Origin of the sequence: Mongoliibacter ruber, assembly GCF_003003005.1 — a bacterium.
Classification (GTDB): domain Bacteria; phylum Bacteroidota; class Bacteroidia; order Cytophagales; family Cyclobacteriaceae; genus Mongoliibacter; species Mongoliibacter ruber.
Genome location: NZ_PVTR01000002.1, coordinates 388,174 through 445,844 on the forward strand (window position 1 = coordinate 388,174; position 57,671 = coordinate 445,844).

A 57,671-nucleotide genomic window follows, 5' to 3' on the forward strand; every position below is an offset into this window, starting at 1 on the left:
GGTTGCTTATGCAAGTTTGACCCTGATAGAAGTAGCTACTGCAGAAAGCGTTTCTGGTGCAGTGGCAGACTTCAATGGCGAATTTGTTTTTTCGGCAGTGAAAGAAGGAAAGTATTTTATTCAAATTTCATTTATGGGTTTCAGGGATTTCATTTCTGATGAATTTGAAATCAATGAAAGCCAACCCTCTATGCAGTTTGATGCAATTTATCTTGAACCAGAAGATTTAGCACTTGAGGAAGTTACCGTAATGGGGCAGAGAGACCTGATTGAGGAGAAGGTGGACAGGACTATTTATAATGCTGAAAATGATAATACAATAGTAGGTGGAGATGCGTCCGATGTGATGAGGAGAGTCCCTATGCTATCTGTAGATATGGATGGCAATGTATCTATGCGAGGGAGTACTAATATTTTGGTACTTATTGATGGAAAGCAATCTGCTATTGTAGCGTCCAATATTTCAGATGCCCTTAAGCAAATCCCCGCGGAAGAAATCAAGGCTATTGAAGTCATTACCTCTCCGTCGGCCAAGTATGATGCTGAAGGTACAGGTGGAGTGATCAATATTGTCACCAAGAAAAACAACATCCAGGGTGCGTCACTCAATATCAACACGACTGTGGGGTGGAGGGCATCCAATCTTGGGCTTAATGCCAGTCTTAAAAAGGGTAAAATGGGCTTTACTTTAGGAGGTTTTGGCAGAGCAGGATACAATATTCTTGGTTCTTTCGATAATCAGCAACTCGTAACCAATATGGATGGCAGCACTTTAAATATACTTCAGAGTGCTGACACAAGGACCAATCAAATGTTTGGCAGGTATAATTTCGGATGGGATTATGAGATAAATGATTTCAATTTTATGACTGCTGGTGTCAGCTTTGGTTTGAGAAATAGAAACACGTACCAAGATGGACTACTAACGGAAACTTTTATGGGAGAATTGCTACAATCTGCAGTTTTAAGGGACGTGGAGACAAGTAACCTTTCCAATAATATTGATATCAATTATAACTATACAAAGACATATGAAAAAAAAGGAAAAGAGCTTAGCATATCATCTCTGTATTCCCTTAACAATTTGACAAACGATTTTATCAACAATGTGTACACAGGAACTTTTGAAGATATCGCTAGTAGAGTCAAAAATAATAACCTTGGAAAGAATGAAGAATTTACCATTCAGTTGGATTATGTTACGCCAATTGGTAGCGGAGAAGGGACACTCTTGGAATATGGAGCCAAAAATATCATGAGAAAAGCGGAAAGTGATTTCGCTTACCTTACGGCTCAAGGTGCTGATGGTGAATTCGAACAAGTAGATGATATCACATTGTCCAACGAGTTCAGTTATGATCAGAACGTGACAGCAGGGTATTTTACATTTATGAGAAACTTCCTCAAAGATTATACATTCAAAGGAGGACTAAGGTACGAATACACCAATATCCAGGCAGACTTTAGGAATGCTGAACTGGACACAGATATACCATCTTATGGCTTATTTGTTCCAAGTATGAATTTGAGTAGAAAATTAGAAAACGGCAATATGATCAAAGCGGCCTACAACAGAAGGGTTCAAAGGCCATTTCTTAATTTTCTTAATCCAAATATCAATGCTGCCAATCCCCAGCAGATATCTCAGGGGAATCCACTTTTGGATCCTGAATTGACAGATAACTATGAGATGTCCTATAGCACATACATTGGCAACTCTTCAATAAATTTTACCAGTTACCTGAGAAATACTACAGGTTCTATTCAGCCTGTCAGGACTGTTTTAGATGATGACATCATTTTTACCACATTTGAAAACATCGGCAGAGAAAGGGCTTACGGGCTTTCCATCTTTTCAAACATCAACCTTAGCAACAGATTCAATTTGAGTGGAAGTATTGATGGGTATTTTGCTCAGTTAGACAATGGATTGGAAGATCCGCTTTTTGCAGCAAGCAACAGTGGTTTTGTGCTCAGCGGTCGTGCTAGAGCCAGTTATTTGCTAGGTAACGATTGGCAATTGGAAGCATTTGGATTCGCACGAGGTAGACAAGTACAATTGCAAGGTTCTGCCGGAGGATTGGCAATCTATAACCTGAATCTCAACAAGCAATTTGCTGAGAAAAGAGGAAGCATTGGTTTTGGAATTGAAAATTTTCTTATGCGTGAATTTACCATGAGAAATGAATTGGTAACTCCTACCATAGTTCAGCAGAGTACGGTTGGCATTCAAAACATGAGTTTTAAAATCAATTTTAACTACAGGATTGGAAGACTCAGTACAGATTCTAAAAAGAAAACAAGAGGGGTGACAAATGATGACATCAAAGATAGCGGAGCTGATAACTCAATGAATTGATGAACTGATGAACTGAAACCGGTACATCAGACCCTGAACTCAGATAAACCCCAATCTAAAATCTAAAATCTGCAATTGATGAATTGATGAACTGATGAATTGACGAACTGGAACCGGTACATCAGACCTTGAACTCAGATAAACCCCAATCTAAATTCTAAAATCTACAATTGAAGAACTGATGAATTGTCGAATTGAAGAACTGAAAACGGTAAACCAAACCCTGAACTCAGATAAACTCCAATCTAAATTCTAAAATCTAAAATCTACAATTGATGAATTGATGAGCTGTCGAACTGAAAACGGTAAACCAAACCTAGAACTCAGATAAACCCCAATCTAAAATCTACAATCTAAAATCTAAAATCCAAAACCTACAACCTTCCTCCTAACTCACAACCTTCCTGGGAATATCTATTGGCAATCTGGTAAGCAACTCATAATTTACCTGTTGGGTGGATTCTCCAAAGGATGCTACCGTGATTTCATTATCTCCCTGACAACCCACAATTACCACTTCATCGTTTTTTTGAACAGATTCTAAATCCGTTACATCTACAGCGATGCTGTTCATGGTAACAGTTCCTACTACAGAAACCATTTTTCCATGAATCAATACCTTGCCCTGATTGCTCAAAAGCCTACTATACCCGTGTCCGTATCCTATTGGGACCAAAGCGATGGTCATGTCTCTTGGAGCCATATAACTTGAACCATATCCTACAAAATCTCCCATTTGGACCGATTTGGTATTCATAACCGAACTTTTCCAGGAAATCAATCTTTTTAAGGGGTTTTTGTTGTCTTCTGGGAGGGATTGAAACCGGTACATATATGTCTCCATGGTGGGCCAAAGTCCATAAGAAGCGATGCCTACACGAACCATATCCATGATGGTCTCGGGGTAGCTGAGAGTGGCAGCAGAACAGGCGGTATGGTATTTTTCAAATTTCAAACCATTTGCCGAAAACCACTTTCTGAACTTTTTATATTCTTTGATTTGTCTACGCACCCTGACATAATTGCTGATACTTTCCGCTCCTGCATAGTGGGTACAAAGCCCTTTCAAATCCAAAAAAGCATTATTTTCTTCAAGGACCTTGGCAAGCCATTCCCTGTCTTCCCATTCGAAGCCCGTACGGTGAAAACCCGTCTCCAATTCCACATGGATTTTTGCCTTCAAATCAAGTTTTTTAGCCGTTTCGATGGCAGCCTCTAAGCGATCAAATTCAAAAACAAAAAAACTGATTCCTTTCAGAATTATTTCCTCCAAATTAGCATTGTCTAGCATTCCCATAATCATAACCTGAGAATTCTGCGAACTCGCTTCGTGTACCCTTAAGGCTTCATCCGCACTGAAGGTACTGAAATGTCGAATCCCATTTTCTTCCGCTATAGGCACAATATTTTCAATACCATGCCCATAAGCATTGCCTTTCACAACTATGGAGATTTCTGTTTTTTTACCGACTTCAGATCTTAAAAAATCTATGTTTTTGGCGTAAGCTGATTTACTGATTTCGATATATGAGGTATGCTGCATGCTTGCAAATTATAAATTTTTATCCTTGAACTAATTTAAAATGCAAAAACCCGAAAGATTGTTCCTTCGGGTTTTGAGCAAGCTGTTAAACTGAACTTATTTTAATTTGATTTTTACTTCAACCATACCTCCTTGGGACCTTAGGTAAGAAACAACTTCACCACTGGGACATGCTTGAGTCAATGGGCAACTTCTTCCACCTGTGAATACCAAGATTCCAATCTGATCTTCAGGGTAATTTACACCAAAGAGGTTTTGTGCTAAAAATGCTGACATATTGAATCTATTGGGCATGTTTTGACCTTCTTTCCATGAGCCTGAGACATTTTCAAGTGGCGGATTCATTTGCCACCTAAATCCATATAGCCGTATGGAATATTCCAAGTATTCATCACTCTTTGGGAAAGAGACGTTCATGATACTGGTAAAGCCATTTGTCTGTGGCAATACATGAGAATAGGTAGAAACCTGAATAGGAAGATGCAAAATCTTTAATTTTTCGTCATTATTGACTTTGACTTTTCCTTCAGCTGTATGGTATTTAAACCATTCCCCGCCATCTTTTCTTCTCATATAGATATCCACTTTCAGGTTTTCTTCACCCTCTTCGACATCCTCATCAAGCGCCTGATAACTTAATCTGGGCTTTTGTGTAGTGGCTGTAGTCATGGTTCCTTCATACATGCCATATTGACCTGGAGTAGACCATTCATATTTGTATTCAAAAAATTCTTCCTGCTCAAAGGCATCCCCATTTAACCATTCTACATGCAGGGCTACGGATTGTTTTTCTTTTCCTACCAGCGTGATCCCGTCCGGTTTGAGCACTAATCTGGCCGGTTTGACGCTTACTTTGGATGTTGCCTCACCGATTTTTGTTTCATTTTGACCTTGTTTTACATAGACTTGTACCGTTATAGTTTCCTGAGCACCATCAGGCACAGTAGATTGCTCGGACCGGTAGGTTACCGTTTTCTGTCCGTTTTCAAATGACTTTCCATTGTTTCCAAGGTTGTCCCTGATAGTTCCATAAGTTCCGGAAGTAGACCATTTGTACAAGAATGCCTGACCGTCGCTGAGTTCGGTTTTGGTTTCTATGGTAAATTCCTGGTTGGTAAACACTGTGACAGAGGCTTCTTGGGGCAAGAGTTTGAAATCATGCTCTCTGGCTGTAACCAAAAACTGCTCAATAGGTCTGGCATTGATCAGGTGTGCTGTCAATCTACCGGCATCCCAAACACCCAATGCTTTTTCAATAAGTTCAAAGGCCTTTAGGAATTTGGCAGTTTTGGCTTTGGTCTGCAGTTCACTGTCATCATAAAAGTTTCCAAATTCTGGTTCTTTGGCATATTTGGAATAAATCATATTCAGTAGCTTCTCCTTTGCCTTATCAGCTGCTGCATCTTGGATAGGGTTGAGGAATATTTTTTCCATTGATTCCTTAAGTGCTTCCCTATATTCTCCTTCTTCAACATTTTTCACAATCTCAGGAAATTGCTCCATAAATGAAATTGAGATAGAGTTCATCAATTCCAAAGGCCATCCGTCATCACCGTCTATTTTGATGTTATTGTTGATAAAGAAACTGATTGCAGGAAGCAGTGCCTCTTTGAAAAAGGTCATCAAAGCAAGTTCGGTGTACTTATCAAGTTCTTTGGCGGTCATCCTGTTTTGGGCACTGTTCCCAAATGTAGGCCCGACTAACCTGACCGCATATTGAGCTTCAGATTCGTTTGCACCAAGGGGAATGGAAACGGGCCCTGTTTCTTTCATAAAAACTTCCAGTCCGTTGCCTGCAAGATGGTCGGCTATCGTGCCGATGATTCCACCTGACTTGTTTGCTGCTTCTATTGGTGTTTCGCTGACGACTTCAGGATTGTATGATTGATTGAAATTTTCTGATTTGAAAAGTTCGGTTTTTTTCCCCTCTTTGTCTTTAAACGAAAGTTTGTAAAGGAAAGCATGTGCCTCTCGGAGGTATTGGTTTCTGACCAAGATGGATTGAAAATCATTTTCAAAAATCTGAATGCCACTTTTATATCCTGTAGGATCCACATCAACCTGCCTGGCACGGATGTCTATTTCTTCTCCCTTAGCATAGATAGGCTTGACAAAAGTTTCCAAGTGGGATAGAAATTTTTCAGTGTTAAAAAGCATAGGGTCATTGGCATACTGTTCTGCAAGTTTCTTTTTGAATTCATCCATTCCCGAAATACTTGCAGCTTCGTCTGGATAGCGGCTTTGTACAGAAGCAGGAAGGGTAAATCCTCCCAAACCCAGAAATGCCAGGGCTTCGGCAGAGGATTGGATACTCAGGGTTTTGTTTTTGTCATTGATAAAACCGAGTAAAAGTATGTTGTCGTCTTTGTCCTGAAGAAAGGCGAGCTGGCTTTTTCCCTGAGGGACAAAAACCTTGGAATTGCTGCCCTGAAGAGGGTATTCTTTAAGGGCCCCAATCACATTTGCACCTTCTAGATCAACGTTTACATTTTCTGGAAAAACGATATTCACATCCAAGGTAGGGAGGTTGCTTGGTTCTGGATCCGGACTTGGGTCAGGATTGGGGTTCGGGTCTTCGGTCACTGGAGGCGTCCCCGGTTCTTCCACATCTTTGCAGGAATTGAAAATGAAAAGGCATGAAAAAAGCAGGAAGAGGTAAAATTTGGTTTTCATGATGGTAAGGGTTAGGTTGATATACCCTTACATCGGAAAAGCTAAATAATGTCATCAAAAAACCCAGAACAATATTGCTCTGGGTTTTTAATTGCATAGTTGTAAAAATTATGGTTATCCCGGTTTCAATTTGATTTTTACTTCTATCATACCTCCGAATTCCCGCAGCCTATTGAATAAATTCGGATTTGCTTCATTGCGTCCCGCATTATTTAAGATCCAAACTCCAATTTGATTATCAGGTATCGTTGCATGTCTACTAAAATCTATTGCATTAGGAACTGCTTGGTCGGCTTTCCAAGTATAGGTTCTTCCTTCCACACTAGGAATAGCCTGTTTTCTGAAACCATAAAATCTCACTGTGTACGATTCATGATTATCTTCTTTGGGAAACGAGGCATTGAGCCAATTTGTAAAGCAACCATCACAAGGATTTGGTACCGTAATTACTTGAAGGGGAATATGTAAAAGCTTAAAATTCTCCTCATTTTCTATTTTGACCTTTGTCTTTGCTTCTCCATAAAACTTTTCCTCTGTGGTACCTTTTTCCAGCCTATATACCCTTACAATTATTTCTTCCTCTGCCTTTTCTACCTCCTCATCCAATGCCACATACCGCACCAAATTATCAACTGTGTTTTCAGTCACACTATAGCCTTTCAATAAGCCATAATCTCCCTTTGTGCCCCACTCGTATCGGTACTCGAACTCCTCAGTATTTTCAAGCTTTTTTTCTGAACCAGCGGCTTCTACGTAAAGCTTGACCTCACTTATTCCTCCGTTTACTGGAGACAATGTTGCTCCATTCGGTTTTAATTCAAGCTTTATAGGTTTTACGGTCATACTGGCCGAATCCAAACCTATCGACGTCAAGTTTTCACCGTCCTTTATAAATACTTCCACATATACTTTATCTTTTGCATTTTCATCCACCTGTGAAGGATTGGAAATGGCCCTGTAAAACATGTCTGTGAAATTGGTCTCAATTTCCTTACCAGCCCTTCCTTCTTTGTCTCTCATGACACCGTAGTCTCCTGTAGTCCACCATCTCACCCAATATGTCTGATTGCTGGGCAGTTGTCCCAATTTGGTAATCAAGAGTTCCTTTTGTTCATTGACTGAAACAGCTGCGTTTTTTGGTTCAAGTTTAAAGGGGATATCGTTTACTTCTACCTTGAAGGATTCCATCTGAGTAGACTTCCATACATCATTCATTATAATATCTGAGTTGATTGCAAAAACGATCAATTCAGTGATCTTTAGTTTTTTAAATACTTTATCAATTTTACCTGCAAATTGAGTATTTAAATCCGCGTTGTTACCCAATTTGACACCTGCCTTAACCTCATACCCTTTTTTAGCAATCTCGATTAGGATGTTTTTGAAGCCTGCGTCCATCAATTCTTCTTTTATCAGATTGAGCAGCTCTTTTGCAAAAGCAGTAGGATCTCCTTTTTTAGAGAATTCAAAAAACTTGGGGACATTCTTTACCCTTGATTCCACAAAACTGTAAAGTTGGTCCAACTCAGGACCTGCCATGTCTTTGGGAATCCCTATGGCTTGTGCGATTCCAGGCAGGATGAGGTCCAACAAGGCTATTTCAATGTTTAGTTCATATACCTTTTTTTCCTCGGCTTCTGTCATGGTAAAAGGTGAAGGGGTACCGCCAGGCCCCACTACCCTGACATTATAGACAGCTTGCATTTCGTTGGTTTCCAAAGGAGTGGAAATAGGGTCTGAAATCAATTCAAAATACTTTGCCCCATTGAGCATGATCACATTCCTTGCTGTTCCCAAGACTCCATCCAAACTCGACACTGCTGCCACAGGTAATTCAGTCTGAGCCTTTAGCGCACCATTGAATTCTGAATTTTTTATCAATACCGTTTCCTTTTTATCTCTGTCTTTAAAAGACTGTTTGTAAATGAAAGCATGTGTTCTCCTTTTGTAGTTGTTTCTAACTTTGATATTCTGGATATCATGTTCGAAAACCTGAATTCCACTTTTGACGGCAGCATCAACATTGATCACCCGGGCTCGGATATCTACTACCTCACCATTTTCATGAATTTTTTCCAGGGCTGATTTCCAAGCGTCATTGAATAGCCCCTGTTCCATAGCGAGGGAATTTTGTTTGATGGTGGTTTCCATTTGAACTATCAATTCTTCTATCTCTTGAATGGAGGCAGCTTCTTGAAAAAATTTGTCTTTCATTTCTTCCGGAAGGGTAAAAATACCTGCCCCAAAATAGATCAAAGCTTCTGCTGTTGATTTGACGGAGATTTCAGTTCTGCCTTTACCAAGAACACCCATCAGCATGGCATTGTCTTCTTTGTCCAGTAGGTATGCCATCACATACTCTTCTGAAGGGATGTAAGATTTGGATGCTCCTGAGGAATTCACCTCATATTCAAATAATCCTGAAAGAACTTTAGAATCGTCGAAATTGACTGCAGTACCTTCAGGAAAAGTGATGTTGATAGGAGAAGTTGGAAGTTTCTCTGAACCAGGATCGTCTATTGGGTCCTCAGTAACAGGTGGGATATCAGGTTCTTCAATGTCTTTGCATGAATTGACTGCCAAAAAAAACACGATCAGTAGGAGCAGGGTAGATTTTAATTTCATGATGATAAAAGGTTAGAATTATACCCTATCATCGAAGATGTTTCAAAATGTCATCATAAAAAGTTTCAGAACTGGCTTCTTTTCTTTCTAAGAAGAAAAGTGAAGGATAACAAAAGAAATAATCCTAAAATCCAGTATATCCAATTGTGGTTTTTTCTTAAGTCCGGAATAGGCCCCACATCGCCGATCAGAACCAATCCTGCCCAGTATTGGGGAGAAAGTGTTCTTCCTTTGGCTGTGGAAAGGTATTTCAACTTTGCTTCTTTGAGAGCTTTGTCTTTTGCCATTCCCTCAGACAAAAACTCCAAAAAATAATCTGTGATCTCCATGCTCGATTTTTCATCCACTTTCCAAAGACTTGTCAAGAGGCTTTCAGAACCGGCATATTGGAAAGCATGAGAAAGGGACACCATTCCTTCTCCTGGCTGAAATACTGGTTTCCCAGTTTCGCATGCTGTCAACAAAGTCAGGTTCGACTGCAAGTCGATATTGTAAATTTGATAGGCATATAGAGCGTTATCTTCTTCAAAAGGATCATCATTTTTAGCAAAAATAAGTTTGGAAAAAACTGGACTTAAATTGTTTGATTCAGCATGTGTACCAATATGGATAATTTTGTTTTTGGCTGCTTTTTCACGGAATGTTTTTGTTGTTGATTTATGGTAAGCAAAGATGTTTCCACCAAAGGTTTTAGCTGCTTTGCTGGCAACGTTGATAGTAAAAGGCTGAGGCAAAAGTGAAAGGTATACTTTGTCCAGACTCAAAGTATCGTTCACTGATTTGAGGTAATTTTCCTTCATATTATCTAAAAAACCGGGGGTAAAAGCCACATAATTGGCTCGTATTTCTTTTGAACTTTTGGTAAAGCCCAGCCAAGAGCTAAACTGGTAAGAGATGTCATGTTTGACAATTAAGCTATGTAACAGCAATTCCTCATAGGTTTTTATTTCCCTGTCTGTCAACAGGTCGAAACTCAGGTTAAACAGAATCCCGTCAGGAATTATCAATACGCTGGGTTCATTCAGGTTTTTTGCAAAAGGTTGCCAAAGTTGTTGATATAGTTGATGAGTAACGGCTCCTAAAGCTTTTTGATCATGCCAGAGGGATGAAAGTTTTTTGACCAATTCAGGATTGAAATTCAATGAATAAAGCTTCATTTTTCCATTCTTGATTACGATGGCCTTGAGATCCTCCCCCACAAAAAGGTACCTGACAACCTGTTTTTCTATAGGAAAATCCAATTCTCCTTCATCAATATCTCCATATCTAGTTTGGTAATATGCGGGATATTTGGATTTGAGCAATTTCAGGTGCTCTTCCCATTTTGAAGAAATTTCTATAAAATCTTCCATATCTCCCCCTTCTGCCAAGATGTAACCTAATTCATCCCTGATCATGGAACCTTCTTCTATAATGGATTCAGGAACGCCACTAAACCTAACCTGTCTTTGTTGGTTGAGTTGAGCTCGGATTTTGGAATACACACTTGACTCGTGAATAGCGATCAGTTGGCTTAGGTATCTTTGATCTCCGGTTTTTTCATACAGTTCTAACTCGATTCTTTTGACAAAATTGATGATTTCCTGATTTTGGGAAAGTAAGACACCTAAATCCCCACTGTCTGAAAGCATTGCCTTCCGTTTCTCCAAAAGCTGAAGCGCAAAGCGTAATTCGCTTAGCATTGATTCCAAATAATTGACAGAAGGTTCCGTATTGGTTTGATAATCCGACTTCCATTTAAGCAAAAAGGCCATTGGTTTTTCATATTCTATTCTCACCGAATCGGTAAGATTGTTGACGGATTCCAAAAGAGTTTCAAGAATTGCCATACCCTCCTCTGCTGTTGACTTGGCTAAGGAATACTTTTCCAGATTATAGTAGACACGGCTTCTGTTGATTACCTGTTGAAAACCAGGGAGAGATTTGATACCATTGATTTTCATAGTGTAGTCATATCCTATTTTTGATAATTTTTGTGCTATCTCTGGTTCTCCATGAAGTGAGAAAAAATCAGCAGCATGGCCTAAAAAATCTAAATAGACCAGATCCAAAGACTGATTATTGGTCTGCTGAAAGTATTGCATAGACGTATAATAATACTCCTTTGCAGAATCAATTTCTTTTTCACTTTCTGCGATCAAGGCAAGTGTGTAGTAAATATCCGCTAGGCGCAATGGAAATTTTTCATCTGTTGCGTTAAGATCATCAATGGCACGGTACAGGTATTTTTTGGCTTCGCCATAATTCATCAAATAATTGTGAACTTGGCCAATCAAAATTAGGCTTTCTGTGATTTCAGGATGTCCTGCTGCGAAATATTTCTCTTTCTCCTTTAGTGTATGCTCGTGGATGTGAAGTGCTTGAAGATAGTTACCCATACTTTTATAGGTGATTCCTAAGTTCATCGAACTGTAAAAAATGGAAAACATCGCACGGTCACGTTTGGGGTCATCAATTGCCTGCTCTACAAACGCTTTACTGTTTATAATAGATGACTTGACCATTTTTACACTTTCATCAAGCTTGCCTTTAACCTCATAGACAGCTGCTAGATTCCCTTCTATCATAGCCCTTCGGTATAATCTGTTGGTGGGGTTATTTTCCAACAGTTCCAAATAAGCTATACCTTTTTTCCAATAATATTCCGCAGAATCCCAAATAGAAGCGTACCAATAAGAAACACCCAAATCATTGAGGATATTGAATCTGCTTTCGGAACTGGTATTGGGATCGTTATCAAATCCCTCCAAGGCCTTGAGGGTATGAGCACGGGCAAGATCAAAATTGTCAAGTCGCGTAGCAAGAACGCCTAAATTTCGCTCAATTATCGCCCATTCAGATGGGGTATGGTCTGGGATTTGAAAGGTGAAATTCAATGCCATACTATTGGCGTCATAAGCTAATTTAATCTTGCCAACAAACAGGTAATACCGATGTGATTCAAGATGAGCTTGTCTTAAAACTCTTGGATCCTGACTTTTCTCAGAAACAAAATCCAACCAATAAGTCATCTTTTCCATCCCATATTGCATGTCTTTTTGTTTGTTACCTATAAATCCTGCAAAGGGAACAAAATAGCTAAGATTCAAATAATCACTATTGTTGATATAATGGTTTGTATGGGTATCAAACAATTTAACGGCCCTATCAAGATTTTCCTCGTTGACCGCTTTTTGGACTTCAGCCAATCGCTCGTCGATAGTTTGCCCAAAGATATACAAGGGCAAAAAAATTGAAACGAAACCAATTATGGCTGATTTTTTCACAATTTCTCCAGTTCTTTTAACAATTTGGCTGTTTGGGGATTTTGGCTTTGATTAAGCATATTTATTGCCTCATCTACTTTTCCTCCAAGTAGGTATGCTAAGGCTAAATACCATGTTGCATCTTCATAAAAGGCCGATTCTTCTTTGGAAACAAAAGAGTTCAAGTAGAAGATAGCTGGATCAGCCTTTTTGAGAGCTAAATTGGAAGCCCCCAGGAAATATTGAAGCGTATCATTTTCGGGGTTATTTTGAATCAATTTTTCCCACCTGACAATAGCCTCTTCATATTTTCCTGATTTGTAATCCACCATGGCTCTGTCAAATTCATAATTGGATGCTGAACTCATGGCCGTAATCAATCCTGGATCTTCCTGATAAAATTGGGCGAAGAGTCTCTCATGGCTAGGAGTTGGTGGGTAGATGGTCCATACAGCGGCTACGATACATAGGAAAATGGCAGCGGCAGCAGCCCAGGGCCAATAGTTGATGCTTCGGTTGGTTGTTATTCTTTGGGTTGGGGCTTCCATTTCCTTATGGAAAATTTCCAAGTCCTCTCGTAGTGCAGCTTCTTCGAGGCCTGAAATGATTGTTTTTACTTCAAGGTATTTTTTCCTCAGGTCATTATCACTTTCCATCTCCAATTCAAAAGCGTCACTTTCCTCTGCGCTTATATTGCCAAAGATGTATTGCTCAATTCTTTCAAACTCTTCTTGCGGTATATGATTAGGGTTTTTCAAAGTTCTTTGCTGGTTTTAGATTTCCATTTTTCTTTAAGGGCTTGGATGCACCTGTATTTGTTGTTTCGCGCAGTAGCAGTGGTCCAATTGAAATAGGTCGCAATTTCTTCCATGCTTTGTTTTAGATAGTAATAGCGCTTCAAAACCTCTTTGCAGCTGTCTCCTAAGTTTTGAAACTCCTTCACAACCCAGTCATGATCATCTTCTTTTGAAAGAAAATCCTCATCAGGTAAATCTTCATAGTTTTCTAAATTCACCATATTGACTTTGCTTTTTGAGGACCTTAACCTATCCAACCATTTATTTTTTGCTATCTGATAGATGTAGCCATTGATGGCTGTCCTATTATCTGGTTTAAACTTATCCGACCTTACATTCTTCCAGACAACGACAAAAGCTTCTTGATAAATGTCCTTTGCGTCTTCTCGGTCTCCATTATTTGTCAGAATAAACTGCTCTATTTTTTTAAATTCTGATTGGTAGAATTGCCGGATTATCTCGGAATTATTGGATTTAATTCCTTTTATTATTTCTTCTTGGGAGAATTTTCTAAAAGTGTATTCCTGCATGATTTAGACGCTTACAGAAATATACAATTAAATGCTTTTTATCCCAAAATTTCTTTTGTTATAATTTTAATTCTTTACCCTGATCTAGAAGTATTTATGATTTCCAATCATCTAATTTTTTTCTTGATGTTTCTAATTACCCTTACATCGGATATATGTATCAAATGTCATCTAGAAAATCACCCTAATTTTCTTTCTTGGAGGATTTCCTGACAAACAGCTACTGTTTAAGAAAAAGCTGAAAATGATAATTGTCAGGAAAGAATTAATTCTGTCATGTCGGTTGTTTTTAAAAAGTGGCTTGCTGTTTTGACATCGTCAAATAGTGGACATGTCATCAAACTAAAGGTATTATTGATTTTGTTTGCCAGAGCGAGTTGTTTATGTGCTGAAAGGAACATTTTTTTTTCTTACTGATCTAAAATCTTTATTATCATGGAAAATTTCATTTATGAAAAGATTATTCCTTCCTCTCTTGATTGTATTGGCCTGTCAAGGTCCTGAAGTCGCGCCTCCCGATCCAGTTTATCCTATCCCCTCTGAGCGCCAACTGGCCTGGCATGAATTGGAGTATTATGGGTTTATCCATTTCAATATGAATACTTTTTCAGATATGGAATGGGGTATGGGGGATGAAGATCCTGCTGATTTTTATCCTTCAGCTTTGGATGCCAGGCAATGGGCAAAAGTGGCCAGGGATGCTGGTATGAAAGGCCTGATCATCACTGCCAAACATCATGATGGCTTTTGTCTGTGGCCTTCGGCATATACAGAACATTCTGTTAAAAACTCCCCTTGGAGAGAAGGAGAGGGAGATTTGATTCGAGAACTGAGAGAAGCCTGTGATGAATATGGTTTGAAAATGGGTATTTACTATTCTCCATGGGATAGAAATCATGCTGATTATGGGAAACCCGAATATATTACCTACATGAGGAATCAACTGACCGAGTTGTTGACCAATTACGGGGAAATTTTCGAGGTGTGGTTTGATGGTGCAAATGGAGGAACAGGCTATTATGGAGGTGCGAATGAGGATAGAAAAGTTGATAAGAAGTCTTATTATGAGTGGGAAAACACCATTGCTTTAGTCAGAGAACTTCAGCCCAATGCAGTCATTTTCGGAGATGCAGGACCTGATGTGCGCTGGGTTGGCAATGAACATGGCTTTGCGTATGAAACCACCTGGTCAAACCTTCTTAGGGATTCTGTCTATGCAGGAATGCCTGAATACGCCGACCAATATGCCAAAGGTCAGGAAGACGGTTCGCATTGGGTTCCGGCCGAAGCAGATGTGTCCATCAGGCCCGGTTGGTATTACCATGAATACGAAGACCATAAGGTTAAAACTTTGCCTCAGCTTTTGGATATTTATTATAAAAGCATAGGCCAGAATGCTTCTCTTTTGATCAATTTTCCTGTAGATAGGAGAGGCCTGATCCATGAAAAAGATGTGGAACAGATCCTGAAGCTCAAGGAAAAAATAGACGAAGATTTTGCTGAAGATCTAAGCAGCACAGCAAAAGTGCGAGCCAGTAATGAAAGAGGAAATGGATATGAAGCCAATAATGTACTCGATGGACGCAAGGAAAGCTACTGGGCCACTGAGGATGGTATGATCCAAAGTCATCTGGCATTTACATTTGATGATCCCACTTGGGTCAACAGGTTTGTAGTGCAAGAATACATAGCTCTTGGGCAAAGGATAAAAAAATTCAGCCTCGAAGCAAAAACCGAAAATGGTTGGGAACTCATTGCAGAAGGAACGACAATTGGTACCAAGAGAATTTTACGTTTTGATGATATTGAAGTAAGGCAGATCCGTTTGAATATTTTGGACGCCAAAGCTGAACCTCTTTTGTCGTCAATAGGGATATTTTACGCACCAAAATTGGTGACAGAACCTATTTTAAGAAGAGAAAAATCAGGTATTCTCACTCTTGAAGTTCCAGAAAGCGGGATAGAAATTTTTTACACGGTTGACGGTTCTACTCCTGATACCCAATCTCCAGTGTATGAAAGTCCTTTGATGGTAGACCAGCCAGTTACCTTAAAAACTATCGCTGTGGATAGGGGAACTGGAAGAAAAAGTGAAGTAATGACTTATGCCTTGGATATTCCAAAGGCACAATGGAAAGTTTTGAGTTCTGATATTGGTGCCGAAAAAGCGATTGATGAAGATCCACAGACTTTTTGGAAGAGTGACAGTAATGAATTGGTGATTGACTTTGGGGAAGAACATAAAATAAGTGGCTTTACTTATTGGCCACCTCAAAACAGGTATATGACTGGCATAATATCCCAGTTCGTATTTCAGGGGAGCAATGATGGGGAAAACTGGCGTGATTTGGCGGAAGGGGAGTTTTCTAACATCCACAATAATCCCATTGAGCAACAGGTCAGGTTTTCCGAAGCGACAGTAAGGTATGTCAAGTTAAGAGCCAAACAGACTACTGATGACCAAAACGCTGCGTTTGGGGAGGTAGGAGTGATAACTTTTGAACAGTAACTTACAACCAAACCCCTATAAACATTTCACCACTGTTTAAAAAATTGAATTTTAAGGACCATCCACATATCATTGTGCTCTATAGTCCGGAATCATTTCAGGAAGAGTTGGAAAAAATGAAGGCAGAAACTGCCATTTTGCATGAGATCCAAGGTTTGGATAAAGCCCATTTTGTCATCGTATTTGTGAAAACGATGGATGAGATTGAAAAATCAATAGCTGAAATATATCCAAAACTTGAGGGTGATGGTGTGCTTTGGTATTGTTATCCTAAAGCTTCTTCCAAGAAATATACCTGTGAATTCAACCGGGATACAGGTTGGGGGGCCTTAGGCAAGTACAACCTTGAAGGTGTCAGGCAAGTGGCTATAGATGAAGACTGGAGTGCATTAAGATTTAGGAAAGTGGAATATATCAAGACGTTAAAAAGAAGCAAGGATATGATTCTTTCTGAGGCGGGAAGCAAAAAGTCTGATCCAGACAGGTAGGAAGTCAATAAAATTTGAGAATTCTGGAAGGATATTTCCAATTCCCATGTTTCAAATGATTTCATTTTTCTTTAGCTCACGCATGACAGCGCCTATCGCCTTGGATTTGACTTGGCGGTCGGGTTGACGACGGTTGTACGTATTGACCCAATAGGTAACGGAGATTTTAACATTGGTACCGACTACATCACTGATGAAAGCCGTCGCTTTTCTTTTATCTTTCAAAACTCCTGGTACTTTTTCAATGGTTTGAAGGATAAGCTCGAGCGATTTATCCAAGTCTTTCTCTGAAGATACCTGAATGTCAAAAGTGTAAGCAAGAAATCCATCAATGGTGTAATTGATCAATGGAGACTTAATAATATTGGCATTTGGGATAAAGAGGTCTTTTCCATCTGATGTTTTCAGTTGGGTGTCCCTTAAATTGAGTACCAATACCCTTCCCCTGAGGTTGTTGATTTCTACAATATCTCCCACCCTAAATGGACGTTTGAAGGCAAGCAATATACCTGCAAGGAAGTTTTCACCGATGTCTTTTAAGGCAAAACCAATCACAAAAGCTGTAATTCCTGCACCGGCAAGTATTCCTCCTACCACACCTGACAATCCCAGAAGACGGAAGATGATGGTAAATCCAAAAAGCATGATGATAATTCTGAGAATAGACCCGATAAAGTCAGCCAAGAGGGGATCATCGGTATTCTTTTTCACCCTTGAATTGGCCAGGTTTTTCAGCCAACGGGAAACAAAAAAGAAAATTAAAAAAATGAGGACGCCGAAAAAAATGGAAATAGCCAATTTTTCTATGCTTTCAATATCTCCTAAAACGATATTTTTGATGCGCTCCAAAGTAGACCTAAAATCCAAATCTTCCATATTTCTTTAATTTGGGATCAGCGCTTCACGAAACTTTTTATTAAGTCAACTTTAATACTATCAGAGATTATGTGCTGTAAAGGACTTTGTCATACCCAGCCATTTTTCTTTGTAAATATTTGCCTCAGGGAAAAGCTTTTCCATTTCACTTTCATTTATCAACCTGATTTCATCCAGGTATTGCTGTGCGTCTTTCTCTTTCCATTTTCTCATTCGGCTGATTTTGGTTTTGGTAAGTACCATAAAAGCCAGTTTTTTTGGCGCATACTGAATCAATGGGATTGCATAATGTGCTTCGACTGGAAAGTGTTTGTTTGGGGTTTGGATGAAAAACCGCTTTCCTACCCTCATACACTCTCTGGCCATTTTTTTTTGGTTTTTCCAAGTGTAAAGATGTTCAATAACAGAGTTGGAAAAAACAAGGTCAAACTCATTGTCATCAAATTGAGATAGGTCTGTGGCATCTCCCGACATGCTGTCAATACCAAACGGTAAATTGTATTCTTGTTCGAGATTGAGTAATGTGACCTTTATTCGACCTTCCAAAACCATGTTTTTATCTTCCCAAAAGTAAGCAGTCCCACCTACATCAAGGATGTGAATAGTTTGATCTGCCGGGAAGTTTTTATTGATCAAGTCTTCGAAAACCTGGAATCTCTTGTTCCTCAAAGCATAACCCAATGATTCAGGTTGGTCAGACGAAGCCATCAAGGCTTTAAAATTATTCATATTTGGATTTAGGTATTTTTACCGTTTAACCTTATTTTTATTCACAAATTAATCTTACAAAAGTAATACCGCTATTGGATTCTTTTTTAATTTTACCATCAAATTGAAAAAAAATAAGCAAAATCCAGTTGGATTCGGGTAAAGTTATAAACCGCAGGAGTATTTGGTGCGTAAATCCGAAAAGAAAGAGATTTTTATGAAAAAACGCTTCGATAGATTCTTTCCCTGGCTTTTTGTAATTGGAGATGTTGCAATTCTTACACTTTCCTTTTTTTTAGCCTCATTCGTACTTCAGGATACCAGTCAGTTTTTTGGCCCGGAGTCTTCCATGTTGCTGATTTTTATTTTGGTATGGCTAGTCATTACACTTTTGAGAAAAGATTACAAGTGGGGCAGGACGATCAAGCCTGATAAGATCATAGAAAAACAACTTGGTTCATTGGTTTGGTTTCTGGCAATAGTGGCAATTATATGGATGCCTGTAGCTTTAGATAATGTGAGGTTGACCTACTTTTTTGTACTCTCGTCTTTTCTGTTTTTTTTATTGGGCTTTTACAGGGTTTCGGTCCATATGGTTTTGAGAAAATACCGTTCCAAAGGTTTCAACTTTAGGAATGCTGTCATCTTGGGAAAAGGGAAAGAAAGTTCACAGCTGGAGCATATCATCAGGTTGCGAAAAGATTTCGGTATCCGGTTTATGGGTTATTATGACGATACGGTGGAGGGGCCTTTGGCAAAAGGGAATATTTCAAGATTCTTTGAAGAAGCGGTTGAGAACAAAATTGATTTGATTTATATCAATGAATACTTGGATGAGAAGTTGATAAAAAAAGTTATCCACTTTGCCGATGAGCATTATATCAAGGTGAAAATTATCCCTGGAAACACCCTTCAGTTGGAGAAAAAGTTATCTTTTTCTAAATACGGAGACTTTTTTGTCATCAATGTCAATGAAATCCCATTGGACTTCATGTTCAACAGATTTGTAAAAAGAAGCTTTGACCTGATTTTTTCTCTATTTGTTACTGTTTTCATTTTGAGTTGGCTGATACCTCTGGTTGGACTCTTGATTAAGCTGGAATCGAAAGGTCCAATATTTTTTATTCAGGAAAGGAACGGGGCAAATAATCATGTTTTCAAATGCCTGAAGTTCCGCTCAATGACTCCCAACGATTATTCAGATACGCATCAGGCGGTCAAAAATGATCCACGTGTTACAAGGATCGGAGCTTTTCTGAGACAGACTTCCCTTGACGAGATGCCTCAGTTTCTCAATGTTCTGATAGGCGACATGTCTATTGTTGGTCCAAGACCACACACAGTTCCGATGAATAAGCTTTTCCAGACACAGATAGATAAATACAATTCCCGTCATAAAATCAAACCTGGTATTACAGGCTTGGCTCAAGTCAAAGGATTTAGGGGTGAGATTGAAAATTCCTATCAAATTAGATCTAGGGTTAGACTTGACTTTTTTTATATCCAAAAATGGTCAATTTGGTTGGACTTAGGTATTTGTGTCAAAACAGTCTACGAACTTATACTCAACAGGGAGAATGCATACTAGTAACCGCTGTTCATATTGCGGGCAAGATCAAAATTTTAAAATCCACCAAGTCAAGGAGATGATGTTTGGCACTGGAGAATCATTTCAGTATGCTGAATGTACAAATTGTGGGAGTCTTTCATTGATTGATACTCCGGAAGATTTATCAGCATATTATCCCAATGAATATTACTCATTTTTGCCATTGGTCAAGTCTTCCTTTGGTAAAAATCTTCTCAAAGCGTTAAGGTACAACTTATTTCAATTGACTGGTAAAAAGTCGCTAAGCCCGGTTTTTGGAAAGTGGTTTGAATACTTACAGCCATCCAAATCAAGCAGAATAGCAGACATTGGATGTGGCAATGGCCAATTACTGTATGAAATGTATGCTGCAGGTTTTAGTCACCTTAGGGGCTATGATCCATTTATAGACGAGGAGTTAGATTTGGGGAAAAAGCTAAGATTAGAGAGGAAATCTATTTTTGAAATAGAAGGGATCTTTGATGTAATCATGCTACATCATGCTTTAGAACATATGGGAGAACCTGAAAAAGTCCTGAATCGCTGCTATGAGCTTTTAGAAACAAACGGACAGCTTCTCATCAGAATGCCAATATCTGACTCCAAGGTTTGGAAAGATGAAGGTGTGTCATGGGTCCAACTCGATGCGCCAAGACATTTGCATATTCCTTCGGTGGAAGGCTTGAAGGCCTTGGCCCGAGAATCAGGCCTGGAATGTAGGGAAGTAGTTTTTGATAGCTCAGAATTCCAATTTTGGGGGACTGAGTTGGTAAAAATGAAAAAGCCTTTGAGTAAGGTAAAAGCTGATGAAACTTTCACTAGACAGGATTTGGCAAGATGGAGGAAGAAATCAAACCTTTACAATCAAAAAGCAGTTGGTGATCAAGCCTGTTTTTATTTTTTTAAGCCCTCGAGACCAAAGTGACCTCGAAGGCTAAGAATTTTATAGCTTTTTCAGCGCTTCCATAAAGGTCATGGTCTCGCCCTTCTTCTTGAAAACAAGCATAGGTACAGAGTTGTTGATGTTGACGAGTTTTTCAGCAACACTTCCCAATAAAGCGGCTGCTGATGCAGTTCTTCCCCTACTTCCCATCAAGATCATGTCGGCTTTTTCTTCCAATGATACCCGGATGATAAATCGACCTTCGTTGCCATCGTCTTTACATTTAAACAGGCAGTCAATAGGAGTTAAATTATGCTTTTCTAAGAATTTCCTAAAATCGTCTTTGGCATGTCCTTCCATTATTTCAGCAAATTCCTCGTAAGATTTGCCGGTTTTGTAATAACCGGTGGGCACGGAATACACATGTAATCCCAGAAGTTTTGCGTTGGTTTTTTCTGCAAGGTTTTGGGCAAACTCCAAACTCATGCGAGAATAGTCAGAAAAATCCAATGGAATAAGTATTTTTTCAGGGATTTTTGGAGAAGATTTCTCTGTCAGAAAAAGCACAGGACATGGAGCCCTATGGGCCATATTTTTTGCCAGAGATCCACTTCCTTCCAAGCTTTCCTTGCGACCCATGATGATGAGGTCGACATCTTTGATTTTGGCCCAGCGCAAGACAGTGTCCATCGGTTTACCCTCTTCCACCACCACTTCAATTTCTACATCATCTGGAAAAGTATTTTCATTGATAGTGCCACGAACATCAGCTTTGATGCTTTCATCTGCCGGGGCGACTAGGTCAGGAAAATTCTTGGTGATCTCTTCAGGGAGAGAAAGGTCCTTAGCTACATGGATAAAATATAATTTTTCTATACCCAAAATTTTGGAGAGCAAGGCAGTTTTCTTCACCAAAATATCGTCCATCTTGGAAAGATCCAGACCAACCATTGCCTTTGTAAAATTCTTCATATGTTATTTCGCTCTTATGATGCTCAATTTACGCTTTAAATATTTTTTAAGGAAAAATACCTGATCTAATTTACGGCAAAGCTTTCTGAAAAAAAGGCCTTAGGCTCTTAAAACCACTATATTTGTGTTAAATGGCAAAGAAGCTTGAAAAATACTTTATCGCATTGGTACCTGAGGGAGAAATCCAGCAAAAAGCTAGCGCAATCAAAGAGGATTTAAGAGGGAAATTTAACCTGAAGTATGCCCTGAAATCTCCAGCTCACATTACTTTGAAAATGCCGTTTTTATGGAATGAACTGAAGGAGGAAGAACTGATCAAACCACTTTCAAGGTTTGCGAAATCTTATGGATCTTTTTCCCTTAAACTCAGTGGTTTTTGGCATTTTGGGAATAGGGTCATTTTTATCGATGTGGCCAGCAGTTCTGAGTTGAAGAAACTTCAGACCGACCTGATTAAATTCTCCAAACTTGACTTAAAGCTAGTACAGGAACTTAGCGATAGAAATTACAGCCCACATATGACTGTAGCTTTCAAAGACATCAAACCTAAGCTTTTTGATACGTATTGGGATTATGTCAAAAATCTCAGATTTAAAGAAAAATTTGATGTAAGTCATCTTGCCATACTCAAGAAGGTTGAAGGAAGCTGGAAGGTTTTACACCAGCTACCTCTTGGATCTGCCTAACTTTTTGGAACCTTTCAATTCCAAAAATAACTTAAGATAATTTTCTGTGACATTATCCCAGTTGTATCTTGCAGTAAGTCCAGATCGCGCTGTTTTCCTCAAATCTTCCATTTTTTCGGGCATTTCCTCGACATGGTGGATGCACTCCGTGACAGCATCAAAGTCTTTTTGGAAAAACAATCCATGTTTGCCGTCCTGCAGCATTTCCCTGTTGAAGATTGTATCCAGTGCAAGAATAGCACAGCCATAGCCCAATGCTTTTAGCATTGCAGGGTTGGTTCCTCCATATTCGTGTCCATGGAAATATGCATAGCTGAGGTTGTAAAGCGACTTGAGTTCCTCAGAATCTGTAACATAACCTGTGAACAGAACCCTCTCATCTTTGATGTTTTTAAGCTTGTTGGCAAATTCATCTTCAAAAGGGACATCTCCCACTATTACCAGTTTCCTTTTGGTTTTAGACTTTAAAAATCCTCCCAAAATCAAGTCGGCATTGTTGTCAGGAATGAGCCTTCCAACTATCAGGAAATAGTCATGCGGAACCAAATTCCACTTTTCAAGCAAAACAGGGTTTGAGTGGTTTGCAGGATTAGCCCCATATGCGATGACTGTAGATTCTGCATTGAACATTTCGAGGTAAATCCGGTGCATTTCATCAGAATCAGTTACTACTTCATCATAGAATTTTGTAGCGAGCCTGGATGCAAATCTAAAATACCTCGAACCTAAACCTCTCCATTTTGGCCTAAGCCACTCCAAACCATCCACATTGATTGCGGTAGGTTTTCTGAAAATTTTGGAAAGTATTCCAAATGGTCCGTTTCCGCTATTGACTACAAAGATCACGTCCACATCTGATAGGCAAGCGTGCATCATGGATATAAACGAATGGGTCAATTGGGTAAGGCTTTTTGTTTCTATAGCCGGAATGTAATGTAACCTGATACCATTTACTACTTGAGGTTTTTCATCAAAAAGTGCCTTATGACAATAGACTCTGACTTCCACGCCTTTTTTGACCAGTCGCTCTCCGAGTTCTTTAACCAAGGTATCATATCCACCATATACATAGGGATATCCTTTAGCACCTAAAATGGCTACCTTAATCGGGGTTTTTAAGGTAGTATTTGACATATATAATTCTTCATTTTTTCTGCAAAGTGCTCAAAACTGTATTCTTCCAAAAGCCTTACTTTTCCCGCTTTTCCCATATCAGATGCAAGTCTTGGATCATTGCATAACTGTGTGATTCTGCTAGAAGCTTCGCTGGTATCTCCTATATTGACAAGATACCCGGTTTTTCCATCTACTACCATTTCGGAAGCTCCGCCTGATTTAGTCGCTATCACTGGCTTTGCGGAGGCCATAGCCTCCAACACCACGGTAGGGAAAGAATCCGGCAAAATAGATGGGAGCACAAAAATATCAGTTGTTTTTAAAATTTGTGGAATATCTTCACGAAATCCTAGATTTATTACGTGATTATCAAGATTTTCGGAGCTAATCTTATTATTTATTTCGTTTTCTATGTCTTCATACCCCGGATATGGGTCCCCCACCATTAAAAATACAGTGTCGGGGTTTATGGAAATAACTTTTTTTGCAATGTCTAAATAGAAAAGTTGGCCTTTACCGGGATTTATCCTTCCTATCATCGTCATGACCTTTTTGTGAGGTGCAATTCCTAACTGTTTGCGGATATCATGTGTACATTCTGAAAAAGACTGTACTTCAATTCCGTTGTGAATTACCACGGGCTTGGCTGTGTCAAGGTACTTTTGCCAATGCTTAGAGACTGACTCAGAGACAACAATTGGTTTTGATGTGCTTCTGTCTACCTGAGATGCCAGAAATTTGACCAAAAACTTTGGAGATTGTATGATCTCATGGATGTGCCATATATGTGGAAGTCCTCTTCTTCTTGCAAAAGTAGCCCCTACGATTACAGCAAGTGTATTGGAATAGATGAGGGAAATGGGTTCTTTTTGGTAAATCTCATCTAGAAAACGGTACGCAGTGTAGAGTTTTTTGCCCCTGTCCAATATTCCTCTTGGGTGAAAGTGCTTTCGTCGGAGAATTCCAAGATTCATGATTTTGTACTCAAATCCCTGTCTTTCGATTTCGGGTCTAAGCGGACCATCTCCCGGGAGAATTATCAAAGTAGGATATCCCAAATCCCTGAAAATGTTCATGACATACAGGAGAATTTTGGAAGCGCCATATAATTCTGATGAACTATGTAAAAAAATGACCTTGCCTTTTTGACTCATATTTTTTTGAAATAAACTCTAAAAACCCCTCCTTTTCGAAATACCACCGACAAACTTTCCAAAAAGAATGCAAAGGGTAAAATTAAAGCAATCCTTAAAAGTATGCTTAGTTTTTTCTTGTTTTTTAATTCCAAGATGATATTTCCGGTATAACCTGTCTTTCCCATCAAGGCTCTCAACATTCCCAGCACCCCTAGGTGGATTGAAAAGTATTGGGTTTTGAGATGCTTAAATCCTAAATTTTCTACCTGATTGAGGACCTGCTTCTCTCTCCAGTGACTGAGGTGCTTGGGGATATCCAAGTGCATCCATGATTTTCCAGCCAAGCCATATTGCCAACTCCCAAGATTGGGTACTTCAATGACCAGAATCCCGTTTTTCTTGAGGTTTTCTTGGCAAAGACCCTCCAATAGTGGCAAAGGGTTGGGGAGATGTTCTAATACGTGAAACAAGGTGATGACGTCATAATTGCCACCGGCTATTTTACCTCCCTGGTAAAATTCACTCTGCACCTCTAGTCCGTATTTTTCTCTGGCAAAATTTGCCCTGGGAATTGATGTTTCCACTCCTACACCTTTCCAGCCTGATTTTTTTGCCTGAAGGAGAAATTGGCCTTTTCCAGATCCAAAATCAAGACATCTTTCTATAGGAGATGTACTGAGTTTTTGCAGCGTTTGGATCACTTTTTTTGCCTCTCTGAAAATAATTTTTTCAAAAACTGACTTGCGGTTATCAACTACTTGATACACCTCATCCTGATACAGTGATTCCTGATCGACCTCTTGGTCGAGGTAAAGCCAAGTCAGCCTGCATTGTAGACAATTTACTAAATCTTGATCTTTAGTTTTTTTAGGTGCCGGAGTATGACAAAGGGGGCATACAAGTTGCCTCATAAAATACTATCCTTTCAGGTTTAAAATCAGGAAATTTTACTTTCCAAAGCCCAAAGGTATTAAAAACCTGACTTGATATACTTCAAAAGAGAATAATAGCATTTTTCTAGTTCAGGAAAAGCATCACGGATTTCAGATTTCCCATTCATACTCTCCATATTTTCAGCTCTTTTGGCCATTTTATGGAGTTTCAAGCTAAGTGCCATTCCTTTGATTTTGTGAAGGAGGGACACAATTTCCGCTTCATTGAATTTGGATATGGCCAGTTTGAGCTGATTTAGACTTTCACTCAATTCTTGGGCTCCTTCAGTTAAAATATCTTTAAACAAATCTTCATCTCCACCCAAAAGATTTAAAAGCCCTTCTTTGTCAAAAATGTCCTTGTTGATTTCCTCTCCCTTAGATTCTGGGTTGAGGATTAATTCTGTTACCTCTAGCAATTTTTGTTTTTCTATGGGTTTGGTAAGAAAATAATCCATACCGGCCTCCATGCAGTTTTCCCGCTCACTTTGTAAAGCACCGGCAGTAAGGGCTACTATAGGTACCCTGATTTTGCCTTTTGTTTCGAGTTCCCTTATTTCTCGGGTAGCTTCATAGCCGTCTTTGACAGGCATTTGTACGTCCATAAAAATCAAATCCGGGCTTTCTTTTCTGTAAAGGCTTACTGCTTCTTGCCCATGCTGCGCTTCGATGATTTGTGCTTGAGGATAGTAATTACGGATGACGGTTTTGAGTAGCAGCATATTGAGTGAGACATCTTCTGCTATCAGAATCTTCAATTTATCTTTGCTTTTTCCTCCTATATTACTTCCATTTCCGGATTCACTGTCAGGAGTAATTTTATCTGCAATCTGATTGTTGCTCAGTTTGTTGAGGCTGTAAAAAAGTTCGGATATTTTGGCAGGCTTGATGAGTTTGATGTCAATAGACAGTTCCTTAATATGTTGGTCAAGCTTCGCATCATCTGCAGAGCTGTAAAGTATAATCTTTGGTTGTTTCTCCGGATACTTGGTGGATAAGAGCTTTTTCATTTCTCTTATTGTACTGATGCCATCCATAAATGGCATATGATAATCCACGATGTATACGTCGAAGTCAGCCCCTTTTTCAAGAAGTGTCAAAGCTGAGATTCCGTTGTCAACCGACTCGGACTTTATACCCCAATGGGCTAGGATGTCTCTAAGTATAATCCTGTTATTCTTGTTGTCATCGATTACCAGTACTTTTTTGATACTTGTTATCTCCCCGGTTTCAATTTCAGACTTTGAACTGTAAGGTTTTCTGATGGAAAAAGAGAATACAGAGCCTTTTCCTTCTTGAGATTCCAGTGTTATTTTGGAATCCATTTTTTCAGCAAGCATTTGGGAAATCACCAGTCCGAGTCCTGTACCTCCAAATTTCCTTGTGGTAGAAGAATCCGCCTGCGAAAAGGACTTAAATAGCTTGTTTTTTTGTTCCTCTGAAATTCCAATGCCGGTGTCTCTGATAGAAAAAGTGAAGATACCTTCCTCACCGTCTGGCTCAAAATTGACACTTAATTCAACCTCTCCTTTTTCTGTAAACTTGATGGCATTACTTAGTAAGTTGACCAGAATTTGCTTCAGTCGGATTTGATCTACAATAATATAGCGAGGAATATCCACCTGAATATTGAGAAGGAATTCGATATTCTTCTTGGCTGTATTGTACTTTACAATATCAGCTGTTTGCTCTGCAAGCTCTACCAAGTCTGTTTCTACTTCTTCCAGATCCAGTTTGCCTGCCTCAATTTTTGAGAAATCAAGGATGTCATTGATTATTCCTAAAAGTGAGTGGGCGGAAATATTGGCACTTGTGACATATTGTAACTGCTCGTTATTGAGGTCTGTATTGATCAGGAGGTCTGTAAATCCAATTACCCCATTCAATGGTGTTCGGATTTCATGGCTCATATTCGCCAAAAACTCGGATTTGGATTTATTGGCGGCTTCAGCTTCTTCTTTTGCTTTTATAAGGCTTCGCTCCAAGGTTGCCCGCTTTTTGATATTGACGAGCATTTCTGCATAGACGAGTAGTAATTGTTGCTCAGTATCGGAGTAATGGTGCACCTCATTTACCCAATCAAATCCTACAAAACCCATGAGTTCGTTTCCATTGAGCATGGGAAAAGTAATAAGTGTCTTGATACCCTGTGGTTCTATGATTTCTCTGAGCGTATCATCATCGAGGGTTTCAATATCAGGGACGCCGAAAATTTCTTTTCGTTGGTGTTTTTCCACCCAGTGAGGCATATATTCCATTGGCAAACCTTGAAGATTTGCAATCTCTGGGGTGATTCCCTCAGCACACCATTCAAATGTGTTGTTGCCTATCTGGTTTTCAAGATCATAGTCAAAGATATAAGCCCTGTCAGCCTCTACAAATTGGGCAAGTTGCTCCAAAGAGTACTGAATGTTTTTTTCCAGGTCTTTGATGTCCATGTTGATATACGTGGAGGAAATATCAATCATGATCTGCTGAAGCTTCAACTGTTTGTTGATGGTCTTTTGGGACGCTTCATGCATGCTGATATCTTGAATCAGTCCTATCAAACGCACCGTTTCACCATTTTCGATGATAGGGTTGATAGAGATTTTGACTGATTTTTCTTTACCTGCCGGAGTGATCAAGGTTGAAGAGATTTCATTTTTGTTTTGATTCTGAATGGAATCCTCTACAGCTTGTTTAAGTTTTTTCTGACCTTCTGGATCAAGGTATTCAAGGTTCTTATTGGGGTCTGGGTGGTAGCTTTTATCTAACTCATAGATTGAATAGACTTCATTTGTCCATTTAAAATCCTTCCTGACCAGATCCCACTCCCAGCCACCAAGATTGGCCATTTTTTGAGCATCATTCAGAAGTTGCCGATCTCTCAATTGCTGAAGGGCTAATTTTTTTCGCTCACTGATATCACGAGAACTGGCAATCACATATCCTTCACCATCCATTTGTAGGTATTTCACTGTGACTTCCACAGGTACGATAGCCCCCGTTACAATATTTTTGTTCACGCTCTCAATGGTCAAAAAATCAACTTTTTTTAATTCTTCCAGGTGAGATTCCCAAGCTTTAGGATCTTCGAAAGTTTTTTCAAAATCTCCTACATGATATTGATCTGAGTCGCTCATTTGGATTCCAAGCCTATCACTTGATGTCTTATTGATATAAAAAAGCTGCCCATTTTCCGTGGCTATCTGCACACCATCTGATGAGTTTTCTATAAGGCTTTGCATTAACCTTAATCTCTCTTCTACTGATTTCTGACTTGGCATATTAAAACAAAAGATTTTGTGGGCTGAGGGAGTATAGGATTTTTAATTTCTAGCCAATTTCCACTTATATACAATATTCATATAAGTTTTTTCTATTCCAAAAACGATTTGAAATTAGGGATGAAATGCTGTTTTTCATAGACAAATGGTCTATTAAATTTCCTTATTTGAGAATTTGAATGAATGAATCCATAAATGCTTCTCTCGAAAAGAATTTCCATCTCTCACTGCCTTTTTCCTCAAGCCTTTTTTTCAATAAGGGATCATCGACTACCAATCGTATTTTAGCAGCAAGATCGCTTACATTGCCTGTCTGATGTATCACAGCGGCATCTCCTGCAATTTCTTGAAGAGCGGCCTGATCTGAAATGATCACAGGTATCCCCGCTCGCATAGCTTCTATCACGGGAATTCCAAACCCTTCATTAGAAGATGGAAAAACATAGGCAAAAGCATGGTCATAAAGGGTTTTGACTTCTTTATCAGGCAAAAATCCTGTCAACTTCACCCGCTGTTCCAGTTTTTTTTCATGTACTAGATCATATACCTTGTCATAATCGTCCAAGGCTTTGCTAAGTCCTCTTTCTCCAACCAAGACAAGCGCTATATCTTCAACTCCCTGAGACAGGACTTCTGCATAAGCTTCGACCAATACAGGAAGAAGCTTTCTCTTATCAAAACTTCCCACATGGAGGAGGTATTTGCCTGATTGAAGGCCAAATGTCTTCAAAGCCTCATCAGAATCGGATTTGGGAAGTAACTTAGGGCATTGGTAAATGACCTCAATTGGATTTCCAATACCTGAATATTGAAGCAATGCTTTTTTTGAATACTCACTTGTTGTAATAACAATACTGTCTCCTTTGAGGCCTTTATGTATCATTTTGATGAAATATTCTCTCCAGCGAGCATTATAATTTTCGGGCATTTGCCAGAAAAAGGCATCATGTACAACAGTCAGTTTTTTACAGTGCAAGGGAGTGGCTGGAGCCACAAAGTCAAAACAAATCAAAGTATCAGCTTTTTCTGTTCTTACTTTTAATGGTAAAATAACCTGTTTCCAAAGGAAGTAATAAATGTGATACCAGAGTTTTCTCCACTTTGGAACATTGCCTCTGAAAAATGTTTTCTCGGATTGTTTGGCAGGGTCATGTGTGAAAATCCAATCTATATGCGCTTGCGGATTTTCCTCAACAGCTTTGCTGAATTCAAGCATGTAGGTTTTGATTCCAGTCAGGGCCGTGTTCAGGTAAAAGAAGTCGACCAGTACGCGCTTTTTTTCTTTCATGCCAATACTGGTTTTTGGTAACGTATGGACTGATAAGCATTGACACTGTATCCCAGCATCCACCAGGTAATCCAAGACACGTAAGTGTATACCTCGGCATTGGCGGTGAAGAGCGGCAGGAGTAAGCCTACTCTGACAGCAGCCGCTACAAAAGCAAGCCTTGCGGTCATGGTGTTATCAGTTTGGTTAAACACTTTGAGGGCTGTAACAATGGCATAGCCAAGGAGTAAGATGTACAGAAACATGCCCAGCCAACCCAATTGGACGCCATAGATTAAAAATTGGTTTTCACCGCCCACACGGAGTTCATCTTCCACAGAGCCAACATTGCCACTCATGGCTAACCCTATTCCCATTGGATTGGCAATCATAGAATCCAGCGCCAAAAGCCATTCAACCAAATGACCAACGGACGAAGTATTCTCGAATGTGATGGTATCCACTACGAAGAAATAGAAATCCTCTGAAGCGAAAAACAGCACATAAATCACAAAAAGGAGGACCAATCCAGCTCCTGAAAGTATAAGCTTATACAACCTGAAAATAACTGCCACAAAGAAAATCATTACAAAGAAGGCTAGAAATGCTGCTCTTGACGCTGCAAAAAACAAACTTCCTAGCGAACACATCATCACCACTGTAGGAATCAGCCAATTTTCCCGCTTGCTAGTCAAAAACCAAATCAGACCTGCAGCAAAGCCCATCAATACGGAACTGGCAAGTTCAAGAGGATCCGAAAAAAAGGAAGCCAATCTTTTGGTAACAGCTTGTGTTTCAAAAGTCCAAGTCAGGTCAAAATGTCCTGTTGGCTCAATGTCATTGATAGCCATATTGAATAAGGCATATCCTGTAAGTGATTGAAGATGCGTGTCTATAGTCTTTTCGAAAATATTGACCAAAAATGCCCCTACTGCAATAATGAATATCCCACGAAATATCAGGCGTACTTCCTTATCCGAAAAACGGGTATTTCTTCCCATAAAATAGACCAAACCCGGAATAAGCATATTTTTGAAATACAAAGCTTTGTTGACTGGACTGGCTGCACCTAGAGGTAAAATCATGTAGGCTAAGGCCAAACCCAGGAAAGCAAGGTAGAAGTAATCTACAGTATGTAGACGGAAGGGGTATTCGAATATGTTTTTTTGAAAGAATAAAAATCCTGCAAGGGAGGCTAGGACTACGATTTCTTTCAGGAACTGAAAGATATTCACGATCAATGGCGAGTTCGTCGCCAGGTATACAACACTGAGTGTAGTGATGTAAAATGGAAGAAAAAAGAGGAGAAAATATACCCCATATTCCCATTTGCTGTGCATCAACATTTGGTTGAGCACCCAAAAGAGCAATACCGTAGTCAAAAGCGATATCAATAAAAAGAATATCAAGGACATAATGGGTCGGAGCTTTGATGGTCCATAAATAATCCGTCTCTGATGCCTTTGGCTACAGCTTTCATTTTTTTGAACCTTCCTCTGACACAAAAGTAAGACATCCAGCCAACATACTTCAATAGATGGTAAGGCCATGCTAATACAGCATTTATTGAAGAATGATGCCTGCGAAGCTGAAAGAGTTGGTTTCTGGAATGTAAGTAAAAGACTGTAGGGCTTAGCACTCCTTCCTCGGAGTTGTTTTTGGAAGATGCATTCCCTTCATGATAAATGATGCTCTTTGGGGCAAGTTTGATCTTAAAACCTGCTTTTCGGATTCTCAGTGACCAGTCTACATCTTCGAAATAGGCAAAAAAGGCATTGGCCAATCCCCCTGTTTTGGTTAGAATTTCATCTGAGAACAGCAAACAACATCCAGTAGCCCATTCAAGGTCTACTTCTTCGATTTTATAATTTTTGAGCCTTTTTCTATCTCCTAGCGTTTTGGAAATGCCCAGCAAGTTATTGTATGCCCCTCCTGCACTCCATATGATTTCCGGTGAATCTTGAAAAAGTATCAAAGGTTGGACTAAGCCTATTTTTGGTTCAGACTCAAAACAGTCCATAAGTCTATCGAGAAAATCAGGGCTGACCTCTGTGTCATTGTTGAGGAGCATGAAATACCGGAATCCCAAATTCTTTGCATGCTGTATGCCGATGGTGTTTCCTCCAGTGAAGCCCAGATTTTTTTCATTGGGTAAAAAATGATGCTGCGGAAATTCAAGTTTTAATTTTTGGAGAGAATCATCTTCAGATCCATTGTCTACCACAAAGACAGCATATTCCGGATAGCTGATTTTCTCCAAAGAATGCAGACAGCTTCGGGTATGGGAATAGCCATTCCAATTAAGAATGATGATGGCTACCGAAGAGTGCTTTTTGGAATCCATAGAAAAGGTCTTTGTTGTTTTTGTAGATCAATATTGTACAAATCATGAAAATCACCACTTCGGTGGAAAGGAGGGCAATGCAAAGCCCTACACCTCCAAATTGGGAAGTAAGTCCGATAGAAGCAAATAACATGAAAACACACATTTGCCAAGAAGCTTTGAATAGTTGGTCTTTTTGGTCGGTCACAAGCAGCATAGTGACATTGATGATATTCAGACAAGCTAAAAATGGTACAAAGGCCAAAATTTTCAGAAATAAAATGGCTTCTTCCAAGGGCTCTTTCGCCAGCACTTCCACAATAAACGGGGCGGTAAAGAAGGTGAAAATCGATAGGCCAGTTCCCAGTGAAAGGGTTACGAGGTAGGTTTTTTTTAGAAAATTAAAAAAACCAGGCAAGTTGCTTTGGTACAGCTTGGAAGCATTTGGATAGATAGCCTGAATGATCAAAGCTGGCAGCATGCGCAATACCATAGTAATTCTTTCGGCCAAACTAAACATCCCCAAGGTAGCGGCTGCGGAAAAAAAGCTTAGCACAATCAATCCGCCATTGATGGAAATGTGAGAGGCCAAGTTGGAAAGAAAAAGCAACAGGTTTTCTTTCAAAGACAAGTAGATCTGTTTAAACCGAGGTTTGTAAAACCGGATTTCAAGAGCATAATGGATATAGAGCAACAGCAATAAATTGATGCCCAAAGCAGAACCTCCTAAGAGAAAATTCACCCATTTGGCTTGTTCTGGCCTGTGAATAAACAAGACAATTCCCATCAAAAACAACAATTTGCTGAAGACATTGGCGATGGAAATCAACTTCATTTTTTCCATCCCCTGGAAAAACCATAAGGGTAACGTGGCTTCAGAAAAAAGAAGCAATACTGAAAAGACCAATATAACCTGGTATTCTGTAAACAATCCAAGTCCATAAACCCCTATCAAAATCAAAAGGGTAGCGAGTGTGGCAAGTAGAAATTTGCTTGAGATGATATTGGAAAAAACATGAGATAACTGTTCTCTATTTTCTTGGATAACAGCGACCTCTCTTGGGCCACTGAGGTTATACCCAAAACCTACCAAAATATTCATCAAGATGATGACAGAAAGGGCCAGGTTTACCAGTCCAAACTGATCTACTCCGATTGATTGAATGAGCAATGGCATTGAAATCAATGATATCAGGATATTGGATGCTTGGATGATCACCAGAAAAATAAAGTTCTGAATGGATTTGTTCCTAATCAGGTGGCTAAATGGAAAAGAGGATATTTTTTCAAGCATTTCAATTCTCCTATCCTTGTTTTTCTTCTATATGAAGTCGGTACAACTCACTGAAATAAAGGTAAAGCAAGGCAAATAGGCCTAAAATAACCGCGCCAAATACCATCCCTTTCAATAACTTGATTTCGGTTCTTTTGAGTGGAAATCTTGGAGTATCGATAATCTGAATCAAAGGAGAATTATTGCGGTGGTTGACTTTGGCAATTTCAAGGTTTTTGACGATTTCTGTGTACACAGCTGTAGAAGCCTGCACATCTACCTGTCGCTTTCTCGCGTCGACAGTGGCCGCCTGCAATAAGGGGTTTGGATTAGGTACCCTATCTGTGCTGCTGGCAAAAGCCAAGAGACTTTCGTCTAAAATTTTTCTGACGCTATCTGCCTGTGATTGTAAGATCAAAAGGTTCTCTGCAGTTTTTTTGGTTTTGGTCTCGAAGTAAAAACTGTTGACCTTCTCCACAAGTGTTTCATTCAATACCTTTGCGAAGGCCTCATCTTTAGAAGATACATTTACCTGAATGATGGTAAGTTTTCGGTTTGGCTTTTCTACTGATAATTGCTTTTCCCGAATCAGCTTTGCGATTTCTTTGACCACAGAGTCTTGAGAGACGGAGAAGTTTTCACGAGGGATAGAAAAATCCATTCCACTGAGGTCCACTTTTCTTTTCCACTTACTCTCCAACTCATTGAAACTGATATAGCGGTCAATTAAAAGTTGGTTTTCATCAAAGTCGCTGAGCAAAGTTTTGCCGAGCATATTGTCAGAGCGGTAAAGCTCCATGATATTGTCACCTTGAAAAAGCCCACTGGAGGATCCCAGGGAGCCAATGTTGACACCCACCAAAGAGGCAAGTCCTGACATTTGTCCCAAACCGGACATATCCGACTCTTCCAACACAAAAGTGGTTTCGGCATGATAAACAGGTTTTTTTAAAATAGACGCTATGGCACCCAAAGCCAAACCTACCAAACCTACCAAGAGGAGTGTTTTCCATTTTCCCACAAAATAACCAGTCCAATACTTAAATCTTAGGACCACTTCCCTCAAGGTGATTTTATCATCTACGATATGTTTTTGATCAGCCATTTTTTAAGGGTTGGATTGTGTAGGGGTGATTTGGGTGATGACAAGTACCAATGTGGCCAGTCCTGTGGCTATTCCCACAAATTCTCCTGGTCTTATTGGCAACCTTGGCCCTTTGGTTGGTACTATGATCTCAGATCCTGGAGTCACAGAAGGATATGCTCTGATTCCCAAGAAACTTTTGGTTCTTCTGACTTCGCCATTGGCATAGACGATATAAGATCTTTTTCGATTGGCTCTATTGTCAAAACCTCCAGCCCGGTTGATGTAATATTTCATGCCCCTTTCTTTCTCAAACCTAACAGTAGCTGGATAAATTACATCCCCCCTTAGGCGAACAGTTTGGAGCTGTTTTGGAATTGAAATAATGTCTCCCTCTTCCAGAATCAAATCTACACTCGAACCTGGATTTCTTATAATAGCATCAAGATCTATTGCGACAGCTTCCGTTTGTTGGATTTTGATCGGTGCCAAATCAGGTCTCTTTTCAGTAATCCCTGTGATCAAATCCTTTCTGGATTCGGCCACAGCTTCACCTTCTCTTCTTTCCTGTGGAACATTATCCAGGTCTTTGAAAAGCCTTTCCAATAACAACTCCTGCGCTTCTGTATTATTTGGATCCATAAGCATCCTCTGTTGCAAGTCCATCAAGTTTCTTTGTCTACGGATCTGTTCGGATTCGGTATCATAAAACTCTGTTCTTCTGATCAGGGTCGCTCCTTTTGGAAAAGCAAATCTGGTAAGTCCTCCAGCCCTGTTGATCACATCTGAAATGCGCTCTTCCGCTGACCTGACAGAGAAAATACCGGGTGAATTTACCTGACCTTCTACCTGCACAAGTTTGTCTAGAATGAAATTAGGTTTTCTCCTGATAATCACCATGTCATAAGGCTCAAGTGATGTGGGGTCTGCTTGGGGAATAAGGCTTTCATTTAGTTGAACTGTGATCAGGTCAGAAAATGCACCTGCATCAGCATCCTGAGATCTTCTTGCGATTTCTACATCTTTGACATTAGCAGCTTCTCTCAGACCACCTGCCAAAAGGACCAACTCCTCTACTGACATATTTTTGGAATAAGGGTAAGTTCCTGGATTTCTTACCTCGCCGTTTATTTGTACATAAAACTCCTCTTTGAGATCGTATATGCTTGAAATGCGAACCACATCTTCACGGCTAAGTGGAATATCGGGTGTAGCGCCGCTGATGACATCCCTTAAGTTGATGGTGATGAGTTCTGTGCTGAGGTCATCATAAGTTCTCAGGATACTTGCCCGCTCAAGATAGGCATCACCACGTATGCCATCTGCATTTTTGATCAGCTGGCCAAGTGTAAGTCCGTCGGTAAGGGCAAAGTTGCCTTCACGGAAAACAGCACCTTTGATCTGTACCCTGTTGGCAAACCTGTCCAAAACTTTTCCTACATGATACTCATCGCCTCCTTTGACCAAAAAGAGACCAAATTGGCTGTTGAAGATATCCGAAACAGCCCTTTCACTACCACTTATTCTGGTGACATTGATTCTGTCTTTGAATGCCTCATCAGTAAACCCACCTGCATAGCGCAAAACATCTTCGAAGGTATTGCCTTCTTTGATTTCAAATATTCTAGGGCGCTTTACTTCTCCCTTGACAGTCGCTCTGGCAATGAAAGGGTCCACCATTACGACATCCTGATCCTGTAACTGAAAGTCTAGGCTTGCTTTTCCGTTGACCAAAAAATCATAGATGTCGATACTAGCTACGGGATTGCCACCTCTTATAATTCTTATGCTTCTCATGGAGCCATTATCATTGGGTCCACCTGCTGCATAGAGGGCATTGAAAACTGTGCTGAATGCACTGAGGGTGAAAGTACCCGGTAATCTTACCTCACCTACCAAATGAACTTGTATGCTTCTAATATTCCCCAAAGTGACCTGGACAAAAGTGCTAGGATTCGCCCCACGAAGGCCTGTATAGTAGTTTGACAGTCTATTTCTGATAATCCCGGTAGCTTCTTCTATTGTTTTGCCGGACACAGATATAGGGCCGATATTATCCAATATCATGAAACCGTCAGGGTTGACTGTGGCTTCATAGTATTGCTCAGATTCGCCATAGATATCCACATATACCATATCTCCGGATCCGAGGATATAGTTTTTTGGAGTGGCAATATTGAGATTGGGCTCGAAGCTTAACTTCCTGTTTTGGTTGTAAAAAAGCTCGGCTCCAAATATATTCGATGGTTTATCTTCCAATGACTGTATACCATCTCTCTTGTATTGGAAGATGTTTTGGGTAATTTCTGAAAGGTCAGTTTGCCTTCTTGGATCCCTTTTGGATGCTGTGGTTCTAGAGCGTGATGCAGCTCCTGTCAGTTCCAAGTCTTTGATCCTTCTTTCAAGTTTTTCAGCTTCTGCCTCAGGAAGGCCTCTAAGCTTTGCCATCTGAACCAATTCTATCTCAGAAATGCCAGCTTCTTCAGCCCTTTTGACCAATTCACGGATTTGGGCATCGCTGAGCTCATCCACTTGAATGTTGGCTATATCTGCCATGGACTGTGAATAGGATGCTGTGGGAAGCATGATAAAAAGACTACATGCAAAAAGGCAAAAGAAGAAATTTAAAATAAATTTTCGGGCCAATTTGGGTGCAAATGATGAGTGCTCTGTCATATTGATATTGCCTGTTTCTTAATCATCAGGAAGGATATCCTGATGCGTCAAATGGCATTTTTTCCAATTAAAATAGAAGAAAATCAGCGTAAAGATAAGTATTCCCAGTTGTAAAGAAATATTAGCCCAAAAAATCTCAGACAAGGCGATTATTCGGTGCAGTTTTTACAAATGTCGATTTGGGTCCTGTCTCTTAGCAGCTGCTGTCTGAATTTATCGTAATGGACATTTTTCCAGATTTCTTCAATGGGTTTTTCCTGGATGTTGCCCATGACGTGAGATGCATCTTTGTCAAAGCAGCAAGGGACCATTTTGCCATCCCATGTGATCACTGCTCCTTGCCACATGCGCCAACATTTGTTTTCTATTTTCTTTTTCAATTGCCATTTGCCATTTTTAGCCTTTACATACCTGGAGTATTTTTCAGCTTTGGGGATTAGGGGAGAACCATTTTCAAAATTATAAACCTGTGTGGTCTTCAGTTGTAGCTCATCCACCCCCACATTATATGCCCAATTTTGAAGGGCTGGAATTTGGTGTTCGTTTTTTCCTGTAACCAAAAATTGAAGGACGATTCTTGGGAAATTTTGTCCGGAATCTCTTCTTTTTTCAACAAGAAGAGATAGACCTTCTTGGACTTTGGCAAGCTTGCCGCCTATCCTGTAGTCCTGATACACTTCTTGGGTAATACCATCCATGGATACGATCAACTGTTTGAGACCGGAAGCGATGGTTTTGTTGACATTTTCCTCGCTCAGGTAATGGGCATTGGTGGAGGTAGCGGTGAATATTCCTGCCTTATGGGCATAGGAAATCAGTTCTGTGAATTCCGGGTGTAAAAAGGGTTCTCCCTGAAAGTAGAGATGCAAGTAGGTGAGGTGAGATTTGGATTGGTCAATGGCTTTTTTAAAAAGCGCAACATCAAGCATACCGGTTGGGCGGGTGAAGCTCCTCAGTCCGCTTGGACACTCAGGACAGCGTAGGTTACAACTCGTAGTAGGTTCGATGGAGAGTGTTGTTGGCATGCCCCATAGCATCGGCTTTTTCAACAACCTACTCCAATGAAAGGAAAGGTAAAGCCTCAGGTAGTTGGACATTTTGGCCCAGTTGAGGTAGTTAACAAAAGCCTTAGCTGTGATCCATTGGTTATTCACACTTTCAAATTTGTCAAAATTTATAAGAAACCAAAAGTAGGAGATTATTCCGGAATCAAGACTGCATCAATGCCGTGAATGACGCCATTCAAAGTCAATGTATTGATAAAATCTGGGATTAGCCGGCTCTCATTGATCAATTGATCTCCTATATTGACTGTCAGGGGGCTACCCTCAAGTAGGGATTCCAAAGGTTCCTCGTCTCTCAAATCTTGAGAAAACAATCGGGAAGCAACAACATGATTCAATAATATATCCCTTAAAGTATTGATAGGCACTTCGTCCAGACCATTGATTCCCAAATCATCGAATAAAGATTCAAATGCCGCATCAGTTGGTGCAAATAGGGTCAAATTGTCTTCAATACCACCTGAAAACTCTTCCTCCAAACCCGTAAGTTGAATCGCTTCGATCAATAGTCTGAATTCAGGTTCTGAGTTGGTTGCGGCATTGCCCAAAAACTGCAGGATATTTTCACTAGGAGGTGTAATGACAAAATCTATCACGTGAATGATCCCATTGTCCGCATTGATATTGGTACTGGTGAAACCAGCAATACCGTTGAGCCATAAGTTGCCATTGACGGCTTCAGAAAAATAGAAAGGTACAGATAAGATTGATTCTCTTGGTCCCAAGTTGAAATTCTGTGAAGGGAGAAGGCCTTCAATGACGTGGTAACTCAAAAGAGTTTGTAAAAAAGGGGATTCCAATAGCTCTGTGCCAGTGATGAGGTTGGCTTCCAAATACCTATTAAATGCTGCATTGCTAGGAGCAAAAATGGTGAATGGACCTCCGGAGGCGAGGGTTTCTGCCATTCCAGCGGCGATCAAAGCCTGCACTAAAATGGTGTTGTCATTATTTTCCAAAGCTTCCATGATGTTGTTGCTAGGTGGAAAAATGACCGCATCAACCATATGGATCATGCCATTTGTGGCCTCAATGTCCCTTCTGATAATTGATACCTCTTCATTGAGACGGATATTGCTTCCTGTTCCTGTGATGGTCAAAGAAGCTTCAGGCAGAAAGGTCTGAAAACTTCCTGCACTGATATTTCTCGAAAGTAGCCTGCCATTTACTATATGATAAAGTAAAAGGCCTTGTAATACATCTGCGGGTATTTGACGGATGTTGGTGACGCCAACTTCTCTGAATAAATCTTCAAAGGCCTCATTGCTCGGGGCAAAAATAGTGAAAGGCCCTAGATCGGATAATGGTTCTGATAGCAAGGCCAATTGCACCGCTTCAGTAAAAATGGATAGTTCAGTGATTTCCTCAACCGTACCAAATAGGTCAAACTCATTTTCCGGAGGCAAATCGCCCTCAATATTGCAAGCCTGCATAGAAGAGAGGAATGCTACAATACCTAAGAGAAGGAGAAGTTTACGCAATATCAAGGTCATTTATTTTTCCCGAATGTGAATATAAGTCTAATACAGCAAAACTAAGGATAAGTTTTGTTTTTGGTCTTGGCTTCTAACAAATAGCTTATGAGAGGTTAAAAATCCTGAAAAATGCACGATCCTGAAAAGACTTCAATAATTTTGTGGAAGAGAGATTTAGAATTGTCATTTTTGACTCTCCTAGAAGTAGTCCTGATTAATTATACATTTCACAAAAAGCTGATATTCATATACCCTCAGTTGATACTAGGATGTTTACTAATAAGTATTTGGCTGGATGATTCTCATGAAGTGTAGTTAGGAGAATCTCAGAAGTAAATCAAATAGTAGTTTATAAAAATAAAGTATGCGAAAAAGTTTGTTGATCACCTTGTTGTTGACATTGGCTCTTTTTTCCTGTAAAAAATCCACAGAGGATTGTCAATTGGATGAGGATATTCTATCCGTTGACCTTAGCGTGGAAATCGAAAGGTTGGAAGATGCTTTTTTCCAAGCCAAGGATCAGGAAAGTATTTTACGCCTTTTTGAGGCTCATCCTTTGTTTGCCGAAAGAATGCTGTTTCTGGACAGTTATTCCTCACCTGAAGAGTTGGCTGATGAAATATTAATGGCCAATCAGGATACGCTGATGCTTGAATTGTACGATGAAGTGAAAGCACATTATCCGGATATAGTAGAATTGGAGAAGGATTTGGAAAATGCCTTCAAGTACATACAGTATTATTTTCCTGAATTTAAAGTCCCGACGGTGTACACTTTTGTCAGCGGTTTTAGTTCGGATATATACTTGGACGAAGAAATTTTAGTGATTGGTTTAGATTATTTTCTGCCTTTTGAGCACCGTTTTCAGCCACCTGATATTCCTCAATACATCAGCAAGAGGTACCAAAAGGAATATATTGTTCCAACAGTAGTCACGGCTATTTCTTCAGTTTTCAACAAAACAAACCTTAGAGAAAGCACTTTGTTGGCAGAAATGATTTTTTATGGGAAGGCCTACCATTTCACCAAGAGCATTTTGCCTTGCACCTCAGATCAGTATATTATTGGATACACGGAGGATGAAATTGTTGCCTGCTTTGCCAATGAGGATTTTATATGGGCACACTTTGTAGAAGAAGACCTCTTTTTTGAAACCAATCCTTTTGAGATCAGAAAATATACAGGAGAAGCTCCGTCAACAGATGAAATCAGTCCTGATGCACCGGGGAGAATAGGAAGATGGTTGGGCTGGAATATTGTTGATGATTACCGTTTCAACAATAGCTTTAGCCTTCCAGAATTGATGATGGAAACCAATACGGATAAGATTTTCAGGCAGTCAGGATATAAACCCCGTCCTCAGTAAGTTTGCCGAATTGCTTATCGTCAATCACTGAAAGCAGCCTGCTTACAGCTGTTTCTTTGGAAAAATACCTGTCGGCCAGTCTTCGGGATCGGCGCTGCATGTTTCTAAGTTCTTCAGTGTTTTGAGCCAATTTATCTATTTTCTTAAGAGCAATTCCCGTTTTGTTGGGAGGGTAAAAAACTCCCAGTTTCTCAGTTTTGACCAAATCATGCACCCAGCCTTTGTGGTTGACCACAATGGCTTTTCCAGCGGCCAAGGCATCAAAAAACTTATTGGGGCTGTTCGTTTCCAAGACAGGATGTTGACTGAAAGAAATAAATGCCAGGTCGGCACAAGCCATCAAGTCATTTACCCTTTCTTTAGAACCAAAAGGGATGTAAATGAAATTCCCTAACTTCATTTGTTTGGCTCTTTGAAGCAGTTCGGCTGTATTTGATCCCTTTCCCATGACTACAAACTGGTACTCTTTTCCATGTTTTTGAGATATTTTGGCAATCTCCAACAGCTCCGAGACAGCATTGACCTGACCTATTGCACCTGCATAGGCTATGGTAAATTGATTTTTTAGTCCAAATTCATTCAGCAGTTTTTCATCTTTTCCTCTGGGAAAAAATGTTTCCAAATCAGCAAAATTTGGAATGATATGAATCGCTGTATCAGGAGTTTTTTTCCTGATATTTTCAGCTATTCCTGGCGAAAGAGCAATTATTTTCAAAGCATGTCGATAAATCCTGCTTTCCATGCTGAAAAGGAATTTTTTCAAGAAAACCGACTTGATTGCTCCCACTTGAATAGGTGCTTCGGGCCATAGGTCTCTTACTTCAAAGATAAAAGGAATGGCAAACTTTCTTTTGGCCCAAAGACCGATCAGCCCAGTGGTCAAAGGGGTGGATGAAATATAGAGTAAATCCGGTCTAGGCAATTTCCGGATGCAGGATTTAGCCGCGTTTACAAATCTCAAAAAGGCCCAAGTCCGCTTGAGAAAACCAAATTCCTGCCTGTAGGAGACTGGAAGGTAATGCACCTTGATACCATCAATGATGCGTAGGTCATAATAGTCCTTGTTGTGTGAGCTGATCATTTCCACTTCAATCCCTTTTTCGACCATACCTTTGGCAAGGTGGTAAGACCGTGTAGCCCCTCCTTCCTGAGGGGTGACAAAATATTGATGGATATAAATAATTCTCATATTGAATTTTGCTCAAGCCACGAAGCCAAGACAAATAGGTTCCAGACTTGTAAATACTGACGTCCTTTCGCCCGCTTGGGGTTTTTGGACAAAATACGCATTTCTTCAGAGAAATGACTTCCCCATTGTGATTCCATTTTTTGGATTATAGGACTTACCCAATTTATGTATTCGGGGTCATTGGACCATTCTTGCAGCGGTAAGCCAAAGCCCAGTTTTTTCCTTTTGGCAATAAAACCCAAGCCTCTTTTTTTCAGGGCTTCTTTGATCCATACTTTCCCCAACTGTTGATGATGTTGCTCTTCACTCATTGTTTGGCTCAACGTGATCAATTCAAAATCCAAATATGGGGCCCTGCCTTCTACACCATGCGCCATGCAGGCATTGTCGTGAATTTTGAGGATGTCATTTATCAAATAAAAGCTTCTATCCCATTCTAAGGCATTTTTTAGAGGACTATCTCCTTTTGGGTACCATTTTCGAATCAAAGGTATGTACTCGGCTGGTATATGTTGCAAAGCGGACATTTGGATAAAAGTATCCACTTGGCTCTCCTCGATGCTGTTGACCATCTTTTGCAAACCTGAAGGAAGAACTTTTTCTAGTCCTGTTTTTTTCAGAAAGAGCCAAATAGAAGGGTTTTTCAAATACTGCGCATATGCTTTATGCCGATTATACCCCCCAAACAACTCGTCCGCTCCAGCACCGGAAAGTAATACCTGAACATCAGTGGAGGCCTCTTTGGCAGTAATCCAAGTCAAGTAGGAAGCGGAATCTGCTATAGGTTGGTCTAAGGAGGAGATATAAGCCTGCCAATGTTGTTTTACCTTATTCAAATCTACAAATATCTCTTTGGCCAAAGACGGATATTTACGGCCTAATTTTTTGCTGTAGGTGGGGTCTGAATATTTTGCCTTTTTCTTCTCATCGAAACTTACAGTGAAAGTTGGTGTAGGTTCACCTGTTTCCTCATACCAAAGGGCGTAGATCAAACTGCTGTCTGCACCCCCTGAAAGGACCGTACCTACCCGGCGTTCTGTGTGGAAGTTTTTCAATACTGCATCTTTGAGCAATTCCTCAAAAGAATTTTGAGACAGAGAATGAGATGTTTGTTTTGGGTATTTCCAGGAAAATCTGTTCAGTAACTTTCCTTCAAAATCAAAAGTCAAACCTGTACCTGGCAATACCTGTTGGACTCCACAGAAAAGGCTTCTATCAGGAAGGCTGTGTCTTTGAAAGAAGTAAGGTACAAATTGCTGTACGTCTATTTTCTTGTCTTTACCCAAAGTCAAAGGTTTTGCCTCAGACGAAAAAAGCCAGGTACTATCAGATTGGGAGAAATAGAGGGGTTTTTCGCCGGATGGATCCCTAAGGATCAGTACAGTTTTTTGTCTTAGGTCTGCAAAGGCTATTGAAAACATACCTTTGAGTTGTCCAATGCCCTTTTCTCCAAAATGTCTGAGCCAATAAAGTAAAACCTCTGAATCGGAATTTGTCTGAAAGTGGTAGCCTAGGTCCAGGAGATTGTTTCGTAAGTCCTGATAATTGTAGAGGGCACCGTTCCAAGCCAAAACGGCGTCTTCTTCCTTGTTCCACATCGGCTGATTACTGCTGTCAGTGAGGTCCAGGATTTTGAGTCTGTTTGCTGCAAAGTATACCTTCTGGCTCACTTGCGTAAAAGAAGAGAAATCAGGCCCCCGATGTGCAGTGGCCCGCATCATTTGCTCAGCTAGTTTTTCTGCATTTGGATGTTGACCCAAGATGACATTGATTCCGCACATGGTTATTTTTTTGGAGAGAAGCCCGCATTTTGCTCATCAAGAATTTTCTCTTTGTTTTTTTCGAAGTATCGACAAAAATGAGTGATGCTGCATTCCATACATTTTGGCTTACGCGCCAGACAGGTATACCTGCCGTGCAAAATCAACCAATGATGGGCTTTGTGTACATGCTCTTTTGGGATATGGCGTATCAATTGTTTTTCCACTTCCAAAGGCGTTTTGGCAGTCATTGTAACGAGGCCGAGTCTTCGGGAAACCCTGAAAACATGCGTATCCACTGCCATGTTGGGTTGGTTCCAGACCACAGAAGTGATGACATTGGCAGTTTTGCGGCCGACTCCCGGAAGTTTGACCAATTCATCCACTGTCGAGGGTACTTCTGCATTGAAGTCCTCCACCAGCATTTTGGCCATGCCGATGAGGTGTTTGGTTTTGTTGTTGGGATATGAAATGGACTTGATGTAGGGAAAAAGCTCATCGAAATTGGTAGCAGCAAGATGGTACGGCGTAGGGAAATCCCTGAAAATTGCAGGAGTTGTTAGGTTGACACGCTTGTCTGTACATTGAGCAGAGAGGGCTACAGCAACCAACAACTGATAGGGATTTTCATATACCAATTCAGTTTCTGCCACCGGCATGTTTTCGGAAAAATGGTTGATAAATGCGGTATACCTTTCTTTTTTAAGCATATTTTTAAGCATATTATTTTATTAGATGATCAAAAATATATCTGGATACTGATTGATACTTTGATATTCATGGATATTATCCATCTATACTTTGCAGATCTCCCTTGTCTTTTTGATTTTAGTTTTTGGGAAGAAGACTTCAGTATTCCTCATACATTAAAACAAGAATACCAAACTTTCGTTTTTCTTCCAGTTAACAATCTCCTTTAATTATGAAAAATCTCAAAATTTTTGGGATCTTATTACTGATTTCAATTTTTTTTCAATCCTGCCAAAGGGATGCTGAATCACCATTAGACGCCAATCAGGCTTTGGAAATTTTTGACCTGAGTTATGGTGATGATCCAAGGCAAAAAATGGATGTTTTCCTCCCTGCAGGTAGGTCTCAGACTTCCACAAGGGTCTTGGTATGGGTACATGGGGGTTCGTGGATGGATGGTGACAAATCTGAATTTGTGAGTTTCAAGCCATGGTTTGAAAATGCCCAAGAGAATTATGCTTATGTGTCTTTGAACTATAGGCTTTTTGATCTGGGAACCGGATCCAACAGGTTTCCTAGTCAGGAAGAAGATATGATTGCAGCCATGGATTTGATTCAATCCAAGCTTTCAGATTGGAATGTTTCTGAGGAATTGGTAATGGCGGGAGCATCCGCAGGAGGGCATTTGACCTTGTTGCACAGTTACAAAAACAACTCAGACGGGCTGGTCAAAACAGCCGTGGCTTTATTTCCGCCGACCGATCTTATAGGAATGTTGACCGTAAATAATTTGGCTCCTTTTCTTTTCCAAGCCTTGATTGGAAATCCGGAGCAGGACAAACAGAAGTTTTTGGATTCCTCACCGCTGACTTTCGTGGAATCGGGGTCTGTTCCCACTGCATTTTTTCATGGGACTGCGGATACTGTTGTACCGGTTCAGCAGAGTTATGATCTGGAAACAGCGCTTGAAAAAGAGGGAGTACCCTTTTTAAGTAGGTATTATGCAGGTCAGGGTCATGGATTTACGGAGCAGACCTATAGAGACTTGATTTTCGAGGTGGAGGACTTTATTCAAGAAAACAGGCCATAAAAAAGACCTGAAAGCTTTAAGGCTTTCAGGTCACCGTCAATCTAAAACGATTTTATTTTTTCGAGTCCGGTAGACTTAGCATTCTTGAGAATGCTCTTTACTACTTTTTCAGAAGGGTGTAAAACGAGTTCGTCCAGTTGTTCGATGGTGCTCAGCAGATCAAGGTATTCTTGCATCAAAGTACCATCTTCGCGCAAGGCCTGCACCAATTGCTCATTTTCTTCCTCACTCATTTCCTGGTACACATATCTTACCAGGTCATTTGGGGTAAAAGGTTTTGTCATAGGCAACGTTTAATTGTTTCATTTTTTTTCTCATGTTGATCAGTGCATAACGCATTCTTCCAAGGGCAGTATTGATGCTTACACCGGTTTGTTCGGCAATTTCCTGAAAACTCAAATCCATGTAGTGCCTCATGATCAGCACTTGTTTTTGAGTCTCTGGGAGTTCGTCAATAAGTTTTCTCACAAGTTCCAAGGTATCTTCCTTGATTTTGTGATCCTCTATTGTTTCTTCAGCAAACCTCAGCGTGTTGAAGATACTTTCACCATCCTCCATGACAATGGTGGGATAGCGTTTACGTTTTCTGAAATAATCTATGGCCAAGTTGTGCGCAATACGCATCAACCATGGTTGGAATTTTCCTTCTTCGTTATATTTATCGGAATTCAAGGTGTGGACTACTTTTACAAATACATCCTGAAGTAAATCTTCTGCAACGCCTTGGTCTTTCACGATAAGGTAGATGGTGGTATACACCCTTGATTTATACTTTTCTACCAGTTGTTCAAATGCGATTTCATTTCCGCTTCTGTACTGCTTGATCAGTTCAGAGTCCTTAGGACCAATCCTTTTACTCATACAAATTTGAATTTAAATAACGTAGAGGTTTATGCCATAGTATAAGATTAGTAGTGAAACATTTAAAAGATGCAAACCAAATGTATTGATTCAGATAGAATGATGCAATAGAATGATGTGTTTTTTTAAAACTCTCTATTACTAAAAAAAGATGCACTGTTAATTCTTGTACTATTCCCGAAAATAAAAAAATAAAATTTTGAATATTTGTCGATTTTCGAAACACTAATATGTGAAAATTGAAGCTTATTTTTTATTGATATGGGAAATTATTTTTTTCGGAAAAATTTTAAATCCAATCCAAAAATCAAATTGTAGCCGTTGATTGGAATTATCCGATTAAGGTGGAGTACTTTTTTATGAATTTCTTACCTTCGTTTTTCAGATGTAATTCTTGGTAAGAATTGATCTTTAGCAACCCTTAGTTTAGTTGGGTTAAGTGTCATTTAGATTCTCAGTGGGTTGAGGTACGGGGTGCAATAATTATAGAAAACAGCTAAATCAGACAAGGAAAATAATAAATAGAAAGTATATGGAACTAAGTGGAAAAGTATTTCAGGTAAACGCTGAGATAAATGGAACAGGAAGAAATGGACAGTGGAGGAAACAAGAGGTTATCTTGGAAACTCAAGGCAATTATCCAAAAAAAGTCTGCGTGACTATTTGGGGAGATAGCATTGACCAGTTCAAATTGAAAGCCGGTGAAGAAGTCAATGCCAGCATAGACATCGAAAGCCGTGAATACAACGGTAAGTGGTACACTGATGTGAAAGCATGGAAAATAGAAAAGCAAGGGGGGGCAAGCAATGCTCCATCGGCAGCTACTTCTCAAAAGGGCGGTACCCCTGATGTTACCACCTTTGGTGACGACAGTTCAGAAGATATTTTGCCTTTCTAAGTCATTTTAGCTTTTAGGAGTAAAAAAGAGATGCTGATTGTGAATTAGCATCTCTTTTTTTTGCGAATTACGGAGAGGTTTGAAATTTTTGATGGTTTAAAAAAAAAGATTAGTTTTAGATGAGAAAAAGCTGGACCAATCTGCAATGTGAATATCAATTGGGCCAACTCGGCTGGTGGAATGACAGGGAAATGTAGTTGTACATGATTTAGTAAGGGAAAATTTTATGGCAATAAAAGAAATCAAAGTTTCACCTGAGTTTAAAACTCAAACCACAAAGGCAGTTTTTGCTATTATTTTCTTTTTTTTCATCTATATATTGATGTTGTCGATGGCTATAGGTCTGACAGTATTATGTGTATTTGGTGGGTTAAAATTGATTTCTATAAAAATCTCATTATTGACAATAGTCTTGGGATTGGGATTGGCAAGTTTGGGAATTCTTGTACTCTTCTTTTTATTGAAATTTATTTTCAAGTCTCACAAACCCGATCGGTCTCATCTTTTGGAAGTAAGCAAAAAAAATGAACCAGAGTTATTTAGTCAGATTGAGGATATAGTAAAAAAAGTTGGGACGAAGTTTCCAAAAAAAATCTATTTATCCTCGGATGTTAATGCTGCAGTTTTTTACGACTCTAGTTTTTGGAGTATGTTTTTACCTGTTGAAAAAAACCTTCAAATAGGGATGGGACTTGTAAATACCGTTTCCAAATCGGAGCTTATTGCCATTTTGAGCCATGAGTTTGGCCATTTTTCTCAAAAAACCATGAAAGTAGGGAGTTATGTATACAATGTAAACCAAGTAATATTCAACCTTCTTTTTGAAAATGAATCTTATGATCAATTGATCCAAAAGTGGGCAAATTTGAGTGGCTATTTTTCAATTTTTGTTGTGATTGCTGTAAAAATAATTGATGGTGTAAAATGGGTATTGAAAAGAATGTATGGACTCATAAACATGAGTTACATGGGACTATCAAGAGAAATGGAATTTCATGCAGACGAAATAGCAGCGCATGTGACTGGATATAATCCTTTGCAAAGTTCTTTGTTGAGAATGTCTTTAGCAGATCTTTCCTTTAATCAAGTATTGTCATTTTATGATAATAAAATAACAACCAATAAGAAAAGTGAAAACTTATATAAGAACCACTTATTTGTCATGCATCTTCTTGCGAAGGAGAACAATATTAAAATCAAAGAGGGTTTTCCAGCAGTGTCTTTTGAGGAATTAAACAAATTCAATAAGTCTAAATTGGTAGTTAAAGATCAATGGGCCTCGCATCCAAGTATTGAAGACAGAATAGAGATGCTGGAAAAAACGGGATTGAATTCAAACATTATAGACCATACACCAGCAAACCAATTGTTTCGCAACATTGATAAAGTTCAAAAAGATTTAACCAATAAGATTTTTAAACAAGTTCAATACCAAGAACAACCATCCGATATGTCTTTTAATGAGTTTCAGATAGAATTCGAAAAAGAATTTTTGGAAAACAAATTTGATGACATTTATAATGGATACTATGATAATAAAGACCCTATGGAATTTGATTTGAATGCTGTAGGAAACAATGTATTAAAAATTGATTTAGAGGAATTATACTCAGATCAAAATATTGATTTGGTGTATTCTGCGATTGCTTTACAAAATGACATTGAAACATTAAAGCTAATTTCAATTAAAGCCATTGATGTTAAAACTTTTGATTATGATGGAGAAAAGTATGATCAAAAAGACAGTAACAACCTACTTAGACAACTTGAATCAGATCTTGCAGGGTTACATGAAAAGGTTAGGCAAAATGACATCAAAATTTTTCAATTTTTTCATAACTGCGAACGTCAAATCAACCAGACAAATTCTTTGCAATTCTTGTATGAAGAGTATTTCAAAATTTCCAGCGAATTTGGAGCCAAATATCTAATCTGCGAGAAGCTGTCAAATGAATTACAATTTGTAAATGAAATTACACCTTTTGAACAGATTCGATCAAATTTCCAGCGGATTGAAGCTATAGAGGAAGATCTTAAAAGTGGGATAAGGGAAATACTTTCTAACAATATTTTCCAGTCTGAAATTAGCCAAAAAATTAAAGAAAACTTTGATTTATATATTTCCAAGAATTGGAAGTATTTTTTAAATGAAAAATACTTAGATAGTAATTTGGAAATTTTGTTTAATGCAATGAATGACTATACATTTCTTTTATCAAAATCGTCTTTTTTATTAAAAAAGAATTTGTTGAATTATCAGGTGGAGCTGACTAGAACAACGCATAATTTGGTTTAACATTTACGAAGCTATGCGGAAAAATAATTTCAATAATTTTGTGAAGCCATAATTTGAATGGAAAGAAATAAGGAACTTGCAAATAGGTTAAACGAAGTCCTACTGAATGGGGCATGGATAGCGAATACCAATTTCAAAATGGAAATTGAAAGCCTCACTTGGCTGCAAGCGACTAAGAAAATGGGAAATTTGAACTCAATTGCTGCCTTGACTTTTCATGTTAACTATTATTTAGGTGGAATTGTAAATGTTTTTAAAGGTGGTGCCTTAGACATTCGGGATAAATACAGTTTTGAACTGCCACCGATTGAATCAGCATCCGACTGGAATAAATTGATCAAGGATTTTCTGGTCAATTCAGAAAAATTTGTTGAGGAAGTTGCCAAGCTACCAGATAGCAAATTGGACGAAGCCTTTGTGGATGAAAAATACGGAAGCTACCTGCGAAATATTGAAGGGGTTATTGAACACTGTTATTATCATCTTGGGCAAATTGTTTTGATTAAAAAGATGATTCCACCAATGACAGATTTGTAGGGATCTTCACCCTGAGCGAAACGAAGAGTCTCATTCCTTGAGAGTAGGAGATCCCCCACAATACTGCGGGACAGGCTTTCACTACGTTCAGGATGACGTACACCAACTGTCATTTCCTTTCTGTAAATAATCATTAAGCTTCCCGCCATCCCAACGTTCTCTTCACCCGGAAACTGTCTTTCTCCAAACTTAAATCCCATATAGGCTCCGCCAATCATCAGGAGCAGGGTGATGGCCAGTAAGAGAAGCAAAGTTCCTAAAGGGATTTCCCAGTCTTCAGAACCTATGCGGAATTTGATGATTTTGTGAAAATCCATATTATTCGGAAAGGAATCTTTTCCAACCTTTAGCCTCTAGTTCTTCTGCTGATTCTATGACTTTTTTCTTTAGACCTTCTTTAAATTGATCCAGGTTTTTACCCACTTGTGCATCAAAAGCTCCAATGATGGAAGCAGCCAATATACCTGCATTTTTGGCGCCGTTCAAAGCTACTGTGGCCACAGGAATACCACCAGGCATTTGTAATATCGAAAGAACACTGTCCCATCCATCGATGGAATTGGACGATTTGATGGGAACGCCTATGACGGGAAGTGAAGTCATGGAAGCAACCATTCCTGGCAAGTGGGCCGCACCGCCAGCACCTGCTATGATGACTTTAATCCCCCTTTCTCTTGCTGAGGTTGCATACTCTACCATTCTTTCCGGAGTTCTGTGGGCGGATACTACAGTAAGTTCGTACCCGACGCCCAATTCTTCCAAAGCTTGAGCCGCTTCTGCCATGATGGGTAAGTCAGATTTGCTACCCATGATGATTCCAACCTGTATGTCCATATTATGCTTTTATTTTGATCAGAGATTTGATTTTATGAGCCCTTTCTTTGAGCTTTTCCGGATTGTCATCCAAGATGGTTACATGGCCCATCTTTCGAAATGGCTTGGTAAGTTTTTTGCCGTAAAGGTGCACATAGACACCTTTTTCGGACATGGCTTCGTCCAGACCTTCTACATAGGCCTCACCGGTAAAGCCATCTTCTCCCAATAGGTTTACCATGGCAGCAGGAGATCTCAGGCTTGTATCTCCCAAAGGCATTCCCATTACTGCCCTGAGGTGTTGTTCAAATTGTGAAGTAATATTGGCTTCTATCGTGTGGTGCCCGCTATTGTGGGGTCTCGGAGCGATTTCATTGACAAGTATCTCTCCGGTTTTGGTGACAAACATTTCCACTGCCAAAATTCCCACCATATCCAATTCTTGGATTACCTGAAGTGCTACTTCTTTGGCTTTGTTTTCTATATCTTCGGATATTTCTGCAGGAGCAAATAAAAATTCCACCAGATTTGCAGTTGGATGAAAAGCACATTCTACAGCTGGGAATGCTTTTACCTCTCCATGTTGATTTTTAGAAACAATCACAGCGATTTCTTTATCGAAATCAATTAGTTTTTCTAACAATCCAGGTGCCTCAAAGGCCTTATCTAAGTCGGCCTCTGAACGAAGGACTTGTACCCCTCTGCCATCATAACCCTCTTTTCCAAGTTTGTTGACTGCAGGCAGAAAATTTTTATTGGCAATTACCGCATTTTTATTGTCTGTCAGGATAAATTCTGCTGTAGGAATTCCTTTGTTTTGATAAAATTCCTTTTGCGTCCTTTTGTCCTGAATCAGCTTGATAATATGAGGTTGAGGAAATACTTCTTTTCCTTCTTTAGCCAGTGCATCCAGCGCGTCTGTGTTGACATTTTCTATTTCGATGGTGATGACATCACAATTTTTCCCGAAATTATAAACTGTGTCATAATCTGTTAGGCTACCTTGTGTAAATTCCTGGCAGATGGATTTACAGGGTGCATTGAAATCTGGATCAAGGATGTGGATGTCAATATTATAATTGATGGCAGATTGTATAAACATGCGGCCCAATTGACCACCTCCAAGGATGCCTAAAGTTTTTTGTTGGTAATTCTTTTGCACAGGGAAAAGATTTGGTTGCACAAAAATAAAGGAAAATGTATGGTATGTAAGGGCTACATCATAAAAAAACCCGCCGGAGCGGGTTTTGGAATATGAAATTGATGATGTTATACTGTCCGTCCACCGATTAATCTCAGAAGTACGGAAATAACTGCCAATACCAAGAGGATATGAATCAATCCACCCACACTATACACAAAGAAGCCGAAGATCCAGCCAATGACTAATATCACGGCGATCAAATAAAATAATGAGCTCATAATTGTTTTGGTTAAAGTTAAATAATTGATTTTCAACCTTAATTAAACAAGCACTGTGCCAAAACAAGTTTTTAGTTGAATCTGATCCCCATCAATTCCATGAGTTTATGTGCATTGAAACTTGGACATGGACCCTTTTTGAGCGTATAATCAAAATGGATTTCATTGTCTGATATTTCACTGTGGAAGCTATAATTTTTCAGGTAGTCCAATTGATTTTCCAGACCACTCAATTCTATGTCATGGGTGCTGATTATACCTTTAGCGCCACTTTCGGCCAATTGTTTGATTAAGGCTTCGCTTCCCTGAATCCGGTCTATTGTGTTGGTTCCTTTTAGGATTTCATCCATTAAGAAAAAAACTTTCTCCCCCTTTTCGGCGGCAGATAGTACTTGTTTGATACGGGCGAGTTCTGCATAAAAAGAGCTGACACTTTCACCAAGGTTGTCCATATTCCGCATGCTTGTATAGAGTTTGAATGGGCCTATAAGTAAATTTTCAGCAAAAGGGCGAAGTCCGAGGTTCGCCAATACCATGTTAACGCCTATGGTGCGCATAAAAGTTGTTTTGCCTGACATGTTTGAGCCGGTCAATAAGACGGTTTGTTCCTGAACCGAAAGCTCTAATGAATTGGGAACTGCAATGTCAGCCCTTAAAAGAGGGTGCTTGAGTCTGCTAAATGCAATTAATTCCTCTTCAGACCATGAAATCTCTCCTGTAAGCTTTTCTTCAGCCGAAAAGCTGCCCAAAGAAACCAATGCCTGCCACTCATCGAATATCTGATCCAATTCCCTCAATTGATTTTGATAGGATGATTTCCATTTTTTCAATTTCCAAAATAGTCCGAAGTCAAGCCAAAAGAGGAGGTTGAAAATCAAGTACACCATGTTGATCCTGTTATCCACTAAATATGAAACTTGTTCTAAGGTTTTGAGGCCATCTGGAATATTGTTTTTGTCCTTGAAAATGGTGTTGTGCTCCTGCAGATAAGAATTTGAAAAATCTTTTTCTGCGAGCATATCAGACCAAATTCTGTATGTTTTGATATCACCCTGACTAGGGAAGACCTTACTTGCATCAGCTAGAGGTTTGAAAACAAAACCTAAAAAAACCAATCCCAATAGGATCCAAAAACTCAGATATGCAATGGGTAATAGGCCCGCCGCTACCCCAAATACCAGGACCAATCCAAGGATTGGCCCCATGAACATGGGCAGGAAGTAGAAGGATTTCCATTTGAGGGGCTCTTTTAACCAAGAATAGAATTTATCCTTGGATTTCTCTTCTTTTATGAATGCCCTTCCTGTTGCTTCAAAACTTCTGAGGAACTTTTTATCTTTTGCCAATTCGTCGATAGCCGGTTTGACAACTTGCGCATTATCAGCATCAATGTTTTTCTTCATTTGCTCAGCCAATTGTTTTTTGCCGCTGTTGTTACAGGTGTGGTTGATCAGTTGGAAAATGGAGTGCTCCCCAAATAAATCGAGGTCTATTGCAAATGGATGGGATTTGGATTGAAACTCATTACCAGGATCAAATGAATGGAGCTTTCTTTCCGCTCTTAAGGTTCTTTCCGAATCCATTTTAATTAACTCAAGGAGAAAAATCTCTGCATCTTTGAAGTGATTGAAGCGGACAATCAGGTATACAAAGAGCATCAACTGTAATAAGAGTATTAAAAATAAAACTGGATAGTCAGTGAGACTGAGCACTAAAATCGGAATGAGAGAGAAAAAAACCAGAAGACGTACCAATGTGATATTCAGGGTTTTCTTCTTTGTTTTTGCGAGGGTTTTTGCAAGATCCTCTTCTTTGAAGTCTATTTTCATATCGTAAAGATAAAAAATGTGAAATTCTTATTAATTTTTAATTTAATGCAACTATGTTGCAGTTAGATTATAAGAATTTATTATCTTTGGTTATTATCATTCATGTAGTGTTCTCTTCATTTGAATGATGGTGGTTGACAATAGACTCCGGCCTCGCCGGAGTCTTCTTTGCTTAAAGTAAATCTTATGAAAAAATTACTTCCAATATTTTTGATTATAGTAATTGCAGGTTCAGCTATGAGTTTGCCTGAAAAAGATATGTGGGCCTTGTTTGGCAAAACAAGGTTTGTAGAAAAACTGAACCGAGAATTCGGGATGTATTTTTTATATCCGAAATTTCCCGATGAGCTAAAGGCGTTGGATGGCAAGGAAGTATCGGTGACAGGTTTTTACATTCCCTTGGAAATGAACACTTCCAATATTGCAGTGATATCGAAATTCCCGAATGCCGAATGTTTTTTTTGTGGGGGTGCCGGACCTGAAAGTGTAGTGGTAGGTTATCTCAAAAAACGTCCAAGTAAAAGGATTAAAACAGATGAAATTGTCACCATCAAGGGTAAGCTTAAGCTAAATGACAGTGATTTGGAAGAGTTGAATTTCATTATCCAAGATGCTGAATTGACTTATTGATAATGGCTAAAAAAAAGAGAATAAAAGAACTTGCTGAGGAGTTTGATTTTGTAGAAGGATATGGGGGAATATCTGAAGATATAGTGTTTGGAACTAACATCGGCTGCGGTGGAGGTAATAAGAAAAAGGAAAAAAAATCGGAAGCAAAATAACATTATTAAACTTCAATATTTTTTGTATTTATTTGCGGTTCATTTTTCAATAAAATAAACCGATCATTATGATTCTCAAAAGGTTGACCTTGCTAGTAGCCATAGGTAGTATTCTGCTAATGTCTTGTAGTGAAAATGACCCCCTTCCAGACCCAGGGCCAAATCTTAATGCGACCATTGTTGTAGAGGATGCAGAAATTAACGCTGCTTTTACCGATACTGATAATGTTGTCCTTATTGCTTTACAAGCCAACAGGCTTGGTTTCAGTACAGAGGGTAATTTTTTTGGAGATTTATGTGATGATGCTAAAGTGACACATTTCCCAGAAAACAAACGCATTATAGTTGATTTTGGTGAAGGCTGCACGAGTGCAAATGGAATCACAAGGAAGGGCAGATTATTCATTAATTATACCGGCATGATATTCTTTCCTACCGCTTCTGTAACGGTCAACTTTCAAGAATACTTTGTAAATGGAGTAAAAATTGAGGGTACACGGGTTACCACGAATAAAGGTATTGACCTCAATTATATGACAATGTCTTTTGAAATAAAAATGGATAATGGCAAACTGACTTGGCCTGATGGGAGTCAGTCAAGTGTTACAATAAGTCATAACAGAAAATTTTTCTTGCAAGACCAAGACATGCGTGCCGAAGTTACTGGTTCTTCATCAATTAAAAGCAGAATAGGAGTTGATGTTAATTCAGAAATTTATTATCCTTTGGTATTTGTTCAGACTTGCACCAACTCAGGAAATTGGATTCCCAGTGAGGGGATAAGCGTTATAAGTTTGTCTCAATCTTTTGTGTTTCAAGTAGATTATGGTCAGGGCATATGTGATAGGGAAATCCAAGTAAGACTAGAAGGGGAAACCATCACATTGACCTTGGATTGAGGATTCTTTATTTTGAAAAGGATGCCTTATTTGAAAACTTCTAAAAGTTTTATGGATCAATAAAGCAACCGAGAAATTCATATTGCCTTTTATTGTATCAGATTTCCAGTATTAAAAAAATTAAAAAAGCCACGAAGTACGAAGATCCTAGGAGGTGCTTTTTCCCAGTATTCTTTTTACCTCGTGGCATAAAATTACCTTTGCAATTTTAAGATTTACTCTTTTTTCCCCTCAGGATAATAATGATTGACATCTCTCTGTGGGAATGGGATTTCAATATCATTCGCTTCAAAAGCCTCTTTCAGAGTTTCCATATTATCCCAATAGACTGGCCATAGGTCAGCTGCGTCTGTCCAGCATCTGATGGTCAAGTCCAAAGAACTATCTCCAAAGCCGATAAATTTCATCACCGGTTCTGGTTCTGCGTGAATCCTCTCGTCTTTTTTAAGTGTTTCCAATACGACTTTTCGTGTTTTTTTCAAATCAGTCCCATAAGCTACTCCTACAGAAATATCCACCCTTCTTGTTGGTTTCTGGGATAGGTTTATAATTGAATTGTTGGCTAAGGCTCCATTTGGAATGGTTACAACTCTATTGTCAAAGTTTCTGACTTTGGTATACAGTATGTCTATGCTTTCTACTGAACCAAGTGTTCCTTGGGCTTCAATTGTTTCTCCTACTCGGAAAGGCTTAAAAATCAAAATCAATACCCCACCGGCGAAATTGGCCAATGAACCTTGTAATGCCAAGCCAATCGCCAGACCTGCGGCACCAATTATGGCGACAAATGAAGTCATTTCCATTCCTAGGGTTGTTGCCACGGATATGAGTAACATTACCCAGAGGATTGCATTCAAAAAGCTTGTGAAAAAGGTAGCCAATGATTGGTCAATCTCATATCTGAGGAGGGCCTTGTTGAGCATGCGCAACAAAAACTTGATAACCCATCGGCCTACCAAGAGTAAAATGATGGCTTTCAATAATACTGGTCCTACTTCAAATACCATTTCTACAGCTTTGCCCTGAATGGTCTGAATAGTCTCGTAACTTAATTCCATATTGTAATTAAAATTTGGTTTGAAAATTTGCTGTAATTATTGAGATAAAAATTATCTCAGTAAGCCAAAATTTTCCAACGAAAGGCC

General features: G+C 39.4%; 47 protein-coding genes (2 of these 47 only partly in view). 14 read left to right on the top strand and 33 right to left on the bottom strand.

The window, feature by feature from the left end; translation table 11 throughout:
• Window positions 1-2,359, top strand: the 3' portion of a protein-coding gene (locus tag CLW00_RS04935) for a TonB-dependent receptor (protein WP_106132537.1). It extends 140 nt beyond the left edge of the window; 2,359 of the gene's 2,499 nt are visible here — the last part of the coding sequence; the start codon falls outside the window, past its left edge; it ends in the stop codon at window positions 2,357-2,359.
• A 388-nt stretch (window positions 2,360-2,747) separates the two neighbouring features.
• Here the strand turns inward: CLW00_RS04935 and alr are convergent, their stop codons facing one another.
• The 6 genes from alr to CLW00_RS04965 all read right to left on the bottom strand — a co-directional run bounded on the left by alr (window position 2,748) and on the right by CLW00_RS04965 (window position 13,772).
• Window positions 2,748-3,902: an alanine racemase gene (gene alr, locus CLW00_RS04940; RefSeq protein ID WP_106132538.1), complete on the bottom strand. Its 1,155-nt coding sequence runs from the start codon at window positions 3,900-3,902 to the stop codon at window positions 2,748-2,750.
• A 96-nt stretch (window positions 3,903-3,998) separates the two neighbouring features.
• Window positions 3,999-6,575 (bottom strand): hypothetical protein, encoded by a 2,577-nt coding sequence (locus tag CLW00_RS04945; RefSeq protein WP_106132539.1) that lies wholly within the window; start codon window positions 6,573-6,575, stop codon window positions 3,999-4,001.
• A 114-nt stretch (window positions 6,576-6,689) separates the two neighbouring features.
• Window positions 6,690-9,200 carry a hypothetical protein gene (locus CLW00_RS04950; protein WP_106132540.1) on the bottom strand — a complete coding sequence of 837 codons (2,511 nt, stop codon included), beginning with the start codon at window positions 9,198-9,200 and terminating at the stop codon, window positions 6,690-6,692.
• A gap of 65 nt (window positions 9,201-9,265) precedes the next feature.
• The gene (locus tag CLW00_RS04955) at window positions 9,266-12,466 is read right to left on the bottom strand and encodes a CHAT domain-containing protein (protein ID WP_106132541.1); all 3,201 of its coding nucleotides are present in this window, start codon (window positions 12,464-12,466) and stop codon (window positions 9,266-9,268) included.
• Window positions 12,463-13,203 (bottom strand): tetratricopeptide repeat protein, encoded by a 741-nt coding sequence (locus CLW00_RS04960; protein ID WP_106132542.1) that lies wholly within the window; start codon window positions 13,201-13,203, stop codon window positions 12,463-12,465. The genes CLW00_RS04955 and CLW00_RS04960 overlap by 4 nt, the downstream gene beginning before the upstream one ends.
• Window positions 13,200-13,772 carry an RNA polymerase sigma factor gene (locus CLW00_RS04965; protein WP_106132543.1) on the bottom strand — a complete coding sequence of 191 codons (573 nt, stop codon included), beginning with the start codon at window positions 13,770-13,772 and terminating at the stop codon, window positions 13,200-13,202. Before CLW00_RS04965 ends, CLW00_RS04960 begins: the two co-directional genes overlap by 4 nt.
• Window positions 13,773-14,223: 451 nt before the next feature.
• Between CLW00_RS04965 and CLW00_RS04970 the strand changes: the two genes are divergently transcribed.
• Both CLW00_RS04970 and CLW00_RS04975 read left to right on the top strand, forming a co-directional pair.
• Window positions 14,224-16,281 carry an alpha-L-fucosidase gene (locus tag CLW00_RS04970; protein WP_106132544.1) on the top strand — a complete coding sequence of 686 codons (2,058 nt, stop codon included), beginning with the start codon at window positions 14,224-14,226 and terminating at the stop codon, window positions 16,279-16,281.
• A 44-nt stretch (window positions 16,282-16,325) separates the two neighbouring features.
• On the top strand, window positions 16,326-16,769 hold the full coding sequence (locus CLW00_RS04975; RefSeq protein WP_245917170.1) for a hypothetical protein: 444 nt from the start codon (window positions 16,326-16,328) through the stop codon (window positions 16,767-16,769).
• Between the two features lie 51 nt (window positions 16,770-16,820).
• Here the strand turns inward: CLW00_RS04975 and CLW00_RS04980 are convergent, their stop codons facing one another.
• Complete coding sequence (locus tag CLW00_RS04980) at window positions 16,821-17,645, bottom strand: mechanosensitive ion channel family protein (RefSeq protein ID WP_106132546.1); 825 nt, start codon at window positions 17,643-17,645, stop codon at window positions 16,821-16,823.
• Between the two features lie 60 nt (window positions 17,646-17,705).
• Window positions 17,706-18,374 carry a class I SAM-dependent methyltransferase gene (locus tag CLW00_RS04985; protein ID WP_106132547.1) on the bottom strand — a complete coding sequence of 223 codons (669 nt, stop codon included), beginning with the start codon at window positions 18,372-18,374 and terminating at the stop codon, window positions 17,706-17,708.
• 196 nt (window positions 18,375-18,570) lie between these two features.
• Here CLW00_RS04985 and CLW00_RS04990 point away from each other — a divergent pair, with 196 nt between their 5' ends.
• Window positions 18,571-19,941 (top strand): exopolysaccharide biosynthesis polyprenyl glycosylphosphotransferase, encoded by a 1,371-nt coding sequence (locus tag CLW00_RS04990; protein ID WP_106132548.1) that lies wholly within the window; start codon window positions 18,571-18,573, stop codon window positions 19,939-19,941.
• Window positions 19,931-20,866, top strand: coding sequence for a class I SAM-dependent methyltransferase (locus tag CLW00_RS04995; RefSeq protein ID WP_106132549.1), 936 nt, complete (start codon window positions 19,931-19,933; stop codon window positions 20,864-20,866). The genes CLW00_RS04990 and CLW00_RS04995 overlap by 11 nt, the downstream gene beginning before the upstream one ends.
• Window positions 20,867-20,884: 18 nt before the next feature.
• On the opposite strand, the gene CLW00_RS05000 is transcribed toward CLW00_RS04995, so the two are convergent.
• A complete protein-coding gene (locus tag CLW00_RS05000; RefSeq protein ID WP_106132550.1) occupies window positions 20,885-21,796 on the bottom strand; it encodes a universal stress protein in 912 nt (303 codons plus the stop codon).
• A 131-nt stretch (window positions 21,797-21,927) separates the two neighbouring features.
• On the opposite strand from CLW00_RS05000, the gene CLW00_RS05005 reads away from it, so the two are divergent.
• Window positions 21,928-22,482, top strand: coding sequence for a 2'-5' RNA ligase family protein (locus CLW00_RS05005; protein WP_106132551.1), 555 nt, complete (start codon window positions 21,928-21,930; stop codon window positions 22,480-22,482).
• On the opposite strand, the gene CLW00_RS05010 is transcribed toward CLW00_RS05005, so the two are convergent.
• The 12 genes from CLW00_RS05010 to CLW00_RS05065 all read right to left on the bottom strand — a co-directional run bounded on the left by CLW00_RS05010 (window position 22,462) and on the right by CLW00_RS05065 (window position 40,112).
• Complete coding sequence (locus tag CLW00_RS05010; protein WP_106132552.1) at window positions 22,462-23,616, bottom strand: DUF1972 domain-containing protein; 1,155 nt, start codon at window positions 23,614-23,616, stop codon at window positions 22,462-22,464. The genes CLW00_RS05005 and CLW00_RS05010 overlap by 21 nt on opposite strands.
• The gene (locus CLW00_RS05015; protein WP_106132553.1) at window positions 23,598-24,752 is read right to left on the bottom strand and encodes a glycosyltransferase family 4 protein; all 1,155 of its coding nucleotides are present in this window, start codon (window positions 24,750-24,752) and stop codon (window positions 23,598-23,600) included. The genes CLW00_RS05010 and CLW00_RS05015 overlap by 19 nt, the downstream gene beginning before the upstream one ends.
• A complete protein-coding gene (locus CLW00_RS05020) occupies window positions 24,749-25,645 on the bottom strand; it encodes a class I SAM-dependent methyltransferase (protein ID WP_106132554.1) in 897 nt (298 codons plus the stop codon). The genes CLW00_RS05015 and CLW00_RS05020 overlap by 4 nt, the downstream gene beginning before the upstream one ends.
• A gap of 59 nt (window positions 25,646-25,704) precedes the next feature.
• Window positions 25,705-28,935 (bottom strand): response regulator, encoded by a 3,231-nt coding sequence (locus tag CLW00_RS05025; protein WP_146131369.1) that lies wholly within the window; start codon window positions 28,933-28,935, stop codon window positions 25,705-25,707.
• Between the two features lie 163 nt (window positions 28,936-29,098).
• The gene (locus CLW00_RS05030) at window positions 29,099-30,223 is read right to left on the bottom strand and encodes a glycosyltransferase family 4 protein (RefSeq protein ID WP_106132555.1); all 1,125 of its coding nucleotides are present in this window, start codon (window positions 30,221-30,223) and stop codon (window positions 29,099-29,101) included.
• On the bottom strand, window positions 30,220-31,617 hold the full coding sequence (locus CLW00_RS05035; RefSeq protein ID WP_106132556.1) for an O-antigen ligase family protein: 1,398 nt from the start codon (window positions 31,615-31,617) through the stop codon (window positions 30,220-30,222). The genes CLW00_RS05030 and CLW00_RS05035 overlap by 4 nt, the downstream gene beginning before the upstream one ends.
• The gene (locus tag CLW00_RS05040) at window positions 31,608-32,546 is read right to left on the bottom strand and encodes a glycosyltransferase family 2 protein (protein ID WP_106132557.1); all 939 of its coding nucleotides are present in this window, start codon (window positions 32,544-32,546) and stop codon (window positions 31,608-31,610) included. Before CLW00_RS05040 ends, CLW00_RS05035 begins: the two co-directional genes overlap by 10 nt.
• Window positions 32,503-33,819 carry an oligosaccharide flippase family protein gene (locus CLW00_RS05045; RefSeq protein WP_106132558.1) on the bottom strand — a complete coding sequence of 439 codons (1,317 nt, stop codon included), beginning with the start codon at window positions 33,817-33,819 and terminating at the stop codon, window positions 32,503-32,505. The genes CLW00_RS05040 and CLW00_RS05045 overlap by 44 nt, the downstream gene beginning before the upstream one ends.
• A 10-nt stretch (window positions 33,820-33,829) precedes the next feature.
• The gene (locus CLW00_RS05050; protein ID WP_106132559.1) at window positions 33,830-34,903 is read right to left on the bottom strand and encodes an exopolysaccharide biosynthesis protein; all 1,074 of its coding nucleotides are present in this window, start codon (window positions 34,901-34,903) and stop codon (window positions 33,830-33,832) included.
• Between the two features lie 3 nt (window positions 34,904-34,906).
• Window positions 34,907-37,468 (bottom strand): SLBB domain-containing protein, encoded by a 2,562-nt coding sequence (locus CLW00_RS05055; RefSeq protein WP_245917172.1) that lies wholly within the window; start codon window positions 37,466-37,468, stop codon window positions 34,907-34,909.
• 239 nt (window positions 37,469-37,707) lie between these two features.
• Complete coding sequence (locus tag CLW00_RS05060; RefSeq protein WP_425437937.1) at window positions 37,708-38,712, bottom strand: radical SAM/SPASM domain-containing protein; 1,005 nt, start codon at window positions 38,710-38,712, stop codon at window positions 37,708-37,710.
• A 44-nt stretch (window positions 38,713-38,756) separates the two neighbouring features.
• Entirely contained in the window at window positions 38,757-40,112 is a 1,356-nt protein-coding gene (locus CLW00_RS05065) for a fasciclin domain-containing protein (RefSeq protein ID WP_106132560.1), read from the bottom strand.
• Between the two features lie 346 nt (window positions 40,113-40,458).
• Between CLW00_RS05065 and gldB the strand changes: the two genes are divergently transcribed.
• Window positions 40,459-41,460, top strand: a complete 1,002-nt coding sequence (gldB, locus tag CLW00_RS05070; RefSeq protein ID WP_106132561.1) for a gliding motility lipoprotein GldB — start codon at window positions 40,459-40,461, stop codon at window positions 41,458-41,460.
• Here gldB and CLW00_RS05075 read toward each other — a convergent pair.
• From CLW00_RS05075 to nth, 3 genes are read right to left on the bottom strand one after another with little or no spacing between them, the layout of a single operon-like run.
• A complete protein-coding gene (locus CLW00_RS05075) occupies window positions 41,426-42,649 on the bottom strand; it encodes a glycosyltransferase family 4 protein (RefSeq protein ID WP_106132562.1) in 1,224 nt (407 codons plus the stop codon). The two genes, gldB and CLW00_RS05075, sit on opposite strands and share 35 nt — an antisense overlap.
• Entirely contained in the window at window positions 42,646-44,430 is a 1,785-nt protein-coding gene (gene asnB / locus CLW00_RS05080) for an asparagine synthase (glutamine-hydrolyzing) (protein ID WP_106132563.1), read from the bottom strand. The genes CLW00_RS05075 and asnB overlap by 4 nt, the downstream gene beginning before the upstream one ends.
• 2 nt (window positions 44,431-44,432) lie before the next feature.
• The gene (gene nth, locus CLW00_RS05085) at window positions 44,433-45,119 is read right to left on the bottom strand and encodes an endonuclease III (protein WP_106132564.1); all 687 of its coding nucleotides are present in this window, start codon (window positions 45,117-45,119) and stop codon (window positions 44,433-44,435) included.
• A 212-nt stretch (window positions 45,120-45,331) separates the two neighbouring features.
• Here nth and CLW00_RS05095 point away from each other — a divergent pair, with 212 nt between their 5' ends.
• Window positions 45,332-46,189 carry a prolyl oligopeptidase family serine peptidase gene (locus CLW00_RS05095; RefSeq protein WP_106132566.1) on the top strand — a complete coding sequence of 286 codons (858 nt, stop codon included), beginning with the start codon at window positions 45,332-45,334 and terminating at the stop codon, window positions 46,187-46,189.
• 41 nt (window positions 46,190-46,230) lie between these two features.
• On the opposite strand, the gene CLW00_RS05100 is transcribed toward CLW00_RS05095, so the two are convergent.
• Complete coding sequence (locus tag CLW00_RS05100) at window positions 46,231-46,473, bottom strand: anti-sigma factor (RefSeq protein ID WP_106132567.1); 243 nt, start codon at window positions 46,471-46,473, stop codon at window positions 46,231-46,233.
• Window positions 46,448-47,050 (bottom strand): RNA polymerase sigma factor, encoded by a 603-nt coding sequence (locus CLW00_RS05105; protein WP_106132568.1) that lies wholly within the window; start codon window positions 47,048-47,050, stop codon window positions 46,448-46,450. Before CLW00_RS05105 ends, CLW00_RS05100 begins: the two co-directional genes overlap by 26 nt.
• Window positions 47,051-47,582: 532 nt before the next feature.
• Here CLW00_RS05105 and CLW00_RS05110 point away from each other — a divergent pair.
• The 3 genes from CLW00_RS05110 to CLW00_RS05120 all read left to right on the top strand — a co-directional run bounded on the left by CLW00_RS05110 (window position 47,583) and on the right by CLW00_RS05120 (window position 50,781).
• Window positions 47,583-47,948 (top strand): DUF3127 domain-containing protein, encoded by a 366-nt coding sequence (locus tag CLW00_RS05110; protein WP_106132569.1) that lies wholly within the window; start codon window positions 47,583-47,585, stop codon window positions 47,946-47,948.
• A gap of 226 nt (window positions 47,949-48,174) precedes the next feature.
• Window positions 48,175-50,244, top strand: coding sequence for a M48 family metalloprotease (locus CLW00_RS05115; RefSeq protein ID WP_106132570.1), 2,070 nt, complete (start codon window positions 48,175-48,177; stop codon window positions 50,242-50,244).
• A 57-nt stretch (window positions 50,245-50,301) separates the two neighbouring features.
• Window positions 50,302-50,781 (top strand): DinB family protein, encoded by a 480-nt coding sequence (locus CLW00_RS05120; protein ID WP_106132571.1) that lies wholly within the window; start codon window positions 50,302-50,304, stop codon window positions 50,779-50,781.
• Here the strand turns inward: CLW00_RS05120 and CLW00_RS05125 are convergent.
• The 5 genes from CLW00_RS05125 to CLW00_RS05145 form a co-directional block, all read right to left on the bottom strand.
• Window positions 50,724-51,098, bottom strand: coding sequence for a hypothetical protein (locus tag CLW00_RS05125; RefSeq protein WP_106132572.1), 375 nt, complete (start codon window positions 51,096-51,098; stop codon window positions 50,724-50,726). The two genes, CLW00_RS05120 and CLW00_RS05125, sit on opposite strands and share 58 nt — an antisense overlap.
• Before the next feature lies 1 nt (window position 51,099).
• The gene (purE, locus tag CLW00_RS05130; RefSeq protein WP_106132573.1) at window positions 51,100-51,615 is read right to left on the bottom strand and encodes a 5-(carboxyamino)imidazole ribonucleotide mutase; all 516 of its coding nucleotides are present in this window, start codon (window positions 51,613-51,615) and stop codon (window positions 51,100-51,102) included.
• 1 nt (window position 51,616) lies between these two features.
• The gene (locus CLW00_RS05135) at window positions 51,617-52,756 is read right to left on the bottom strand and encodes a 5-(carboxyamino)imidazole ribonucleotide synthase (protein ID WP_106132686.1); all 1,140 of its coding nucleotides are present in this window, start codon (window positions 52,754-52,756) and stop codon (window positions 51,617-51,619) included.
• Between the two features lie 107 nt (window positions 52,757-52,863).
• Window positions 52,864-53,016 (bottom strand): lmo0937 family membrane protein, encoded by a 153-nt coding sequence (locus CLW00_RS05140; protein WP_106132574.1) that lies wholly within the window; start codon window positions 53,014-53,016, stop codon window positions 52,864-52,866.
• Between the two features lie 71 nt (window positions 53,017-53,087).
• Window positions 53,088-54,845: a MutS-related protein gene (locus CLW00_RS05145; protein ID WP_106132575.1), complete on the bottom strand. Its 1,758-nt coding sequence runs from the start codon at window positions 54,843-54,845 to the stop codon at window positions 53,088-53,090.
• 186 nt (window positions 54,846-55,031) lie between these two features.
• On the opposite strand from CLW00_RS05145, the gene CLW00_RS05150 reads away from it, so the two are divergent.
• From CLW00_RS05150 to CLW00_RS05155, 3 genes are all read left to right on the top strand, one after another.
• The gene (locus CLW00_RS05150; RefSeq protein ID WP_106132576.1) at window positions 55,032-55,475 is read left to right on the top strand and encodes a hypothetical protein; all 444 of its coding nucleotides are present in this window, start codon (window positions 55,032-55,034) and stop codon (window positions 55,473-55,475) included.
• 2 nt (window positions 55,476-55,477) lie between these two features.
• Window positions 55,478-55,627 carry a hypothetical protein gene (locus CLW00_RS21350; protein WP_170073173.1) on the top strand — a complete coding sequence of 50 codons (150 nt, stop codon included), beginning with the start codon at window positions 55,478-55,480 and terminating at the stop codon, window positions 55,625-55,627.
• Window positions 55,628-55,695: 68 nt separating this feature from the next.
• Window positions 55,696-56,526, top strand: coding sequence for a hypothetical protein (locus CLW00_RS05155; protein ID WP_106132577.1), 831 nt, complete (start codon window positions 55,696-55,698; stop codon window positions 56,524-56,526).
• Between the two features lie 215 nt (window positions 56,527-56,741).
• On the opposite strand, the gene CLW00_RS05160 is transcribed toward CLW00_RS05155, so the two are convergent.
• Both CLW00_RS05160 and CLW00_RS05165 read right to left on the bottom strand, forming a co-directional pair.
• Window positions 56,742-57,584 carry a mechanosensitive ion channel family protein gene (locus CLW00_RS05160; protein ID WP_106132578.1) on the bottom strand — a complete coding sequence of 281 codons (843 nt, stop codon included), beginning with the start codon at window positions 57,582-57,584 and terminating at the stop codon, window positions 56,742-56,744.
• 56 nt (window positions 57,585-57,640) lie between these two features.
• Window positions 57,641-57,671, bottom strand: partial view of a methyltransferase domain-containing protein gene (locus CLW00_RS05165; RefSeq protein ID WP_170073174.1) — the 3' end only. 671 nt of this gene lie beyond the right edge of the window; 31 of the gene's 702 nt are visible here — the last part of the coding sequence; the start codon falls outside the window, past its right edge; its stop codon occupies window positions 57,641-57,643.

What these genes read in the sequence shown, in the direction of transcription:
- alr (WP_106132538.1), bottom strand. Translation starts at nt 3,902, where the DNA reads ATGCAGCATACCTCATATATCGAAATCAGTAAATCAGCTTACGCCAAA.
- CLW00_RS04945 (WP_106132539.1), bottom strand. Translation starts at nt 6,575, where the DNA reads ATGAAAACCAAATTTTACCTCTTCCTGCTTTTTTCATGCCTTTTCATT.
- CLW00_RS04950 (WP_106132540.1), bottom strand. Translation starts at nt 9,200, where the DNA reads ATGAAATTAAAATCTACCCTGCTCCTACTGATCGTGTTTTTTTTGGCA.
- CLW00_RS04965 (WP_106132543.1), bottom strand. Translation starts at nt 13,772, where the DNA reads ATGCAGGAATACACTTTTAGAAAATTCTCCCAAGAAGAAATAATAAAA.
- CLW00_RS04970 (WP_106132544.1), top strand. Translation starts at nt 14,224, where the DNA reads ATGAAAAGATTATTCCTTCCTCTCTTGATTGTATTGGCCTGTCAAGGT.
- CLW00_RS04980 (WP_106132546.1), bottom strand. Translation starts at nt 17,645, where the DNA reads ATGGAAGATTTGGATTTTAGGTCTACTTTGGAGCGCATCAAAAATATC.
- CLW00_RS04985 (WP_106132547.1), bottom strand. Translation starts at nt 18,374, where the DNA reads ATGAATAATTTTAAAGCCTTGATGGCTTCGTCTGACCAACCTGAATCA.
- CLW00_RS04990 (WP_106132548.1), top strand. Translation starts at nt 18,571, where the DNA reads ATGAAAAAACGCTTCGATAGATTCTTTCCCTGGCTTTTTGTAATTGGA.
- CLW00_RS04995 (WP_106132549.1), top strand. Translation starts at nt 19,931, where the DNA reads ATGCATACTAGTAACCGCTGTTCATATTGCGGGCAAGATCAAAATTTT.
- CLW00_RS05000 (WP_106132550.1), bottom strand. Translation starts at nt 21,796, where the DNA reads ATGAAGAATTTTACAAAGGCAATGGTTGGTCTGGATCTTTCCAAGATG.
- CLW00_RS05005 (WP_106132551.1), top strand. Translation starts at nt 21,928, where the DNA reads ATGGCAAAGAAGCTTGAAAAATACTTTATCGCATTGGTACCTGAGGGA.
- CLW00_RS05010 (WP_106132552.1), bottom strand. Translation starts at nt 23,616, where the DNA reads ATGTCAAATACTACCTTAAAAACCCCGATTAAGGTAGCCATTTTAGGT.
- CLW00_RS05015 (WP_106132553.1), bottom strand. Translation starts at nt 24,752, where the DNA reads ATGAGTCAAAAAGGCAAGGTCATTTTTTTACATAGTTCATCAGAATTA.
- CLW00_RS05020 (WP_106132554.1), bottom strand. Translation starts at nt 25,645, where the DNA reads ATGAGGCAACTTGTATGCCCCCTTTGTCATACTCCGGCACCTAAAAAA.
- CLW00_RS05025 (WP_146131369.1), bottom strand. Translation starts at nt 28,935, where the DNA reads ATGCCAAGTCAGAAATCAGTAGAAGAGAGATTAAGGTTAATGCAAAGC.
- CLW00_RS05030 (WP_106132555.1), bottom strand. Translation starts at nt 30,223, where the DNA reads ATGAAAGAAAAAAAGCGCGTACTGGTCGACTTCTTTTACCTGAACACG.
- CLW00_RS05035 (WP_106132556.1), bottom strand. Translation starts at nt 31,617, where the DNA reads ATGTCCTTGATATTCTTTTTATTGATATCGCTTTTGACTACGGTATTG.
- CLW00_RS05040 (WP_106132557.1), bottom strand. Translation starts at nt 32,546, where the DNA reads ATGGATTCCAAAAAGCACTCTTCGGTAGCCATCATCATTCTTAATTGG.
- CLW00_RS05045 (WP_106132558.1), bottom strand. Translation starts at nt 33,819, where the DNA reads ATGCTTGAAAAAATATCCTCTTTTCCATTTAGCCACCTGATTAGGAAC.
- CLW00_RS05050 (WP_106132559.1), bottom strand. Translation starts at nt 34,903, where the DNA reads ATGGCTGATCAAAAACATATCGTAGATGATAAAATCACCTTGAGGGAA.
- CLW00_RS05055 (WP_245917172.1), bottom strand. Translation starts at nt 37,468, where the DNA reads ATGCTTCCCACAGCATCCTATTCACAGTCCATGGCAGATATAGCCAAC.
- CLW00_RS05065 (WP_106132560.1), bottom strand. Translation starts at nt 40,112, where the DNA reads ATGACCTTGATATTGCGTAAACTTCTCCTTCTCTTAGGTATTGTAGCA.
- gldB (WP_106132561.1), top strand. Translation starts at nt 40,459, where the DNA reads ATGCGAAAAAGTTTGTTGATCACCTTGTTGTTGACATTGGCTCTTTTT.
- CLW00_RS05075 (WP_106132562.1), bottom strand. Translation starts at nt 42,649, where the DNA reads ATGAGAATTATTTATATCCATCAATATTTTGTCACCCCTCAGGAAGGA.
- asnB (WP_106132563.1), bottom strand. Translation starts at nt 44,430, where the DNA reads ATGTGCGGAATCAATGTCATCTTGGGTCAACATCCAAATGCAGAAAAA.
- nth (WP_106132564.1), bottom strand. Translation starts at nt 45,119, where the DNA reads ATGCTTAAAAAAGAAAGGTATACCGCATTTATCAACCATTTTTCCGAA.
- CLW00_RS05095 (WP_106132566.1), top strand. Translation starts at nt 45,332, where the DNA reads ATGAAAAATCTCAAAATTTTTGGGATCTTATTACTGATTTCAATTTTT.
- CLW00_RS05100 (WP_106132567.1), bottom strand. Translation starts at nt 46,473, where the DNA reads ATGACAAAACCTTTTACCCCAAATGACCTGGTAAGATATGTGTACCAG.
- CLW00_RS05105 (WP_106132568.1), bottom strand. Translation starts at nt 47,050, where the DNA reads ATGAGTAAAAGGATTGGTCCTAAGGACTCTGAACTGATCAAGCAGTAC.
- CLW00_RS05110 (WP_106132569.1), top strand. Translation starts at nt 47,583, where the DNA reads ATGGAACTAAGTGGAAAAGTATTTCAGGTAAACGCTGAGATAAATGGA.
- CLW00_RS05115 (WP_106132570.1), top strand. Translation starts at nt 48,175, where the DNA reads ATGGCAATAAAAGAAATCAAAGTTTCACCTGAGTTTAAAACTCAAACC.
- CLW00_RS05120 (WP_106132571.1), top strand. Translation starts at nt 50,302, where the DNA reads ATGGAAAGAAATAAGGAACTTGCAAATAGGTTAAACGAAGTCCTACTG.
- CLW00_RS05125 (WP_106132572.1), bottom strand. Translation starts at nt 51,098, where the DNA reads ATGGATTTTCACAAAATCATCAAATTCCGCATAGGTTCTGAAGACTGG.
- purE (WP_106132573.1), bottom strand. Translation starts at nt 51,615, where the DNA reads ATGGACATACAGGTTGGAATCATCATGGGTAGCAAATCTGACTTACCC.
- CLW00_RS05140 (WP_106132574.1), bottom strand. Translation starts at nt 53,016, where the DNA reads ATGAGCTCATTATTTTATTTGATCGCCGTGATATTAGTCATTGGCTGG.
- CLW00_RS05145 (WP_106132575.1), bottom strand. Translation starts at nt 54,845, where the DNA reads ATGAAAATAGACTTCAAAGAAGAGGATCTTGCAAAAACCCTCGCAAAA.
- CLW00_RS05150 (WP_106132576.1), top strand. Translation starts at nt 55,032, where the DNA reads ATGAAAAAATTACTTCCAATATTTTTGATTATAGTAATTGCAGGTTCA.
- CLW00_RS21350 (WP_170073173.1), top strand. Translation starts at nt 55,478, where the DNA reads ATGGCTAAAAAAAAGAGAATAAAAGAACTTGCTGAGGAGTTTGATTTT.
- CLW00_RS05155 (WP_106132577.1), top strand. Translation starts at nt 55,696, where the DNA reads ATGATTCTCAAAAGGTTGACCTTGCTAGTAGCCATAGGTAGTATTCTG.
- CLW00_RS05160 (WP_106132578.1), bottom strand. Translation starts at nt 57,584, where the DNA reads ATGGAATTAAGTTACGAGACTATTCAGACCATTCAGGGCAAAGCTGTA.